45 protein-coding genes and 1 pseudogene (1 of these 46 only partly in view) are annotated in these 42,391 nt (G+C 73.4%); 20 read left to right on the top strand and 26 right to left on the bottom strand.

The window, feature by feature from the left end:
• Positions 1–573: maltotransferase domain-containing protein (locus tag ACFW47_RS22480; RefSeq protein ID WP_386288557.1), on the bottom strand; the 573-nt coding region annotated here is incomplete at its 3' end.
• Positions 574–625: 52 nt separating this feature from the next.
• Complete coding sequence (locus ACFW47_RS22475) at positions 626–898, bottom strand: DUF5133 domain-containing protein (RefSeq protein WP_386288559.1); 273 nt, start codon at positions 896–898, stop codon at positions 626–628.
• A 236-nt stretch (positions 899–1,134) separates the two neighbouring features.
• Here ACFW47_RS22475 and ACFW47_RS22470 point away from each other — a divergent pair, with 236 nt between their 5' ends.
• Positions 1,135–1,650: a pep a2 gene (locus ACFW47_RS22470; RefSeq protein ID WP_073730295.1), complete on the top strand. Its 516-nt coding sequence runs from the start codon at positions 1,135–1,137 to the stop codon at positions 1,648–1,650.
• A complete protein-coding gene (gene glgX, locus ACFW47_RS22465) occupies positions 1,647–3,794 on the top strand; it encodes a glycogen debranching protein GlgX (RefSeq protein ID WP_386288561.1) in 2,148 nt (715 codons plus the stop codon). The genes ACFW47_RS22470 and glgX overlap by 4 nt, the downstream gene beginning before the upstream one ends.
• A gap of 16 nt (positions 3,795–3,810) precedes the next feature.
• On the opposite strand, the gene ACFW47_RS22460 is transcribed toward glgX, so the two are convergent.
• Complete coding sequence (locus ACFW47_RS22460) at positions 3,811–4,614, bottom strand: VOC family protein (RefSeq protein ID WP_386288563.1); 804 nt, start codon at positions 4,612–4,614, stop codon at positions 3,811–3,813.
• Between the two features lie 227 nt (positions 4,615–4,841).
• On the opposite strand from ACFW47_RS22460, the gene ACFW47_RS22455 reads away from it, so the two are divergent.
• Positions 4,842–5,165, top strand: coding sequence for an ANTAR domain-containing protein (locus ACFW47_RS22455; RefSeq protein ID WP_386288565.1), 324 nt, complete (start codon positions 4,842–4,844; stop codon positions 5,163–5,165).
• A gap of 3 nt (positions 5,166–5,168) precedes the next feature.
• Here the strand turns inward: ACFW47_RS22455 and ACFW47_RS22450 are convergent, their stop codons facing one another.
• Positions 5,169–5,960 (bottom strand): SigB/SigF/SigG family RNA polymerase sigma factor, encoded by a 792-nt coding sequence (locus tag ACFW47_RS22450; protein ID WP_386288639.1) that lies wholly within the window; start codon positions 5,958–5,960, stop codon positions 5,169–5,171.
• Between the two features lie 301 nt (positions 5,961–6,261).
• Between ACFW47_RS22450 and ACFW47_RS22445 the strand changes: the two genes are divergently transcribed.
• On the top strand, positions 6,262–6,786 hold the full coding sequence (locus ACFW47_RS22445; RefSeq protein ID WP_386288567.1) for a hypothetical protein: 525 nt from the start codon (positions 6,262–6,264) through the stop codon (positions 6,784–6,786).
• 32 nt (positions 6,787–6,818) lie between these two features.
• Here ACFW47_RS22445 and hemC read toward each other — a convergent pair whose 3' ends face one another.
• From hemC to ACFW47_RS22425, 4 genes are all read right to left on the bottom strand, one after another.
• The gene (hemC, locus tag ACFW47_RS22440) at positions 6,819–7,754 is read right to left on the bottom strand and encodes a hydroxymethylbilane synthase (protein WP_386306803.1); all 936 of its coding nucleotides are present in this window, start codon (positions 7,752–7,754) and stop codon (positions 6,819–6,821) included.
• A 74-nt stretch (positions 7,755–7,828) separates the two neighbouring features.
• A complete protein-coding gene (locus tag ACFW47_RS22435; protein WP_386306802.1) occupies positions 7,829–8,608 on the bottom strand; it encodes an NPP1 family protein in 780 nt (259 codons plus the stop codon).
• Positions 8,609–8,744: 136 nt separating this feature from the next.
• Positions 8,745–9,725, bottom strand: a complete 981-nt coding sequence (gene ligD / locus ACFW47_RS22430; RefSeq protein WP_386306801.1) for a non-homologous end-joining DNA ligase — start codon at positions 9,723–9,725, stop codon at positions 8,745–8,747.
• A 98-nt stretch (positions 9,726–9,823) separates the two neighbouring features.
• A complete protein-coding gene (locus tag ACFW47_RS22425; RefSeq protein ID WP_386306800.1) occupies positions 9,824–11,281 on the bottom strand; it encodes an MFS transporter in 1,458 nt (485 codons plus the stop codon).
• Positions 11,282–11,519: 238 nt separating this feature from the next.
• Here ACFW47_RS22425 and ACFW47_RS22420 point away from each other — a divergent pair, with 238 nt between their 5' ends.
• The 4 genes from ACFW47_RS22420 to ACFW47_RS22405 all read left to right on the top strand — a co-directional run bounded on the left by ACFW47_RS22420 (position 11,520) and on the right by ACFW47_RS22405 (position 15,560).
• Positions 11,520–12,176 carry a TetR/AcrR family transcriptional regulator gene (locus ACFW47_RS22420; protein WP_386306820.1) on the top strand — a complete coding sequence of 219 codons (657 nt, stop codon included), beginning with the start codon at positions 11,520–11,522 and terminating at the stop codon, positions 12,174–12,176.
• Between the two features lie 141 nt (positions 12,177–12,317).
• Positions 12,318–12,698: a DoxX family protein gene (locus ACFW47_RS22415; protein WP_386306799.1), complete on the top strand. Its 381-nt coding sequence runs from the start codon at positions 12,318–12,320 to the stop codon at positions 12,696–12,698.
• Positions 12,695–13,162 (top strand): peroxiredoxin, encoded by a 468-nt coding sequence (locus ACFW47_RS22410; RefSeq protein WP_386288578.1) that lies wholly within the window; start codon positions 12,695–12,697, stop codon positions 13,160–13,162. The genes ACFW47_RS22415 and ACFW47_RS22410 overlap by 4 nt, the downstream gene beginning before the upstream one ends.
• A gap of 55 nt (positions 13,163–13,217) precedes the next feature.
• Positions 13,218–15,560, top strand: a complete 2,343-nt coding sequence (locus ACFW47_RS22405) for a SpoIIE family protein phosphatase (protein WP_386306798.1) — start codon at positions 13,218–13,220, stop codon at positions 15,558–15,560.
• Between the two features lie 48 nt (positions 15,561–15,608).
• Here ACFW47_RS22405 and ACFW47_RS22400 read toward each other — a convergent pair whose 3' ends face one another.
• Entirely contained in the window at positions 15,609–16,232 is a 624-nt protein-coding gene (locus ACFW47_RS22400) for a DNA polymerase ligase N-terminal domain-containing protein (RefSeq protein WP_386288582.1), read from the bottom strand.
• 50 nt (positions 16,233–16,282) lie between these two features.
• On the bottom strand, positions 16,283–17,113 hold the full coding sequence (locus ACFW47_RS22395) for an aldo/keto reductase (protein ID WP_386306796.1): 831 nt from the start codon (positions 17,111–17,113) through the stop codon (positions 16,283–16,285).
• A 163-nt stretch (positions 17,114–17,276) separates the two neighbouring features.
• On the opposite strand from ACFW47_RS22395, the gene ACFW47_RS22390 reads away from it, so the two are divergent.
• Complete coding sequence (locus tag ACFW47_RS22390) at positions 17,277–18,254, top strand: TauD/TfdA dioxygenase family protein (protein ID WP_386288586.1); 978 nt, start codon at positions 17,277–17,279, stop codon at positions 18,252–18,254.
• A 42-nt stretch (positions 18,255–18,296) separates the two neighbouring features.
• Here the strand turns inward: ACFW47_RS22390 and ACFW47_RS22385 are convergent.
• Positions 18,297–18,880, bottom strand: a pseudogene (locus ACFW47_RS22385) (dienelactone hydrolase family protein).
• A 52-nt stretch (positions 18,881–18,932) separates the two neighbouring features.
• On the bottom strand, positions 18,933–19,553 hold the full coding sequence (locus ACFW47_RS22380) for an L-threonylcarbamoyladenylate synthase (protein WP_386288588.1): 621 nt from the start codon (positions 19,551–19,553) through the stop codon (positions 18,933–18,935).
• A 165-nt stretch (positions 19,554–19,718) separates the two neighbouring features.
• Here ACFW47_RS22380 and ACFW47_RS22375 point away from each other — a divergent pair, with 165 nt between their 5' ends.
• The gene (locus ACFW47_RS22375) at positions 19,719–21,251 is read left to right on the top strand and encodes a helix-turn-helix domain-containing protein (protein WP_386306795.1); all 1,533 of its coding nucleotides are present in this window, start codon (positions 19,719–19,721) and stop codon (positions 21,249–21,251) included.
• Positions 21,252–21,390: 139 nt separating this feature from the next.
• Here ACFW47_RS22375 and ACFW47_RS22370 read toward each other — a convergent pair whose 3' ends face one another.
• The 3 genes from ACFW47_RS22370 to ACFW47_RS22360 are packed head-to-tail and all read right to left on the bottom strand — an operon-like array spanning position 21,391 to position 23,945.
• On the bottom strand, positions 21,391–22,431 hold the full coding sequence (locus tag ACFW47_RS22370; protein WP_386288591.1) for an NAD(P)-dependent alcohol dehydrogenase: 1,041 nt from the start codon (positions 22,429–22,431) through the stop codon (positions 21,391–21,393).
• A 43-nt stretch (positions 22,432–22,474) separates the two neighbouring features.
• Complete coding sequence (locus ACFW47_RS22365; RefSeq protein WP_386306793.1) at positions 22,475–23,269, bottom strand: SDR family NAD(P)-dependent oxidoreductase; 795 nt, start codon at positions 23,267–23,269, stop codon at positions 22,475–22,477.
• 10 nt (positions 23,270–23,279) lie between these two features.
• Positions 23,280–23,945 carry a TetR family transcriptional regulator gene (locus tag ACFW47_RS22360; protein WP_386306792.1) on the bottom strand — a complete coding sequence of 222 codons (666 nt, stop codon included), beginning with the start codon at positions 23,943–23,945 and terminating at the stop codon, positions 23,280–23,282.
• Positions 23,946–24,102: 157 nt separating this feature from the next.
• On the opposite strand from ACFW47_RS22360, the gene ACFW47_RS22355 reads away from it, so the two are divergent.
• Both ACFW47_RS22355 and ACFW47_RS22350 read left to right on the top strand, forming a co-directional pair.
• A complete protein-coding gene (locus tag ACFW47_RS22355; RefSeq protein WP_073730273.1) occupies positions 24,103–24,339 on the top strand; it encodes a hypothetical protein in 237 nt (78 codons plus the stop codon).
• A 208-nt stretch (positions 24,340–24,547) separates the two neighbouring features.
• Positions 24,548–26,206: a catalase gene (locus tag ACFW47_RS22350; RefSeq protein WP_386288596.1), complete on the top strand. Its 1,659-nt coding sequence runs from the start codon at positions 24,548–24,550 to the stop codon at positions 26,204–26,206.
• Between the two features lie 3 nt (positions 26,207–26,209).
• On the opposite strand, the gene ACFW47_RS22345 is transcribed toward ACFW47_RS22350, so the two are convergent.
• Complete coding sequence (locus ACFW47_RS22345; protein ID WP_386306791.1) at positions 26,210–27,079, bottom strand: fructosamine kinase family protein; 870 nt, start codon at positions 27,077–27,079, stop codon at positions 26,210–26,212.
• Positions 27,080–27,171: 92 nt separating this feature from the next.
• Between ACFW47_RS22345 and ACFW47_RS22340 the strand changes: the two genes are divergently transcribed.
• The 3 genes from ACFW47_RS22340 to ACFW47_RS22330 all read left to right on the top strand — a co-directional run bounded on the left by ACFW47_RS22340 (position 27,172) and on the right by ACFW47_RS22330 (position 29,039).
• Positions 27,172–27,495 carry a hypothetical protein gene (locus ACFW47_RS22340; protein WP_386288599.1) on the top strand — a complete coding sequence of 108 codons (324 nt, stop codon included), beginning with the start codon at positions 27,172–27,174 and terminating at the stop codon, positions 27,493–27,495.
• A 106-nt stretch (positions 27,496–27,601) separates the two neighbouring features.
• Positions 27,602–28,375 carry a maleylpyruvate isomerase family mycothiol-dependent enzyme gene (locus ACFW47_RS22335; RefSeq protein WP_386288600.1) on the top strand — a complete coding sequence of 258 codons (774 nt, stop codon included), beginning with the start codon at positions 27,602–27,604 and terminating at the stop codon, positions 28,373–28,375.
• 148 nt (positions 28,376–28,523) lie between these two features.
• The gene (locus ACFW47_RS22330) at positions 28,524–29,039 is read left to right on the top strand and encodes a hypothetical protein (protein WP_386288602.1); all 516 of its coding nucleotides are present in this window, start codon (positions 28,524–28,526) and stop codon (positions 29,037–29,039) included.
• Between the two features lie 313 nt (positions 29,040–29,352).
• Here ACFW47_RS22330 and ACFW47_RS22325 read toward each other — a convergent pair whose 3' ends face one another.
• Positions 29,353–30,585, bottom strand: a complete 1,233-nt coding sequence (locus tag ACFW47_RS22325) for an MFS transporter (protein WP_386288603.1) — start codon at positions 30,583–30,585, stop codon at positions 29,353–29,355.
• Between the two features lie 454 nt (positions 30,586–31,039).
• Here ACFW47_RS22325 and ACFW47_RS22320 point away from each other — a divergent pair, with 454 nt between their 5' ends.
• Positions 31,040–32,041 carry an NAD-dependent epimerase/dehydratase family protein gene (locus tag ACFW47_RS22320; RefSeq protein WP_386306790.1) on the top strand — a complete coding sequence of 334 codons (1,002 nt, stop codon included), beginning with the start codon at positions 31,040–31,042 and terminating at the stop codon, positions 32,039–32,041.
• Positions 32,038–32,808 carry a glycosyltransferase family 9 protein gene (locus ACFW47_RS22315; protein WP_386306789.1) on the top strand — a complete coding sequence of 257 codons (771 nt, stop codon included), beginning with the start codon at positions 32,038–32,040 and terminating at the stop codon, positions 32,806–32,808. Before ACFW47_RS22320 ends, ACFW47_RS22315 begins: the two co-directional genes overlap by 4 nt.
• Positions 32,809–32,869: 61 nt before the next feature.
• On the opposite strand, the gene ACFW47_RS22310 is transcribed toward ACFW47_RS22315, so the two are convergent.
• The 4 genes from ACFW47_RS22310 to ACFW47_RS22295 form a co-directional block, all read right to left on the bottom strand.
• Entirely contained in the window at positions 32,870–33,433 is a 564-nt protein-coding gene (locus ACFW47_RS22310; protein ID WP_386288607.1) for a hemerythrin domain-containing protein, read from the bottom strand.
• Between the two features lie 75 nt (positions 33,434–33,508).
• Entirely contained in the window at positions 33,509–34,054 is a 546-nt protein-coding gene (locus tag ACFW47_RS22305) for a DoxX family protein (RefSeq protein WP_386288609.1), read from the bottom strand.
• Between the two features lie 154 nt (positions 34,055–34,208).
• A complete protein-coding gene (locus ACFW47_RS22300; protein WP_386306787.1) occupies positions 34,209–34,700 on the bottom strand; it encodes a hypothetical protein in 492 nt (163 codons plus the stop codon).
• Complete coding sequence (locus ACFW47_RS22295; RefSeq protein WP_386306786.1) at positions 34,697–37,186, bottom strand: molybdopterin oxidoreductase family protein; 2,490 nt, start codon at positions 37,184–37,186, stop codon at positions 34,697–34,699. The genes ACFW47_RS22300 and ACFW47_RS22295 overlap by 4 nt, the downstream gene beginning before the upstream one ends.
• A 109-nt stretch (positions 37,187–37,295) precedes the next feature.
• Here ACFW47_RS22295 and ACFW47_RS22290 point away from each other — a divergent pair, with 109 nt between their 5' ends.
• Positions 37,296–37,934, top strand: a complete 639-nt coding sequence (locus ACFW47_RS22290) for a GNAT family N-acetyltransferase (protein WP_386306819.1) — start codon at positions 37,296–37,298, stop codon at positions 37,932–37,934.
• A 34-nt stretch (positions 37,935–37,968) separates the two neighbouring features.
• Here the strand turns inward: ACFW47_RS22290 and ACFW47_RS22285 are convergent, their stop codons facing one another.
• Genes ACFW47_RS22285 through ACFW47_RS22275 form a run of 3 tightly spaced genes read right to left on the bottom strand, consistent with a single transcriptional unit; the run spans position 37,969 to position 39,736 of the window.
• Positions 37,969–38,694, bottom strand: coding sequence for a metallophosphoesterase (locus ACFW47_RS22285; RefSeq protein ID WP_386288615.1), 726 nt, complete (start codon positions 38,692–38,694; stop codon positions 37,969–37,971).
• Positions 38,694–39,017 carry a BON domain-containing protein gene (locus tag ACFW47_RS22280; RefSeq protein WP_386288617.1) on the bottom strand — a complete coding sequence of 108 codons (324 nt, stop codon included), beginning with the start codon at positions 39,015–39,017 and terminating at the stop codon, positions 38,694–38,696. The genes ACFW47_RS22285 and ACFW47_RS22280 overlap by 1 nt, the downstream gene beginning before the upstream one ends.
• A complete protein-coding gene (locus ACFW47_RS22275; protein ID WP_386288619.1) occupies positions 39,014–39,736 on the bottom strand; it encodes a nucleotidyltransferase family protein in 723 nt (240 codons plus the stop codon). The genes ACFW47_RS22280 and ACFW47_RS22275 overlap by 4 nt, the downstream gene beginning before the upstream one ends.
• A gap of 136 nt (positions 39,737–39,872) precedes the next feature.
• Here ACFW47_RS22275 and ACFW47_RS22270 point away from each other — a divergent pair, with 136 nt between their 5' ends.
• Entirely contained in the window at positions 39,873–40,184 is a 312-nt protein-coding gene (locus tag ACFW47_RS22270; RefSeq protein ID WP_386288620.1) for a hypothetical protein, read from the top strand.
• Between the two features lie 26 nt (positions 40,185–40,210).
• Here the strand turns inward: ACFW47_RS22270 and ACFW47_RS22265 are convergent, their stop codons facing one another.
• Complete coding sequence (locus ACFW47_RS22265) at positions 40,211–41,395, bottom strand: PP2C family protein-serine/threonine phosphatase (protein ID WP_386288622.1); 1,185 nt, start codon at positions 41,393–41,395, stop codon at positions 40,211–40,213.
• A 168-nt stretch (positions 41,396–41,563) separates the two neighbouring features.
• Here ACFW47_RS22265 and ACFW47_RS22260 point away from each other — a divergent pair, with 168 nt between their 5' ends.
• The gene (locus ACFW47_RS22260; RefSeq protein WP_386288624.1) at positions 41,564–41,977 is read left to right on the top strand and encodes an SRPBCC family protein; all 414 of its coding nucleotides are present in this window, start codon (positions 41,564–41,566) and stop codon (positions 41,975–41,977) included.
• A gap of 281 nt (positions 41,978–42,258) precedes the next feature.
• On the opposite strand, the gene ACFW47_RS22255 is transcribed toward ACFW47_RS22260, so the two are convergent.
• Positions 42,259–42,391 carry the 3' end of an MBL fold metallo-hydrolase gene (locus tag ACFW47_RS22255; RefSeq protein WP_386306785.1) on the bottom strand. 734 nt of this gene lie beyond the right edge of the window, so the window shows 133 of its 867 coding nt (coding positions 735–867); the start codon falls outside the window, past its right edge; the stop codon is at positions 42,259–42,261.

Genomic DNA, 42,391 nt, shown 5'->3' with positions numbered 1-42,391 from the left:
CAGGGGCAGCGGGTCGGAGGTGGTGACCAGTTCCCGCAGCGGGTGCCGGGCCAGCACCGCGTCCACCTCCGGCGTCAACGCCGCCGCCAGCCGGGTGGCCACCGGGAGGGTGTCGTCGAGCAGTGCCTCGGCCGCCGCCTGCACCACGGCACGCCCCGCGTCCTTGGGCACTCCGGCGGCGGCCCGCCGGTACAACTCGGCGCCCTCCTCCAGGACCAGGCCGGTGTCGATGCCCGCCGGCACCTTGATCCGGGCGTGTCGCCGCCAGGTGGAGACGGGGTCGCTCCAGGCCTCCACCCGGTAGGTCCAGTTGCCCGGGGTGCCAGGGGTGACCTCGGCGCCCCAGCGGTCGGTGCCCGGGGCCACCTCGCGCATCGGGGTCCACGGACCCGGCCGGCCCTCCGGGTCCTTCAGAACGACGTTGGCGGCCACCGCGTCGTGCCCCTCACGGAACACGGACGCGGTGACCTCGAACGTCTCTCCTGCCACCGCCTTCGCCGGGCGCCTGCCGTGATCCACCACCGGGTGGACGTCCCGTACCGGGATACGCCCGATCTCCACGGTCGTGCTCATCCGTTCTCACCTCCGCCGTGCTCGGGGCCGGGCGCCGGCCCGGCCGATTGGGTCAAGCCGCGCCGGAGGGGGTCTTCCGCCCCGACGGGGAGAGCAGGTCCGGCTGCTCCTGCGCACCGGTGACCAGGTTCGTCCGCAGGTAACGCTCGGCCGCCTCCGCGGCCTCGCGGGCGCACCGTTTTCCCATCAGCACGCACAGGGTGTAGCCGGAGTCCTCGAAGGTCGCCCGGACCGCGACGTCCGAGGGGGACGCCAGCATCGAACGTTCCCAGGCGCGGTAGAGCCGCAGCTGCCGGGCGACCTCTGACTTGGCAGGGAGCAGCATGGCCGGTCACCTTCCGGACGGTCCGGTACGGACGAGCGAGTTCTTCACACATGGTGCACGCACGGTGACTCGCCGTCTTGTTGGATCTTCAACTGATTTCTCGTGTTGCACGAATGGGCTACGGATCCCACTCTGGAGTGACTCAGAAGCGATCAGCGCTCACGCTTCGTGTTCGGGGAGCCCGTCCCCCAAGGGACGAGGAGAAGCGGGAGCCTTCGCGGTGAGGAGCCACGACGATGAAGACCGCAGTGCCCTGCTACTACCACCTCGACGTGGAAGTGAGCCCGGAACGGGTCGGACAGGTCAGGCGCATCCTGGCCGCCCACCTCCGGTTCTGGGACCTGGAGAACCTCGTCGAACCCGTCTGTACCGGAGCCGAGATGCTGCTCCGGGCGATCGACGAGCACGCGAGCGACAAGAACACGTCGATCGAGATGTGGTGGAACCGCCAGCACCTCATCACGGCCGTGGGGGGCAACGACCACGCGCTCCGTCCCGACCAGGACCTGCGCACCTGCCTGCAGCACCTCGCCGCGACCAGCGACGGCTGGGGCTGCTGCGCGGCCGACACGGGGGCCAAGGTCATCTGGTTCTCGCAGCGGGCCCGGGCCGGCGAGCGCGTGCCGCTGGTCGCGACGGCGCCGGAACCGATCACCCAGGAGGGGCTCGAAGTGCCGCGAGAGATCATGCCGATGGCCCGGCTGGGCCGTCCCGCCGACATCGTGAACGGCGTTCTGGAGGAGGCCCGGTGACCCGCTCCCGGCCGAACTGGAAGGGGGCGCCCGTGTGGAGCGGGCTCCCCTACCCCCTGGGGGCCGTGTACGACGGGCAGGGCACCAACTTCGCCCTGTTCAGCGAGGTCGCCGAACGCGTCGATCTCGTCCTCGTCGACGACGACGGCACCCACAGCACGATCCCGCTGCCCGACGTCGACGGCTTCGTCTGGCACTGCTACCTGCCCGGCGTCGGCCCGGGGCAGCGCTACGGCTACCGGGTCCACGGTCCGTGGGCCCCTGCCGTGGGCCACCGGTGCAATCCGAGGAAGCTGCTCCTCGACCCGTACACCCGCGCGGTGGACGGGATGGTGGACAACGACGCCTCCCTCTTCGAGCGGGCCAGGGGCAAGGCCGACCCGGGCGACAGCGCCGGGCACACGATGCTCGGCGTGGTCACCGACCCCTTCTTCGACTGGGGCGACGACCGCCCGCCCCGGCGCCCGTACTCCGAGACCGTGATCTACGAGGCCCACGTGCGCGGCCTCAGCCGTACCCACCCCGACGTTCCCGAGGAACTGCGCGGCACCTACGCCGGGCTGGCGCACCCCGCGATCGTGGACCACCTCACGTCCCTCGGCGTGACCGCCGTGGAGCTGATGCCGGTGCACCAGTTCGTGCACGACGGCCACCTCCAGGACCGGGGCCTGTCCAATTACTGGGGCTACAACACCATCGGCTTCTTCGCGCCCCACAACGGCTACGCGGCCCTCGGCACCCGCGGCCAGCAGGTCACCGAGTTCAAGTCCATGGTGAAGACCCTGCACGAGGCCGGCCTCGAAGTGATCCTCGACGTGGTCTACAACCACACCGCCGAGGGCAACGAGAAGGGCCCCACCCTCTCCTTCCGGGGCATCGACAACGCCTCCTACTACCGCCTGGTGGACGGCGACTGGCAGCACTACTACGACACCACCGGCACCGGCAACAGCCTGCTGATGCGCCACCCCTACGTCCTCCAGCTCATCATGGACTCGCTGCGCTACTGGGTCACCGAGATGCACGTCGACGGCTTCCGCTTCGACCTCGCGGCCACACTCGCCCGGCAGTTCCACGAGGTGGACCGGCTCTCCGCGTTCTTCGACCTCATCCAGCAGGACCCGGTCATCAGCCGCGTCAAGCTGATCGCGGAGCCCTGGGACGTCGGCGAGGGCGGCTACCAGGTCGGCAACTTCCCGCAGCTGTGGTCGGAGTGGAACGGCATGTACCGGGACGCGGTGCGGGACTTCTGGCGAGGCGAGGACCACACCCTCGGCGAGTTCGCCTCCCGGCTGACCGGCTCCTCCGACCTCTACCAGCACAGCCGGCGCCGCCCGCGCGCCAGCGTCAACTTCGTCACCGCGCACGACGGGTTCACCCTGCGCGACCTCGTCTCGTACAACGACAAGCACAACGAGGCCAACGGCGAGGGCAACCGGGACGGCGAGAGCCACAACCGCTCCTGGAACTGCGGCGCGGAGGGCGAGACGAAGAATCCGGCCGTCCGGGAACTGCGCGGCCGCCAGCAGCGCAACTTCCTCGCCACCCTGCTGCTCTCGCAGGGCATCCCGATGCTCTGCCACGGCGACGAACTCGGCCGTACCCAGCGCGGCAACAACAACGCCTACTGCCAGGACAACGAGATCTCCTGGATCGACTGGCGGCTGGACGACGAACAGCGCGCGCTGCTGGACTTCGTCCGGCGCCTCATCGCGCTGCGCGCCGAACACCCCGTGCTGCGCCGCCGCCGCTACTTCCGCGGCGAGACCGTCACCCACGCGGACCAGCCGCTGCCCGACCTCGTGTGGCTGCGGCCGGACGCGCGCGAGATGACCGACGACGACTGGCGGCGCGGCGACGCGCACACCGTCGGCGTCTTCCTCAACGGCGACGCCATCGCCGAACCGGACGCCCGCGGCCGGCCCGTGACCGACGACTCCTTCATCCTGCTGCTCAACAGCCACTGGGAGCCCGGCGGCTTCCGGCTGCCCGACGCCGCCTACGGCGAGCGCTGGACGACCCTGATCGACACCGCGGACCCGGAGGGCGTCCCCGACGAGGCGGAACACAAGGCGGGCACCCTGGTCCACGTCGAACAGCGCAGCCTGGTGCTGCTCTCCCGGCCGTCCCGCGGCGGCCGGTGAGCAGCCCGTGAGGAGGTCAGCCGCCGAAGCGGCGCGCGGTCACCGTGAACTGCGCGCCGTCGGTGTCCCGCAACACGGCCTCGTCGTCGCCCAGCGACAGTACGCTGCCGCCGTGCCGCTCCGCGGCGCGGGCGCAGGCCGCGACGTCCTCGACCGCGAAGTGCACCTGCCAGTGCGGCCGGATGGCCGGATCGGGCGCCGCTTCCAGGGCGCCCGACTCGATGCGCGCCACCACGTCCCCCTGGTTGCGCAGGACCACCTCGTCGCCCTCGTACTCGACTTCGCAGCAGCCGCCGGGCTCCGCCCAGTCGAAGATCTGGCCGTAGAACATGGCGGCGTCGAAGGCGTCGCGGGTGTGCAGCCGGATGAATGCGGGGCGCGAGGCGCGCCAGGTCTCCCAGTCGCTGAACAGCTCGCCCTCCCAGATGCCGAAGGTCGCGCCGTCCCGGTCGGCCAGCAGGGCCGCCCGCCCGGGCGGCAGGGAGATCGGCCCGACCGCGGCCGTGCCGCCGCGCTCGGCCGCCCGCGACACCGCCTCGTCCGCGCTGCGCACGGCGAAGTACGGCGTCCACGCCACCGCCATCTGCCACATTCCGGCGACCGCGGCGATCCCGGCCACGGGCACCCCGTCGGCCAGCGCGATGCGGAACGGTTCGCCCAGCTTGGCGGGCCGCCACTGCCAGCCCAGCACGGCGGAGTAGAACTCCTCGGTGACCTTCAGATCACGGCTGGTCAGGCTCACCCAGCAGGGAGCCCCGTACACGGAGTGCGTGGACAGGAGGCTCTCCCCGCCGGCGGGGAAGGGCATGTCGTGTTTCATGGCAGTCGCGTCCTGGTCTCGTCCACCGGCAGCCACCGGCTCCACACCAGTGTCCGGCCGGGAGTGCGGCGGGCGCCTGTCGAGTACCCCGGGCGCGGCGCCGAAACGGCGGTGGAGCGGCCCCGGACGGCCCAGTGGCGCGGGTCGGCACATGTGGCGACGATGAATGCGTCGGAGCCGTACCGCTCGGCACAGGCGGCGGTGACCCGCCGGACCCGGAGGTGACCATGCCCGCGGACCTTGGCTCGGACCAGATCTTCGAGCTGCAGGAACAGGTCAGGCAGCTGAAGGAGGCGGTCGTCTCGCACGCCGTCGTCGACCAGGCGATCGGAATGGTCGTGGTCCTCGGCCGCGTCACCCCGGACCAGGGGTGGATCGTACTGAAGGAAGTTTCCCAGCATACGAACATCAAACTGCGCAATGTGGCAGAAATGATACTCATCTGGGGGCGCGCCGGAGTGATGCCGCCGGAAATCCGGGCCGCTCTCGAAGAAGCCCTGGACCGGCACGCCCCGGCCCAGATCCCCGGCTCCCCGCCGCAGACCGGCTGACGGTCAGCGGGCCTCCGCGAGGATCTCCTCCCGGATCCGGTCGAAGCAGCCGCTGAGCAGCCGCGAGACGTGCATCTGGGAGATGCCGAGCTGCTGCGCGATGCGGCTCTGCGTCATCCCGCCGAAGAACCGCAGGTAGAGAATGGTGCGCTCGCGCTCGGGCAGCGCCTCCAGGCACGGCCGGACCGCCACCCGGTCCACCACCGCGTCGAAGGCCGGGTCCGGGCCGCCGAGCGCGTCCCCGAGGGCGTACCCGTCGGTGCCGGGCATCTCCGCCTCCAGGGAGAGCGCCGAGAAGCACTCCAGCGCCTCCATGCCGGTACGCACCTCCACCGTGGTCAGCTGCGCGTGGTCGGCGATCTCCTCGACCGTGGGGGCGCGTCCCGGCGTGGTCTGCGCCAGCTCCTTCGCCGATCTGCGGACCCGGTTGCGCAGGTCCTGGATGCGGCGCGGCACGTGCAGGGTCCACATGTGGTCGCGGAAGTGCCGCTTGATCTCGCCGGTCACGGTCGGCACGGCGTACGCCTCGAAGGCGTGGCCGCGTGCCGGATCGTAGTGGTCGACGGCCTTGACCAGGCCCAGGGCCGCCACCTGGTAGAGGTCCTCCAGGTTCTCGCCGCGGCCCCGGAAGCGGACCGCGATCCGCTCCGACATGGGCAGCCAGACCCGGATCAGTTCGTCCCGCAGTGCCTGTCGCTCGGGGCCCTCGGGGAGCCCGGCGAGCCGGTCGAACGCCGCCGCCGTGTCGGGGGCGTCGTCGTGGGGGTGGGGCTTGGTTCTGCCGGCGCTGTGCATCAGGCGCACCTCCCTCAGCAGGGGTGCTGGCAAGTCCTCATATATATGGATACTGAGCGCGAAAGTCCCGGGCTGCCACCCGAACGGCTGCGGACCGGTGACCGGGACCCCGGCGCCGCCGGACGTGATGTGCGGCACGCCGCGGGTGACCGCCCCGCACCGGCGTCGGCGGATCGTTGCTGGGCAGCGCTTGATCATCGATCAAAAGGGGCGAATCCCCTGGCCACAGTGCATTCCGCTCATTTGACAGTGCACTGAGCGCACAGATAGGAAGCAGCGTCGAGAGGTCGAGAGGGGCACCGTGTACGAGCCGAACGTGGTCGGGGACTGGCAGGAGTACGACGGGCACGCCGGGCTGCGGGTCCGCGTCCACCGTCTCGAGCCGGCCGAGCCGCCGCGCGGACGCGACGACGCCGCCGAGGGGCTGACGTACTTCTGCGTCCGGGTGACCGTGGAGAACCGGGGTGGCCGGCAGGTCGGCATCCACCTGGAGGACGGTCAGGTCGACGTGCGGATCGGCCCCGACGGGGAGAGCGCCTTCCTCGACTGGCGCAACTCGCAGTTCATCGAGGGCTTCGACGTCTACCCCCTGCGCCGGGCCACCGCCGTGCTGTACGCGGCCGGGCCCGAGGCGAGCCTCGGCCAGATCGACGTCCAGGTTCAGTTGCGGGTGGACGAGGAGTGGGCCGACCGCCGGCTGTGGACCGGCGGACTGGGGCTGCCGGACGGGGAGTGCGGAGCGCTCCCCGGTGCGGTGCGCGAGGACGGGCTGGCGCACCAGGTGAGCGCCTTCCTGCGCGGCCAGGCGGACGAGGGCACTGCCTGAACCCCGCCGTCTGATCCCCGGGCGCGCGGCGCTCAGTGCGCGATGCCGTCGATGATCTCGCGGGCGCCCTGCCGCAGCAGCGCCACGGCCACCGAGGTGCCCAGTGTCGCCGGATCGAGCCGGCCGGCCCACTCGTGGGCGTTCAGCCGGGTCTTGCCGTCGGGGGTGAACACGCAGGCCCGCAGGGAGAGTTCCCCGCCGCGGTCCACCCGGGCGAACCCGGCGATCGGGCTGTTGCAGTGCCCCTGGAGGACGTGGAGGAACATGCGCTCCGCCGTCGCCTCCCGATGCGTGTCCGGATGGCCGAGGCCGCTCACCGCGTCGATCAGTTCGCCGTCGCCCTCCCGGCACTGGAGGGCGAGGACGCCCGCGCCGATCGGCGGCATCATCGTCTCGGGGGAGAGGACCTCGCTGATCACGTCCCGGCGGCCGATGCGCTCCAGGCCGGAGACCGCGAGCAGCAGAGCGTCCGCCTCACCGGCCGCGAGCTTGGCCAGTCGCCGGTTGGCGTTGCCCCGGAACGGCACGCACCGCAGGTGCGGGTGGGTGGCGGCCAGCTGGGCGACGCGGCGCACGGAGGAGGTGCCGACGCGGGTGCCGGCCGGCAGCTCGTCCAGGGTGAGCCCGCCCGGGTGGATCAGGGCGTCCCGGATGTCGTCCCGCTCCAGGAACGCGGCGAACACCGTGCCCGCCGGCAGCGGCCGGTCGGCGGGCACGTCCTTCACGCAGTGCACCGCGAGGTCCGCCTCGCCCGACAGCAGCGCGGCGTCGACCTCCTTGGTGAACGCGCCCTTGCCCTCCACCTGCGACAGGTCGCCGAGCCACTTGTCGCCGGTGGTCCTCACCGGTACGACCTCGGTGCGCACACCGGGGTGCAGGGCCGCCAACCCGGCCCGGACGCGCTCGACCTGAGCCAGTGCCATGGGGGAGTCGCGGGAGACGATGCGGATCAGTTCGGGGACTGCCATGCGGACACGATAGTGCGCGCGGGGGCGGCCCGGGGCCGCGGTTCGCCCGACCGGCCCTGTCCTTCGCGGCCGCCTCAGGCGTTCGCGTCGAAGGAGATGCCGGGGGGCTCGGCGGCCGCGAGGTGGGAGGCGAAGCTGCCGTCCTTCAGGCCGAAGTTGGCGCTGCCGAAGTCGTATGAGGCGAGTTTCTCGCGCACTCCGGCGGGATAGCCGTTCCAGCCGACCAGGGTCGGGTACCGCCACGTGCCCGCGTGGTTCTCCGGCGGCTCGTCGCCGGAGGCCGCCAGGCGGAAGCAGTGGGTGCTGATGCCGTCCTTGTGGTAGACGATCTTCGGGTGGGTGCCGTCGAAGCGGACCGCCGACCGCGCGTGGACGCTGAACGAGCCGTGGTTGGAGGTGGAGACGTACTCGACGACACCGCCGCGCACCCACACCACGACGTGCTCCCAGTCGTGCCGGTGACCGCCCAGGCCGGTGCCGGGCAGTGCCTGGTCCTTCTCGAAGTAGAGGCCGTACATGTAGGCGCACCACTCGCCGTCGCACTTGGCGCGCGAGTATCCGTTGGTGTTGTCCAGGTCCGCGGCGTCCCGGCAGTTCCCGTTGAGGGCGCCGGTCGGCTTGAGCCCGCCGTTGACCGTCCCGTCCGGGCCGATGGCCGGTGTGGGGTAGCAGCCGTCGGTGTCGTAGTCGTAGGCGGGCTGGTACGCCTGTTCCAGGCTGTCGGCGTTGCCGGGCAGTCCCGGGGGCGGGGCGGCGAAGGCGGTGGCGGGGAAGGCCACGACGAGGGCGAGGGCACCGAGCGGGGCGGTGAGCCATCTCCTGCGGCGGGCGGGTGCGGTGGCACGCGAGGGCATCGCGTTCTCCTCTGGGTCCGGGTGCAGCCCAACGGCTGTGGGGGGAAGGGGAGTTCAGGGTCCCGCCGTTCCGCTTCCGTGCCAAGGGCGCACGGGCGTCCCCGTGGTGAAGCCCAGCCCAATACTTGATCGCGCGTCACACCATGTCGTCGGGAAGATCGGCGGCCGACTCCTCGGGGGCCAGGTCCGGGCGGAGCCTGAGCCAGGAGGGCTGGCGGAGCATGCCCTCGCGGGTTCGGGTGCTGTAGCGGACCTCGCCGACCAGCCGGGGCACTGCCCAGTTGGCCCCGGGTACCGGCGGCACGGGATCGAAGGGGCACACGTCCGTCGCGGCTGCCCGCAGCAGCGCCGCCAGTTCGGCGCGCTCGGCCGAGCTCCAGCCGGTGCCGACCCCGCCGACGTAACGCAGGCGGCCCTCGGAGCGCTGGCCGACCAGGACGGCGCCCGGGAGCCCGGCGAGTCGGCCCTTGCCCGGCAGCCAGCCGCCGACCACGACGTCCTCGCTGCGCATGTTGCGGATCTTGATCCAGGCACGGGAGCGGACCCCCGGCTCGTACACCGAGTCCAGCCGCTTGCACACCAGGCCCTCCAGACCGTGCTCCCGGGTGGCCCGCAGGGCCTGCTCGCCGTGGCCGACGAGTGCGGCCGGGGTCGACCAGGACGGGCCGCCGAGGCCGAGGTCCGTGAGCCGTTCGCGGCGGCGGGCGTAGGGCAGGCGGAGCAGGGACTCTCCCGCCAGGTGCAGGACGTCGAAGAGCACCAGGTGGACGGGGGCCTGCGCCGCCCGGTGCGCGGCCCGGCCGGGGGCGTGTGCCAGGCCCATGCGGGACTGCAGCAACTGGAAGTCGGCGCGGCCCTGTTCGTCCAGGGCCAGTACTTCCCCGTCCAGTACGGCGGGGGTGGCGCCGAGCGCGGTGGCCAGCGGCGCCAGTTCCGGGTAGGCGGCCGTGATGTCCTGGCCGGAGCGGGCCCGCAGCAGCACGCTGCCGTCGCCGGGCAGGTAGACGACCACCCGCTGGCCGTCCTGCTTGGTCTCGTAGGCCCAGCGGGCGTCCTGCGCGGCGGGCGGGAGGGCGCCGGAGGTGGCGAGCATCGGAGGGATCAGCGGCAGCTCCACGGGTCAGTTCTCGACGCGTCCGGGTGCCGTCACGCGCGTTGCCCGCCAGGTTCGCCTGAACGGCGCCGGTCCCGCCGCAGGGACCGGCGCCGTCGCCGTCAGTGGACGGGGGCGGCCTTCGCGCCGGTCCCGGCGGCCGGCGCGGGACGGGCGGTGCCCCCGGCGCCGGGCCGGTGCCGGGGGATGAAGGACGCGAGCAGGAGGGCGAGCAGCGCCGCGCCGGCCCCGATGCCCATGACCACCTTGAAGGCGTTCTCGGACGGCAGGGCGAAGCCGCCGAGGCTGATGGTCATCTGGGCCAGGACCACGCCCGCGAGCGCGCTGGCGAGGGACGTGCCGATGGAGCGCATGAGCGTGTTGAGGCTGTTCGCGGCAGCCGTCTCGCTCGCCGGCACCGCCCCCATGATCAGGGCCGGCATCGCGCCGTAGGTGAAGCCGATGCCCGCGCTGATGACACAGGAGGCCAGCACCAGCTGCCAGACCTCGGCCGTCAGCACGATGTTCAGTCCGTAGCCCGCCGCGACGATCACGGCGCCGGTCATCAGGGTCACCTTCGGGCCCTTGGCCTTCGAGACCTTGGCGGAGACCGGGGCGAAGGCCATCATCACCAGACCGGACGGCGCCATGACCAGGCCCGCGGTCAGCAGGGAGCGGCCGAGGCCGTAACCGGTGGCCTCGGGCAACTGAAGGAGCTGCGGAAGGACGAGGGACATCGCGAACATCGAGAAGCCGATGGCTATGGACGCCAGGTTGGTGAACAGCACCTGGCGGCGGGCGGTGGTGCGCAGGTCCACCAGCGGCTGCGGGGAGCGCAGCTCCCACCAGCCCCACACCAGCAGGATCACCACGGCCGCCGCGAACAGGCCGAGGGTGGTGCCGCCGGTCCAGCCCCAGTCGGCGCCCTTGGAGATCGCCAGCAGCAGACACACCAGGCCGGCCGCCATGCCGATGCCGCCGGGCACGTCGAAGCGGCCGCCGGTGCGCACCGCCGACTCGGGCACCAGTGCCAGGACCAGGACCAGGGCCACGGCGCCGAGGGCGCCGGAGAGCCAGAAGAGCATGTGCCAGTCGAGGTTGTCCGCGATCAGCGCGGCGGCGGGCAGGCCGAGCGCGCCGCCGACGCCGAGCGAGGCGCTCATCAGGGCGGTGGCGCCGGCCAGCCGCTCGGCGGGCAGCTCGTCGCGCATGATGCTGATGCCGAGCGGGATCACCGCGGCGGACAGGCCCTGCAGGGCACGGCCGACGACCATCGGGACCAGGGTGTCGCTCAGGCCGCACACCGCCGAGCCGGTGATCAGCAGCGCCAGGCTGAGCAGCAGCATCCGTCGCTTGCCGACCATGTCGCCGAGCCTGCCGACGACGGGGGTGGCCACCGCCGCGGCGAGCAGCGTGGCGGTCACCGCCCAGGCCGCGTCCGAGGCCGGCGCGTCCAGGAGCTGCGGCAGCTCCGGCACGATCGGGATGACGAGGGTCTGCATCAGGGAGACGACGATCCCGGCCAGAGCCAGTACCGCCACCACGGCGTTGGGCCGCGGGGCGGTGGGGGAAGCGGGCATGGAGCAGCCTTTCGAGGAGAGCTTCGGAAGCTACGGAACCGAGGAGCGAGACTTTAAGTCAGTCGCTTGAAGTATCTTACGGAGTGAGGAGCGGAGACGTTCGCCGGGGCCTGTGCGGCGGTACCGGGCCGGCGTTGCGTAAGCTCCCGTGAGAACGCGCCGCGCGGCGGCGGACCTGCGACGACTCGAGGGACCGGCCGTCGCGGGCGGTGAGGAGAGTCCCGGCGCGGTGGTGGTCATGGCGGGCAGGACGGTGCGGACGGAGCAGGCCGACGCGACCCGGCAGCTGATCCTGGCCACCGCCGAACGGCTGTTCGCCGAGCACGGCGTCTACGCGGTCTCCAACCGCCAGGTCAGCGAGGCCGCGGGACAGGGCAACAACGCCGCGGTCGGCTACCACTTCGGCACGAAGGCCGACCTCGTACGGGCCATCGCCCAACGGCACTCGAAGCGGGTGGAGGAGCTGCGCGCCCGGCAGCTCGCCGCCCTCGGCGACTCGTCGGACCTGCGCGACTGGGTGGACTGCCTGGTGCGGCCGCAGTTCGACCACCTGGCCGCGCTGGGCAGCCCCACCTGGTACGCGAGGTTCTGCGCCCAGGTGATGACCGACCCGGCGCTGCGGCAGATCATGGTCGACGAGTCCCGCGCCTCCGCGTCGCTGCGCGAGATCGTCGCGGGACGCGACCGGTGCATGCCCGCGCTCCCCGACGAGGTCCGCGCCGAGCGGGGCGACATGGCCCGCCATCTCATCGTGCACACGGCGGCCGAGCGGGAGCGCGCCCTCGCCGAGGGGCGTCCCACTCCGCGCGCCGGCTGGCAGGAGGCGGCGGACGGGCTCGTCGACGCGATCGTGGGCATGTGGCTGGCGCCCGTCACTCCCCGGGGCAGGGGGTGACGGGCGCGCGGTGAGCGCGGACGGCTACGGCTGCCGCTGCCGCGGAGGAGTGGCGGGTTTTCGCGCGGGAGCCCCGGAGCCGGGCGCGACCCGGTACCTACCGTCGAGTAATATCGCGCGCCTGCCCCTTGAGGAGGAACCGTGCCCCGTTTCCGCCGCTCGCCTCTGCTGCTGGCCGGCCTGCTGGCCACCGCCGGCGTCGCGCACTTCGCCCGCCCCCGCCCCTTCGACGCGATCGTGCCGCGCGGCCTGCCCGGCACGCCCCGCTCCTGGACGTACGCCAGTGGCGTCGCCGAACTGGCGCTGGCCGCGGGCGTCGCCCTGCCCCGCACCCGCAAGGCCGCCGCGCTGACCACGGCGGCCTTCTTCGTCGGGGTGTTCCCCGCCAACGTCAAGATGGCCTTGGACTGGCGGCACCGCCCCACCCCGCAGAAGGCCGCCGCCTACGGCCGGCTGCCCGTGCAGCTGCCGCTCGTCCTGTGGGCACGCAGCGTCGCCAAGGGCAGCGAGGGCCGGTCGTGAGCCGGGCGCCGGGCGTCGGCGACACGGTCGCCGACTTCACGCTGCCGGACGAGACCGGGACCCCGCGCCGCCTGTCCGAGCTGCTCGCCGACGGGCCGGTCGTGCTGTTCTTCTACCCCGCCGCCCTGACCTCCGGCTGCACCGCGGAGGCCTGTCACTTCCGCGACCTCGCCGCCGAGTTCGCCGCGGCCGGCGCCCGCCCTGTCGGCGTCAGCGGCGACTCCGTCGAACGGCAGCAGGAGTTCGCCGGACGCCACTCCCTCGGCATGCCGCTGCTGTCCGACACCGACGGCGAGGTCCGTGAGCTGTTCGGAGTCAAACGGGGCTTCAGCCTGGCCCCCACCAAGCGCGTCACCTTCGTCGTCGGCCAGGACCGCACCGTGCTCGAGGTCGTCCGCAGTGAGCTGCGGATGAACGCGCACGCCGACCGCGCCCTCGCGGCACTGCGCGAGCACCGAGCGTAGGCACCCGTGCCCGTTGCGGTTGAAACCCCGCCGCAACGGGTCAATCCTGGACACCATGGAGCATGCCTCCGCCGTGGCGACCCTGGACACCCGCGGCACGGTGACGGGCTGGAGCGAGGGCGCCAGACGGCTGACCGGCCGCTCGGCCGACGAGGTGGTGGGACGGGACGCGCGGGAGCTGCTCGCCCGGGAGGTGCCGCCCGAGGCGCTGTCCGACCTGTCCGCCACCGTCCTGCTCCGGCACCGCGACGGCTCGGCCGTGTCCGCGCACGTGCGCGCCTCGCCGCTGCTCGGGACGGCCGGCACACCGCGGGGGTACGCGCTGACCGCGGGCCCGTCCGAGCGCCCGACGCTCCGGCTGACCGGGGAGACCTTCCGGCAGGCGTCCCTGTCGATGTCCGTGCACGACGTCCAGCAGCGCTACCTCCAGGTCAACGACACGGCGCGCCGCATGCTCGGCCTGCGGTCCGAGGAGCTGATCGGACGGCCGATCTCGGACGTCATGGAGGAGATCGACGCCGACGGCGCCGCGCTCCTGCGCCATCTGAGTCTGGTCGCCGAGAACGGCCGGCCCGTACGCTACGAGACCTTCACCCCGGCCTCCTCCCGGCTCGGCGAGCACGCCTGGACCATCGAGATGTGGCCGGTCCGCGACGCGTCCGGCGAGGTGGCCGCCGTGGCCGTGGCGGGCTTCGAGAGCACCCTCCAGCACCGGGCGCGTCAGCGGCTGGCCCTGCTGAACGAGGCCGCCGCCGGCATCGGCACCACCCTGGACGTCGTACGCACCGCCGAGGAGCTCATCGGCTTCCTCGTCCCCCGCTTCGCCGACTTCGCGAGCGTCGACCTGCTCGACTGGGTCCTCGGCACGGAGGAACCCCTCACGCCGGCCCCCGAGGGCGTCACCCTGCGCCGCGTCGCGCACAGCGCCACCACCGAGGGGGTCCCCCGGCCGTCCGTGCACCTGGGCGAGACCGACGTCTACCCGCCGTACTCGGCACCCGGCCGCGCGCTGGCCCTGGGGCGGGTGGTGCTGTCGGAGCCGGGTGACCCGGACTTCGACCGGTGGATGCGGGTCCGCAACGAGCAGGCCCCGCACAACCGCGCCTACCGGGAACGCGTCCGCTCCACCCTGGCCGTGCCGCTGCTGGCCCGCGGCACCACCCTCGGGGTCGCGGTGGCCGTCCGCGTCGCGCCCCAGGAGCCGTACGTCGACGACGACGTCGTCCTCGCCGAGGAACTCGCCAGCCGGGCGGCGGTCTGCGTCGACAACGCCCGCCGATTCGCCCGCGAACGCGCCACCGCACTGGCCCTCCAGCACAGCCTGCTGCCCAGAGGCCTGCCCGGACCGGCGGCGGTCGAGGTGGCCCACCGCTATCTTCCCTCCGCCTCCGCGGCCGGCATCGGGGGCGACTGGTTCGACGTGATCCCCCTGTCCGGCAGCCGCGTCGCCCTCGTCGTCGGCGACGTCGTCGGCCACGGCATCCCCTCCACGGCGACCATGGGCCGCCTCTGCACGGCCGTCCGTACCCTGGCCGACGTCGACCTGCCACCCGACGAACTCCTCACCCACCTCGACGACCTCGTCACCCACCTCGTGGCCGGCGACACCGGCAACGAGGTCGCCGAACTGGGCGCCACCTGCCTGTACGCCGTCTACGACCCGGTCTCCCGCCGCCTCACCGCGGCCGCCGCAGGCCACCCCGCACCGGCCGTCGTCCTGCCCGACGGCACCACCCGGCTCCTGGCCATGACCGCGGGACCGCCGCTCGGCGTGGGCGGGCTCCCGTTCGAGGCGGTCGACGTGGAACTCCCCGAGGGCACCGTCGTCGCCCTCTACACCGACGGCCTGGTCGAGGACCGCGACCGCGACGTCGACCACGCCACCGCGGAACTGCGCCGCGCGCTGACCGCGCCCGCCGCCTCGCTCGACGCCCTGTGCGACACGGTGCTCAAGGCCGTGCTGCCCGAGGAGCCGAGCGACGACGTGGCGCTGCTGCTGGCCCGCACCCGGGCACTGGGAGCCGACCAGATCCGCACCTGGGACATCAGTCCGGACCCCGCGCACGTCGCCGCCGTCCGGCGGTCCGCCACCGAACAGCTGTCGGCGTGGGGACTGGACGAGACGGCGTTCGTCATGGAACTGGTCGTCAGCGAACTCGTCACCAACGCCATCCGGTACGGCGAGCCGCCCATCCAGCTCCGCCTCATCCGCGACGGCGTCCTGATCTGCGAGGTCTCCGACGGCAGCTCCACCTCACCCCACCTGCGCCGGGCCCACGCCTACGACGAGGGCGGCCGGGGCCTGCTCCTGGTCGCCCAGCTCACCGAGCGCTGGGGCAGCCGGCAGACCACCACCGGCAAGACGATCTGGGCCGAACAGGCGCTGCCCGCCGAGTGAAACCACGGGTGAACCACCGTCCAGGGACGGCCACGACGGCACCATCCGTCACCCCTCGCCGTCCTCCGCGGCGACCCGGGCGAGCGTCCGGCCGGTCCGGGCCGAGCGCGCCCGCCGGGGGGCCGGGGCGCCCCGCCCGCGCGACGCCCCGCCGGTGGCCGTCCGCACGAGCAGCCACGCTTCCTTCTCGTCGTCGCCGTCCCGCCCGCCGCGGAAGCGGGTCAGCGCGTACTCGCCGCGCAGCTTCGCGCCGTGCAGCCGGAACCTGGCGTGGCCGTGCGCCAGCGACTCGCCGAAGTCGACCGGCCGCCCCCGGCGGTCGTGGCTCAGCGGCTCGTAGGTGCCGTGGTCCCAGACGATGACCGTGCCGCCCCCGTACTCGCCCTCGGGGATCACCCCCTCGAACTCCTCGTACTCCAGCGGATGGTCCTCCGTGGGCACGGCCAGCCGCTTGTCGCCCGGGTCCGCCGACGGGCCCTTCGGTACGGACCAGGACCTGAGCACGTCCGCGACCTGGAGCCGGAAGTCGAAGTGCAGGGTGCTCGCGTCGTGGATCTGCACCACGAACCGGGGCTCGCCGCTCAGCGCGGACGCCCCGCGCCCCGCCGGTTCGCCGGTCCGGCCGAAGTCACGCCTGCCGCGGTAGTCCCGCAGCCCGTCGCCCTCACCCACCTGCGGCTCCTTCCCGGAAGACGTACGCCGACCGCCGCCGGGTACCCCGGTCAGAACTCCTCGTGCACCTCCGGGTCGCCGCCGATCCGGCGGTGCGCCCGGTCCGAGACCGTGCGCATCTGCGCGTCGTCCAGGGCGAAACCGAAGACGTCCAGGTTCGCCCGCTGCCGGGCGGGGTCGGCGGACTTGGGGATGGGGACCGCGCCGAGCTGCGTGTGCCAGCGCAGGACCGCCTGGGCGGGCGTCACGCCGTGCGCGCCGGCGACCGCGGCGACGGCCGGATCGTCCAGCAGGTCGCTGCCGCGGCCCAGCGGGCTCCAGCTCTCGGTGCGGATGCCCTTGCGCTCGTGGAAGGCGCGCAGCTCCTCCTGCGGGAAGAGCGGGTGCAGCTCGACCTGGTTGACGGAAGGCAGCACACCGGTCTCCTTCTCCAGCCGCTCGATGTGCCCGGCGGTGAAGTTGGAGACGCCGATCGAGCGCACCAGGCCGTCGTCGCGCAGCTTGACCATGGCCTTCCAGGAGTCGGCGTACTTGTCGACCCGGGGCAGTGGCCAGTGGATCAGGTACAGGTCGACGTAGTCCAGGCCGAGCCGGGCGCGGGACTCCTCGAAGGACGCGAGTGTCTCCTCGTAGCCGTGGTGGCGGCCGGGCAGCTTGGTCGTCACCACGATCTCCTCGCGCGGGACGCCGCTGTCCGCCACACCGCGGCCGACGCCCGTCTCGTTGCGGTAGTTGGTCGCCGTGTCGATCAGGCGGTAGCCCGTCTCCAGGGCCTCGCGGACCGCCCGCCGGGCCTCGTCGTCCGTCATCGGCCAGGTGCCGAGCCCCAGCGCCGGGAGCGCGGTGCCGTCGTTGAGCGTGTGCGTCGGGATGCTGATCACGGTGGGACCTTCCTCGAACGTGCGCGGCCGTGTGCTGCCCGCCCAGCCTCGCCCACCCGGTCGGCGGTCATCAACCGGGCGGGACGGGGCGGGCGCCGCCCACCCGTCTGCCACCATCTCCCCTGAGCCGGGACGGACGACCGGGACGACCACGGGAGTGCACATGACGACGGACAGGGCAACGGCGACACGTTCGGCGGCGGACGCGGCCGGGATCGAGGTGTCACCGGCCGCCGGACACATCGGCGCCGAGATCGACGGCGTCGACCTGGCGGACGGCCTCGACGCGGCGCAGGTCGCGGCGGTGCGGGCGGCGGTGCTGCGCTGGAAGGTGGTGTTCTTCCGCGGCCAGCGCCTCGACCATGCCGGACACGTCGCGTTCGCACGGCTCTTCGGCGAGCCGGTGCTGCTGCCGCGGCGCGGCAAGGCGTCACCGGCCGGTCACCCGGAGATCGAGACGACCGCCGACCGGCTGGAGCTGGGCGGGCGCTTCGGGATGGAGCACGACGAGTGGCTGCGGCGCCGGCGCCACACCCTGCTGCGCGGCTGGCACTGCGACCACGGAGCCCGCGTCGACCCGCCGGCCTTCACGATCCTGCGTGCCGAGACGGTCCCGCCCTACGGCGGCGACACCACCTGGTCGAATCTCGCCGCCGCCTACGCCGGGCTCTCCGCGCCGATGCGAGCCTTCGCCGACGGGCTGCGCGCCGAACACCGGCTCGGCGTCGGCTACCAGCCCAGGCCGGGCGACGACGCCTACGTCCGGCACCTGATCGACCACCAGACGGCGACCCTGCACCCACTGGTCCGCGTCCACCCGGAGACGGGCGAGCGGGTGCTCTTCGTCAACGGCTACTACGTCGAGCAGATCGCCGGCCTCTCCCGCCCCGAGAGCGCGGCGGTCCTGGAACTGCTGCTGGAGCAGGCCACCCGGCCCGAGTACACCGTCCGCTTCCGCTGGCAGCCGGGCAGCGTCGCCTTCTGGGACAACCGGGCCACCATCCACCTCGCCCCGAGCGACAACGTCCACCTCCACCACCCGAGGATCATGCACCGCGTGATGCTCGCCGGGGAAGTACCGGCCGGGGTCGACGGCTCCCGCTCCGAGGCCCTCGTCGGCAGCGAGCCCGGCCGCTGGTGACCACGCGGGCGAGCGGGAGGGGCGCACCGGCGGGCGCCCGGATCAGAACGTGCGCTTCAGCGGGTCGAGCAGCGCCGCCCAGTGCCGCTCGGTCGCCTCCGGATCGTACGCCGCGGTGTCTGCCCGCGTGTAGCAGTGGGGGGACCCTCGTACACCTCGCAGCGGTGCCTGACGCCGGCCACCAGGTGCGGGCTGTCCGGTGCCTCGGTGGCCAGGTCGGCGCCGTGGAAACCGGCCGCCGGGGCGGCCCGGTCCGGACAGGCGCCGGCCGTGCGCGGTGCGAGCCCGGCGCCCATGCAGTAGCCGGTCAGCGCGACCGGGCCGTCCGCCGCCGGGCATCCCCCCCCCAGCCACCGCAGGCAGGCGCCGGCGTCCCGCATCGCCCGCTCGGGCGTGAGCGCCTCGAAGGCCGGTCCGAGGAGCCGGAACAGATCCGGCCGCGCCGCCGGGTCGATGAACTCCGGCAGCTCCACGATCGGGGCTCGCCCGTCGCGGTGGAAGACGTTCGGCCCCAGGACGGTGTACCCGGCGCCGGCCAGCCGGTCGGCCGTCTCCCGCAGCCGCGGGCGCAGCCCGGACGCGTCCATGCAGAGCAGGACGGCGGGGCGCGGCCGGATCATGGTCATCCTGGCACGCGGGCCGCCGGGACAGCGCCGCCCCCTGGGCCGGAACGGCCCGCTACTCGAACCGGGTGGTGTCGCCCGCGCCCCGCCGCACGATCTCCGCCTCACCGCCGGAGAAGTCGACGACCGTGGTCGGCTCCGTGCCGCAGTCGCCCGAGTCGATCACCGCGTCCAGGACGTGGTCGAGCCGGTCCTTGATCTCCCAGCCCTGCGTCATCGGCTCGTCCTCGCCGGGCAGCAGCAGGGTGCTGGACAGCAGTGGCTCGCCGAGCTCGGCGAGCAGGGACTGGGTGACGACGTGGTCGGGGATGCGCACGCCCACGGTCTTCTTCTTGGGGTGCTGGAGCATGCGCGGCACCTCCCGCGTCGCGGGCAGGATGAAGGTGTAGCTGCCGGGGGTGGACGCCTTGATCGCCCGGAAAACGTCGTTGTCGATCTGCACGAACTGGCCGAGCTGCGCGAAGTCCTGGCAGACCAGCGTGAAGTGGTGCCTGTTGTCCAGTTGCCGGATCGACCGGATGCGGTCGGTGCCGTCACGGCTGCCCAGCCGGCAGCCGAGCGCGTAGCAGGAGTCGGTGGGATACGCGATCAGCGCGCCGGAGCGGACGCTGTCGGCGACCTGGGCGATGCTGCGCGGCTGGGGGTTGTCGGGGTGCACGTCGAAGTACTTCGCCATTCACCGAGCTTATGCCCGCCGACACGTACGGACCGTCAGGGCCGACGGTACGGAGGCCGCCCGCGCCGCCCGGCCGGCACCTCTGCGCGGCCGACCCTGCCCGGGGCCGTGCGGTACCGTCCGCATTCAGGCCGGGGTCGAGGCGACGAAGAGGAGAAGGCCGACGTGGCGGGCCGAGAGGAAGGAACGCGGAAGCGGGGAGCGGGAGCCGGGGCACACGCCGACTGGGCGGAGGAGCTGCTCGACCACCTGCGGCCCGCCGGACGCGACGTGCACAAGGTGGTGACCTGGCTCGCCTCGGCCGCGCACGCGGCCGTGTCGCTGCAGGACGGCACCGGCCGCCTGCTGGCCGGCACCCGCACCGCACCGGACGAGTCGCTGGTGGCCGACATCACCTCGGGCCGATTCGCCACCGCCGCCCTGGAGGACCGCGGCCGCCATCTGCGGCTCGTCCGCGTGGAACGGGTCCACCCGGCGCCGGCCGCCGTCCTCGCCGTGACCCGCGAGACCCCCTTCGACCGCCGTGCCGCCGACATCGTCACGCACACCGCCCAGGTTCTGGAATTGCTCCTGGCCGGACACGAGTCGACCGCCGCCGGACACCGGCTGCGCCGCGCCACCTCCGACCTGCGCCTGGCCATCCTGCAACTGCTGATGGTGGAGGACACCGTCTCCGCCCGCCGCGTGGCCGCCGGCCTCTGGCCGGGACTCCTCGACACCGACACGGCGTGCGTGTACGTCGTGGAGTGCGGGGCGGGGGAGCGCGACCGTCTCGCCGAGGAGTGCCTGTCGGCGACCGGGGACCGGGCGCTGGTCGTGCGGTGCCCGGCGATGGACGGCCACGTGATCGTCCTGGCGCCCCGCGACGCGGCCGGACAGGAGCTGCGCTCCCTCGTCGGCCGCCTCCCCGGCGTCTTCCTCGGCGGCAGCGCACGGCAGAGCCTCGCCCGCACCGCCACGGCGTACGGGCAGGCCGTCAGCGCCCTGGCCGTCGCCCGCTACCGGCCGCAGCAGGCGGCCGTGTTCGCCGAGCGCACCCGCCCGGAACGCCTCATGGACCCGGCGGCCCTGTACGGCTGGACGGCCCACCTGCTGCGCCCCCTCGACGCCCTCCCGCACCACACCCGCGCCGAACTGCTCGCCACCACCCGGCTCGGCCTGGAGTTCACCGCCGTCAGCACCGCGAAGATCCTCGGCGTCAGCCGCAACACGGTCCGCGCGCGGATGGACCGGGTCGAAGGGCTGCTGCGCACGGACTTCGCCGACCTGGCGGTCCGCGCGACCGTCCACCTCGCCGTCAACGCACAGACCGGCCTGGACCAGTACGCCGCCGACGGCGGCGCGGGACGGCCCGGCCCCGCCCGTCTCACCGACCTGCTGACCGGACCCGCGCTGCGCGCCTGGGCCGGGGACCTGCTGGGCCGCCTGGAGTCGGACGCGCGGGACCTGCGGCGGACGCTGCGCACCTGGATCGCCGCCGGCGGCAACGCCGAGCGGGCCGCCCAGGCGCTCGGTGTGCACGCGCAGACGGTGCGCGAGCACGTCCGCAGCGCCGAGCCCGTCCTGGAACGCCAGCTGCTCGCCGCCGGCAGCGACCTGTACGAGGTCGTGCTCGCCCACCTGGCGGCCGGGGACCTCGACGAGCCCGTACTGCGCGGGACGAAAACGGAACATCCGGACTCATCTGTGCACAGGTGAGTCCGGATGGTCCGGCAGCGGGCATCGGCACGATTCACATCGACCGAGCCGTCCACGTAGGTTCGAGGGGCCGCGGGGGTCCGACCGGAACGGGGGACCGGTCGCGTCCCCGCGGCTCCCGGCCCCGCCGTGCGGGGGGTCAGCCGTGGGGCAGGATCACCGCGCGGCCGTTGACCTTGCCCTCGTGGAGCCGCTCGTACGCGAGCGGCGCGTCGTCCAGGGAGTACGTCTCGGTGTGCACCGAAACGGCTCCGGAGCGGGCCAGGTCCAGCACCTCGATCAGCTCGCTGCGGCTGCCCCAGTAGGGGGCGTTGACCGACACCTCGAAGGGCAGCAGGCCGAAACCGACGGGGATCGACCCGCCGCCGATGCCGACCAGGGTGACGTCGCCCTCGACGGCCGCGACGGCACCCGCCGTCTTCACCGTCGGCGCCACCCCGACGAAGTCGAACACGGCCTCGGCGCCGAGGCCGCCGGTCAGCTCCCGCACCGCGTCCGCCGCCTTCGCGTCCGACAGCACCGTCTCGTGGGCGCCCACCTCACGGGCCAGGCGCAGCTTGTCCTCGCTGACGTCGAGGGCGACGACCCGGGCGGAGGTCAGCGCGCGCAGCAGCTGGACGGCGACGTGACCGAGACCGCCGGCCCCGATGACCACCGCGGTCGACCCGGGGACCAGCTTGGGCAGCGAGCGCTTGACGGCGTGGTACGGCGTGAGCCCGGCGTCCGTCAGCGGCACCGCCGCGACCGGGTCCAGCCCGTCCAGCGGGACCAGGTGCCGGGGGTCGTCGACGAGCAGGTACTCGGCCATCGACCCCGGGCGCCCGAGCCCCGGCGGGTGGATGCCCAGCTCGCCGGCGCGCAGGCAGTAGTTCTCCTTGCCCTCGGCGCACTTGGCGCAGGTGCCGCAGCCCCAGGGGCCGTAGACGGCGACCGCGTCGCCCTCCTCCAGCCCGCTCACTCCGGCGCCGAGCGCGGCCACCGTGCCGACGCCCTCGTGGCCGAGGGTCAGCGGCAGCTTGTAAGGGAAGCCCTCCGCGGGCCAGCCCATCACCGCGATGTCGGAGTGGCACACGCCGGCGGCGGTGACCTTGAGCAGCACCTGGCCGGGGCCGGGCTCCGGGTCGGGGACCGTCACCACCTCGGGCGGCGCCCCGATGGTGCGGTACTGCAGTGCCTTCATGGTCGAACTCCTTCGTTCATCCCCCCGGTGGGTGTGCCGGGTCTCAGACGGCCGTGTAGGCGCCGTCGACCAGGTGGTAGCTGCCGGCCACGAAGGACGCCCGGTCCGACAGCAGGAAGGCGATCAGCTCGGCGACCTCCTCGGAGCGCCCGAGCCGGCCGGCCGGGTGCAGGGCGACCAGGCCGTTGTAGGCGGCCTCGTCCATGGTCTTCAGCAGCGGGGTGTCGATGAAGCCCGGGCCGACCGCGTTCACCCGGATGCCCTTGGCGGCGTACTCGGCCGCGGCGGCCTTGGTCAGCCCGACCACGCCGTGCTTGGCGGCGACGTAGGCGGGGGAGCCGGCGAAGCCGACCGAGCCGAGGATGGAGGCGACGTTGACGATGGCGCCGCCCTTGCCGGCCATGGCGGGCAGTTCGTAGCGCATCGAGTAGAAGACGCCGTCGAGGTTGGTGCGTACCACGCGCTGGTACGCGTCCACGTCGTACTCGCCGGTCGGGGCGCTGGGGCCGCCGATCCCGGCGTTGTTCACGGCGAGGTCCAGGGTGCCGAAGGTGTCGACGGTGAACTTCACGGCGGCCTCGACGGACTTCGGACGGGTCACGTCCAGCTCGACGGCGGCGGCCTCGACGCCCTCGGCCCGCAGGTCGGCGGCGGCCTTCTCGGCGCCCTCCGTGTTGTGGTCGGCGACGACGACCTTCGCCCCTGCGGAGCCGAGGCGGCGGGCGGTGGCCAGGCCGATGCCGGAGGCGGCGCCGGTGACCAGGGCGGTCCGCCCGGTGAACTCCGCGGGCTGGACGGTGGTGGGGGTGGTGGCGGGGGTGGCGCCGGTGGTGCTCATGGTGCGTGTCTCATTCTTCCGGGGTGCTGTCGGGGGTCGCGGCCGCGGCCTCCGAGGTCAGGGCGTCGTAGGCCCGCTCCACGAGGGCGGCGAGGGCTGCGGCTCCCGAATCCCGTCCGTCGCCGCGCGCCCACAGGCGCATGGCGGCGATCAGGACTCCGGCGGCGGCGTCGACGACGGCTGCCGGGCGCACGTCCCGGGCGTCGTCGGTGCCGAGCCGGTCGGCGACGATCCGGATCGACTCCTCCTGGGCGTCGACCCGGATGCGCTGGTAGGCGGCGAACAGGCCGGGCTCGCTGTCGGTCAGGGCCAGCAGCCGGCGCATCCGGGGACGCACGTGCCAGGCCGGGTCGTCCCGGTCGGTCAGCCAGTCGCGCACGGCCCTGCGGTAGGCGAGCAGGGGCGGCTCCCCGGCGGGGCGGGACCGCAGCAACGCGTTGATGCGGTCGCCGTCCCGCCGGACGAAGTCGAGGGCGGCCTCCTCCTTGCCGGCGAAGTACCGGCTGAACGTGCGGCGCGTGACGTCCGCGCGTTCGGCGATGGCCTCGACCGTGGTGGCCGCCGGCCCGCGCTCCAGGATCAGGTCGCAGGCGGCGGTGGCCAGCGCGTCGCGGGTCCGCAGCGCCTTGCGCTGCCGCCGGTCGCCGGAGGCGGGGGAGGGCTTCGTTGCCGTCATGCCTCCGAGCGTACACCCGTAAATGTCCCAGTGGGACATGTGACCCAGTGGGACATTGCCCGGTCGGCGCCCGGCGGTGTCCGAGGAGCCGTGTGCCCTGCGGCGCCACGGGTACCCGGGCCGCGCTTCGATCGACAACCTCGAGGAGGAGGGCCGCATGACCAGCGGTACGGAGACCGGCGGCGTGACCGGCACGCAGGACAAGGACTACAACCTGATCTGGTACGTCGAGTCGTGCCTCAACAACGCGCTGCGCCTGGAGACGTACATCCAGGACGCCGAGCGCAACAAGGACACCGAAGTCGCGGAGCTGTTCCGCAAGGCGCAGGCGGACAGCCGCAAGGGCGCCGAACTGGGCAAGGGGCTGCTGCGCGCCCGTCTGAACGGCGGCTGACGCGTCACGCCCGTCCCGCGGGGACCCGGACGCACCCGTGAGCCGGGTGGCCGGGTCCTTGGTGTGAGACGCGGCAAATGTGTGCACATCGGTATGTGACGGGCGCCTCACCGTGGGGTACCCGCACCACCCATGTGCGCGGCCGACGGCCGCCTCGCAGCTCAGGGCCGCGTCCGACGACGGCCACGAGTCGAAGGAGCCCACGAACATGACGGACGTATCGAGCCAGGGGCCCGCCCCCGGCGACGACCGCAAGGTGCTCACCAACCGCCAGGGGCACCCCGTCTACGACAACCAGAACCAGCGCACGGTCGGCGCCCGCGGCCCCGCCACGCTGGAGAACTACCAGTTCCTGGAGAAGATCAGCCACTTCGACCGCGAGCGCATCCCCGAGCGCGTCGTGCACGCCCGCGGGGTGACCGCGTACGGCTACTTCGAGGCGTACGGGACCTGGGGCGACGAGCCCATCGACCGCTACACCCGGGCCAAGCTGTTCCAGGAGCGGGGCAAGCGCACCGACCTCGCCGTCCGGTTCTCGACCGTCATCGGCGGACGCGACTCGGCCGAGACCGCCCGCGACCCCCGGGGCTTCGCGGTGAAGTTCTACACCGAGGACGGCAACTGGGACCTCGTCGGCAACAACCTCGCCGTCTTCTTCATCCGCGACGCGATCAAGTTCCCGGACGTCATCCACGCCCTCAAGCCGGACCCGGTCACCTTCCAGCAGCAGCCCCGGCGCATCTTCGACTTCATGTCGCAGACGCCCGAGTGCATGCACATGCTGGTCAACCTGTTCAGCCCGCGCGGCATCCCGGCCGACTACCGCCACCAGCAGGGCTTCGGCGTCAACACCTACAAGTGGGTCAACGCCGCCGGTGAGACCAAGCTCGTCAAGTACCACTGGATGCCCAAGCAGGGCGTCCGCAGCATGACCGAGGAGGACGCCGCCAACGTCCAGGCCCGCGACCTCGGCCACGCCACCAAGGACCTCTACGACGCGGTCACCCGCGGCGACCACCCGGAGTGGGAGCTGCTCGTCCAGATGATGGACGACCACGACCATCCGGAGCTGGACTTCGACCCGCTCGACGACACCAAGACCTGGCCCGAGCAGGAGTTCCCGGCCAAGCCGGTCGGCCGGATGGTGCTCGACCGGATGCCGGACAACTACTTCGCCGAGAACGAGCAGATTTCCTTCGGCACCGGCGTCCTCGTCGACGGGCTGGACTTCTCCGACGACAAGATGCTGGTCGGCCGCACCTTCTCCTACAGCGACACCCAGCGCTACCGGGTCGGCCCGAACTACCTCCAGCTGCCCGTCAACCAGGCCAAGAACGCCGACGTGCGCACCAACCAGCGCGACGGACTGATGGCCTACCACCAGGACGGCGGCGGCGAGAACCCGATCGTCAACTACGAGCCGTCCATCACCGGAGGCCTGCGCGAGGCCGAGTACCCGACCCACGACGAGCAGGGCCCGGAGATCCAGGGGAGGCTCACCCGCAAGCGCATCCCGCGCACCAACGACTACATGCAGGCCGGGCAGCGCTACCTGCTGATGGAGGAGTGGGAGCGCGACGACCTGGTGGCAAACTTCGTCAACCTGCTCTCCCAGTGCGACCGGCCGGTGCAGGAGCGCATGGTGTGGCACTTCCTGCTGGTCGAGAACGACCTCGGGCTGCGGGTCGGCGAAGGCATCGGCATCAGCCCGCAGGACGTCAAGCACCTGGAGCCCCTGGCGAGCCAGGACCTCACCGACGAGGACCGCGAACGGCTGGCCAACCTCGGCAAGAACCCGCCGCGCGACGTCGAGGGCCTGACCATGACCCACTGCGTCCCGAACGAGCGGCACGTCGTCACGCGCTGACGCTCACCCGGCCGAGCGCAGCGCCGCCCGGGCCACCGTCAGGGCCTGCTCGGCGTAGCCCCGGCCGAACAGCACGGCGTGCACCAGCAGCGGGAAGAGCTGGTGCACGCCGACGCGGTCGGCCCAGCCGTCGGCGAGCGGCGCCGCCTCGTCGTAGGCGGCCAGGATCCGCTCCAGGTGCGGGCAGCCGAAGAGGCGCAGCATCGCCAGGTCGGTCTCCCGGTGGCCGCCGTGCGCCGCCGGGTCGATCAGGTGCACCTGCCCGTCGGCGCCCCACAGCACGTTCCCGCTCCACAGGTCGCCGTGCAGCCTGGCGGGCGGCTCCGGCGGCCCCGCCAGCCCGGGCAGCCGCTCGCAGACCCGCTCGATGTCGGCGGCCTCGGCCGCACCGAGGGTGCCGGCGTCGACCGCGGTACGCAGGTACGGCAGCACCCGGTGCTCGGCGTACCAGCGCGGCCAGTCGCTTTCCGTGGCGTTGCGCATGGGGGCGAGCCCGATATACGCGTCCTCGGGTCCGCCGGGCGGCGCGGCGCCGAACGCGGGCGCTCCGGCGGCGTGCAGGGCGGCCAGGTCCCGGCCGAACCGGTCCGCCGCCCCGGCGGTCTCCCGCCCCCGCGCCACGCGGTCCGTGACCAGCCACTGCCCGTCGTCGCCGTGCACCACCGGAACCCGCACCCTCCCGGCGGCCGCCAGCCAGCGCAGCCCCGCCGCCTCGGCCCGCGCCGCTCCCGTACCGTCGCCGCGCTTGACCATCACCGTGCGCCCGTCGTCGAGGGTGACCTCGGTGAGCGCACCGGACAACGGGCGTTCACCGGTCACCGGCCGGCCGGTGAACCGGGCGGCGGCGGCCGAGGGCGAGGTGACGGGGCGCACGGCCGACAGCCTAGGTGCCCCCTGCGGCCGACCCGGTGAAAAACGCCCGGTACGCCGATCGAACGCCCCGGGCGCGGGGGAGCAGTGGGATTATGACCAGTTCAGCGTTCCATCGCACCATCACCCTTCCCGCCCCGGTGTGCGAACAGGCCGCCCACCACCTCGAGCAGGCCGTCCACAAGGCCATCGACGGCGCCGCGACCCCCTGGCGCGCCTTCCGGGGGGCCGACGGTGACGACTTCGCCTTCTCGGTCCCCGTCGTCGAGCAGGCCGCGGGCTGTCTGCTGGTGCTGGCGGCCGAGAGCGCCCAGAGCCTGCGGCCCTCGGCCCTGCGCGCGCTGATCACCGTCGCACTGCACCTGCGGGACGCCGCCGAGGCGGTTCGCCGGCCCTCGATTCCCAGCGTGGCCTGGTGAGCGGGGGCTGGGGAGTCGGGAGGGGGGAGGGACGGGGAGGGACGGGGCGGAAAAGTCCGTGCCCCGGTTCTGAGCGTGTGCTTGGCTCTGCGGCATGTATCCCGGCATGGAGTTCACTCGCCTTCTCGACTGCCTCGCGGCCGACTACGACCGGCTGCGGGCGGTCGTGGAAACCGGCGCCGACGCACCGGTCCCCACCTGTCCCGGCTGGACCGTCGCCGACCTGACCCGCCACGTCGGCGAGGTCTACCTGCACAAGACCGTGGCCATGCGGGAGGGTGCCGAGCCCGAGCCGTGGCCCCCGAAGGAGTTCGCCGACGAGGAGCCGACGGTGCTGCTCGACCGGGGGTACACCGCGCTGCGCGCCGAGTTCGCCACCCGCGCTCCCGGGGACGCGGCCGCCGCCTGGTACGGGCCCGACCAGAGCGTCGGCTTCTGGATCCGGCGGATGGCCCAGGAGACCGTCATCCACCGCGTCGACGCCGAACTCGCCACCGGACAGCCCGTCGCACCCGTCCCTGCGGACCTCGCCGTGGACGGGATCGACGAACTGCTGAAGGTCTTCACCGCGTACGCCGTCGCCGAGTGGGGCGAGTACTTCACCGACATCCTCGCCGGTTCGCCAGGGCACACGGTCCTGGTGCGCGCCGGTGACGCGGCGTGGCGGGTGCGGACCGGCCCGGGGGAGTTCACCGTGACGGACGGTGCCGGGGGCGGCGAGACCGACCTGACGCTGAGCGGTCCGCCGGAGGCCGTGCTGCGGCGGCTGTGGAACCGGGAAGGGGACGGGAACGGGAGCCGGGACGGCGCAGTGGTCGTCGAGGGCTCCGGCGAGGCGGTCGAGGAGCTGCGGCGCTGCGTCGTCATGGCGACCCAGTGAGCGGCCACTGGCCTCCGGGGCCGGGATCGGGTGTGGCCGAGGCCACGCGGTCGACGAGAGCCGGGCCATGTCCCGTGCGGCGGACCGCGGGCTACGGTTTTCGCGGATCCCCCGTTTTTCCTCGACGAGCAGTTCGGACGGCCCGGCAGTGCACGCAGACCTCTCTCCCGTCATCGCGGCGACCGCCCAGTGGCTCACCCACGCCTACCCGGCGACGGGTGGGGCGCTGGCCTGCGCCCTGTCCGAGGTGCAGGCACGGCAGGCGGTGACGGTGGCCGCCCGACTGCGCTACCCGACGCCGATGGACGTCGGGCTGATGGGCGTGTCGGGTCCGGGAGGTTCCGCCCGCCTCGACTGGATCACCGGCGCGGACGGCGCGGGGGGTGCGGACGCGGAGGAGGAGGCCTGGCGGACCTGGGTGGACGAGGTCGTCGTGAGCTGGGCGGCCTGTCTGCTCACCGACCCCGGGCTCGCCGCCCGCGCGGTGGCCGCGCTGACCGAGGCCGGTACGCCGGTCGAGTTCCGCCGCCTGCTGGCCCCCGACGACCGCGACCGGCGGGCGGCGGCGTTGCTGCGCCACCCCGACCTCGTCGCGCCCGTGGCCGAACTGCACCGCGCCGAACTCGACGTACGGCTGGGTCCGGGGCAGGCACTGGTTGCGTGACCGGTGGTGGTGTGGGTGCCTGCGGCGCCTGTGCGGGATCGGCGGGGTGCGGGTAGCGCGGGGCGTGGTGCGTGGTGACGCGCCAACCGCTGTGGGCGGACACCCCCCGACACGTCCCCTTACCGCCGTACGCGGCCTTCCCGCCGTGCGGGGTGCGCAACCGGGCGGTGCCGCGCCATAGCGCGCGGCTGCGGGCGTTGGGGCCTCCCCCAGTGCCTAACGGCCTGGGAGGTGCCCCCAGGGTGATGGGGGCCCGCGCGAGCGAAACCGAGCGTGAGGGAGAAGCCGGGAGTGGGGGAGGCACCCCGCAGGGTCACGCCGCCGTCCCCAGCGCCGCCCGCGCCGGCGCCTCGGTGTCGCCGCCCCGCAAGGGCACCGCCCCCGCGGGCCTGCGGGCGTGCAGCACATGCCCCGCTCCGATCGTGCCCGCGATGATGAGGCCGCCCGCGATGAGGGCCCCGCGCGCGCCGGCCACTTCCATCAGCAGGCCCAGCGCCGGCGGGCCGCCGAGGCTCCACACCGTGCCGACGCTGCCCCACACCCCGAGCACCCGGCCCCGCATGTGCGCGGGCGGATCGGTCTGGAGGACCGCCGTGCCGGCGGTGTCGGAGACGGACTCCACGACGGCCATGGGCAGCACCATCACCAGGAGGACGGCCAGCGACGGCGACAGACCCGCCACCACCTGCAGCAGCCCGCCCGCCGCGGCCAGCGCGCCCACGACCCGCACGGAGGGCCGCCGCAGCCGGGCGCCCAGGACCGCGCCGACGATGCCGCCGGCCGCCAGCACCGTGGAGACCGTGCCGAACGATCCCGCGCCGCCCGCCAGGGGCCCGGTGACGAGCACCGCCAGCGTCAGCTGGTAGTTGCGCCCGAAGACCGCGCTGACCCCCGTGACCCCGGCCAGCGCCAGCAGCCGGGGACGACGGGCGAAGAAGGACAGTCCCTCGCGCACGCTCATGGTGTCGCGGCGAGCGGTCGCCACGTGCTTGACCGCGCCCCGGGCCGGTCGCAGGAAGGGTATGACCGAGGCGACGAACAGGAACGACAGGCCGTTGGCGGCGTAGGCGGCGGCCGTGCCCAGGAAACCGACGGTCACGCCGGCGAGCGCGGCGCCGGTGAGGCGGCCCGCCTGGTGGACCAGCGCGCCCACGCCGATCGCGGAGGGCACGTCCTCCGCCGGGACCAGGTCGTTGCCCAGCAGCGAGCACGCCGGACCGTCGACGGTGGCGATGACACCGGTGACGGCGGCCAGCACCATCAGGGTGGTCACGTCCAGCCGGTCGAGCGCCACCAGGAGCGCCGTCACGAACGCGATGGCGCCGAGCAGCGCCTGGCTGACCGCGGCGGTCAGCTTCCGCGGCCAGCGGTCGACGGCAGCGCCGCCGAACACGCTGATCAGCAGCGCCGGCGCCGCCTGGACGGACATGGACAGACCCGTCGCGGCCGCCGACCCGGTGATCTGCAGGACCAGCAGGTTCTGCACCGTGAGCTGCATCCACGTACCGGCGTTCGAGACGAAGTTCGCCACCGACCACCAGCGCATGCTGCGGTATCTCAGGGACCGCCACGGCGAACGGGACGGGGCGGGGGCGGGGGCAGGGGAAGAAGACACAGTGCGCCACTCGAAGACGGCCGGGGGGCCCGGAAGGGGTACGGGAGGGGAGTGAGAAGCCCGGCTGCGCTGCGCGGCCACTCCACTGAGCCGGATACGGCGCCGACCATCGTGGCAGAAGGGACCGGACAGTCCTCGCCGGCGCGCCCTCCGCGGCCGGGTGGCGCGGAACGAAGTCCGGTGGCCCGGACAGTACTTGGTGAGTCGAGTGGGCTTGATCACAGCGGCGTCGCCTGCCGGCCGGGTGGTCGGTGCGGCGTGGCGGGGACCACAGGGTCCGGACCGTACGGGAGGGGCCGCGGCAGGCGTCAGAGCATGAAAGCTACTCGGTGGGGCACCCGGGGCGCGCTCGTCAGCGCTTCGCGGAGGAAGGAAGGTCGTCCTCATGATGCCGACGGCGGCATTCAGCCCGTGGGAGGAGGCCCGGCCGCCCTGGCACCGGGCCCTGGTCACCGGCGGTGCGGGGTTCCTCGGGTCCCATCTGTGCACCCGCCTGCTCGATTCGGGGGTCGAAGTCGACTGTCTCGACAACCTCTCCACCGGGCGGGCCGAGAAGGTGGCCCACCTCGCGGGCCGTCCCGGCTTCCGCTTTCTGGAGCGTGACGTCTCGGGGGACGGGTGCGCCGAGCTGCTCACCGGCCCCTACGACCTTGTTCTGCACCTGGCGGGACCGGGGGTTTCCCCGGCGTCCTGGTCCGAGCGGTCCGTGGAGATCCTCGACACCGGCAGCCTCGGGACCCGGGCCGCGCTGGCCGTCGCGGAGCGGGACGGCGCCCGGTTCCTGCTGGCCTCCTCGCCCCCGCTGTCCGCCGGTGACGGTGCCGACCCGGTCGGTCCGCACACCGCCCGTGCCGAGGCCGTCCGGTTCTCCGAGGCACTGGTCGCCGCGCACGCGGCCGCCCACGGCTCGAACGCCGGGATCGTCCGGCTCTTCACCGGCTACGGTCCCGGCATGCGGACGGACGAACGGGACACGCCCGGCGCCTTCATCGAGCAGGCCCTGGCCGGCCGGCCCGTCACCGTCACCGGGGACGGCAACCGGACCCGTCCGCTGTGCTACGTCGACGACATGGTCGACGGTGTGCTGCTGGTCGCGGCCGGGCGGTCGGTACGGCCCGTGGACATCGGTGGCGACGAGGAGCCCACGGTGGTGGAGATCGCCCGCCGGGTGATCGAACTGACCGGATCCGGCTCGCCGCTGGTGTTCGTCGAGGGAACGGTGCCGGACGAGGCCCGGCCGGTCACCGGTTTCGCCCGCGAGATCTTCGGCTGGCTGCCGAGCGTGACCTGGCGCGAGGGCCTGGAACGCACCGTCGCCTCCTTCGCGGAGCGGACCGATCCGGTCCCGGCGGCGCCGGCCGAGCGCGCGGGGGAGTGGTGGGCGTGAAGGCGCTCGTCGCCCGCCCCGGCGGACTCGGTGATGTCCTCCTGGCCGGCCCGGCGGTCCGCGCGGTGGCCACCCGGGCCACCCGCGTGACCATGCTGTGCGGGGCCCGTGGAGCGCCCGCCGCCCGGCTGCTGCCGCACGTCGACGACGTCGTGGTGTGGGGGCGGCCGGGCGGCGACGGCACCGACGGCCTGGTGAGCCGGCTGCGCGCGGAGTCGTACGACGTCGCGCTCGTCCTCGCTCCCGGATCGCCGGAGCTCTCCCCTGCGGAGGGGCTGCTGCGCTCGGCGCGCGTCCGGCGGATCGGCGCCGTCGCGGGACCGAGCGGTCTGCCCGAGGAAGAGGCGGCGCTCGACGCGGCCGCGGCGATGGGGTTCGGGCTGCGCCGCGGCGACGACGGCGGGCTCCGCGTGCGGCCGGCGCCGGACACCGCCGGTCTCACCGGGAACGGCCCCTACGTCGTCGTCCACCCGGGGGCGGGGGACCCCGGCCGTGCCTGGGAGGCCGGACGCGGTGCGGCGGCGGTCGCCCGGCTCGCCGACGCCGGGCACCGCGTCGTCGTGACCGGCGGGCCGGAGGAGGCCGCACTGACCCGCCGGGCCGCCGGTGAGACGGGCGTCGACCTGGGCGGACGTACCGACCCGCGGACGTTCGCGGGTGTGCTGCGTGCCGCCGACGCTCTCGTCACCGGGTCGGGGGGACCTGCTCGGCTGGCCGCGGCAGTCGGTACCCCCGTCGTCTCCGTGCGGGCGCTGCTGGGTCACTGACCCGCGCGCACGAGGGGCCCGTCGCCACGGCGACGGGCCCCTCGTGGGTGGTGGTGACGGTTCAGCCGCGCTTGCCCCGGCCCGACATGGCGTCACGCACCCGGTCGACCATTCCCGCGCCGGGCGCCAGCAGCTTGTTCATCGGCGGCTTGTCCGGGGCGGACGGGTGCGGCCGGGTCGGCGCCGTCTTCTTGGCCTGCCGGACCTTGTCGCCCAGCTCGTTCAGGGCGTCCGCAGGGCACGCCTCGCGGAGCCGGGGGAAGAGGTTGCCCTCCTCGTCGGCGACGTGCTCGCGGATCTCACTCATCAGCATGCCGATCAACCGGTCGAACTCCGCGTCGTCCGCCGCGCAGCCCTCCAGGTCCTTCATGATCTGCTCGGCGCCCGCGTGGTCCTCGAGTTCCTTGTCCGCGAGGGCGTTCCCGTTCGCCACGTGCTCGCGGACGGCGGGGTAGAGATAGGCCTCCTCTGCCACCGAATGCCGGATCAGCTCGATCGTCGCCTGATCCGCGTACAGCTTGCGGTCCTTGTGACCGGACGGCAGCGCTTCGATCTTGCCGAAGAGCTCCTCGACCTCACGGTGATCGGTCGTCAATTCGTCGATGACGTTTCCACCGTGTCCCATGCTTCACCTCCAGCCGGCTCGTGGCGTGCCGGGTCCGACCCGCCACGGGCGTCGAGTCCCCCCTCGTTCGGTGGGCTAACGCCCGGTTCGGACGCCCAGCTTCGCCCTGAGGCCACCCGCCGTCGCCGCCGGGCGCGCCGCGGCACGGACCGAACGCCGTACCAGGTGGGCGTCGTGGCGCAGATCCTGGGCGGCGTGCCGGCCGCGCCACAGCAGCGAGGGCGCGCTGCCCGTGTCGTCGGCCGCGATCAGCAGCCCGCCCATCATGGACAGGTTCTTCAGGAAGTGGATGCGCTGCTGGGTGCGGTCGGACGGGTCGTCCGCGTCCCAGTAGCGGTGTGCCGCCAGGGTGGTGGGGACCAGCGTCGCCGCCAGGGCCAGTGCGGCCAGGCGCGGACAGCGGCCGAGCCCGAGCATGACCCCGCCCACGACGTGGACGGCGCCGTTGAGCCGTACGAGTTGTTCGGTGCGGTCCGGCAGCACCGACACGCGGTCGGTCAGCGGCCGCACGATCGGCTCGGCGGCCGGTGCCACGTCCTCGGGCCGGCGCAGGGACTGCAGACCGCCCGCGACGAACATCGAGGCGAGCATCGGGCGGCCGGCGATACGCAGAAGACTCATGACGCTCTCTCGCTCTCTCCAAGAGGGTTACCTGAGCAGTGACAGAGGGGTGACGACTACTGGGATCATCGAATGACGGGACCGGTGGGCGCCATTCGGCGGGCGGTGCGGGACGGACGCTCGCCGGTGGCGTGCAACCTGGTGTCCGTGCAGGTCACAGGCTGTTCAGGAGCTGCGGCGACAGGTTCTTGATCATGGTGTTGGTCCAGCGCATCTGGCGGAGTGTCTGCGGGTGGCAGGCGGAGGCGAGCCCCAGCAGTTCGCTGTTCCGGGAAGCCTGCGCCGCCTGCGCGAGCATCTCCCAGTGCAGCGAGTTCTCCGCGGCGGCCACGTGCAGCTCGCGCAGGTCGCGCAGGAGCAGCAGGCCGGGCTCGGACCGGTGCACCACCGCCTCCGACGCCTTCTTGCGCAGCGTCGCGAACAGGCCGTCCGGGGAGGTGTCCGGAGGGTCGCCGAGCTTCACGTCGCGGTGCGCGGCCACCTCCGCCAGGCGCCGGACGTGCTCGCGGGACCAGCCGGCGAGGTCGGTGGCGACGTGGTGGACCTCGTGCTCGGTGCGGTGCCGCTCGGCCACCGTCACCAGGTCGTGCGCCAGGTGCCGCTCGCCGCGGTGCAGCGTGCGCAGGGTCAGGGTGATGCCGTTCACTGGGCCCCCTCCTCACGGCCGTGCGGGAACCGGGTCGGCTCCTGTGTCGTGTGCGCGGCCTCGCCGCCCTCGGTGGGGCGGGCGGCGCCGGCGGTGGCGGGTGCCGACGCGGTGGTGGTCGGCGCCGGGGAGGGGCTGCCGTCGCCGCGTTCGACGAGGGTGAGCGACGCCGTGGACGTCTTGAACAGGGGCTGCTTGGAGGCCGGGTCCCAGTCGGTGACCGTCGTCTCGTTCGCCGCCCGTCCGGGGGTGTCGGGGCCCGGCCCCGAGCCGCTCTCGGTGTCCCAGTAGCCGTAGTGGAACGGCACGAACAGCAGCCCCCGCCGGATGCCGGTCACCCGCAGCCGGCCGCGCAGCGCGCCCCGCCTGCTCGCGACCTCGACCAGATCGCCCTCGGCGAGGCCGAGCCGGTCGGCGTCCTCGGTGGAGATCTCCACCCACACGTCCGGGGCGGCGTCGCGGAGCTGGGGCGCGCGTCCGGTCTTCGTGCGGGTGTGGAAGTGGTAGACGGTACGGCCCGTGGTGAGCTGGAACGGGTACTCCTCGTCCGGCTCCTCGTGCGGCGGCAGATAGGCGGCGGCCTTCAGCACCGCCTTGCCGTCCGGGTTGAGGGAGCGGTACTCGACGACCTCCTGCGACGCCCCGGTCTCCAGGTCCTTGCCGTAGCTCTCGCACAGGTCCGGGTGCGCCCAGCTGATGCCGTCGGTGTAGAGCCGGGCGGTGCCCTCGGGCGCGTCCTCGTCGCAGGGCCACTGGATGCCGCTGGTGTCGCGGAGCCTGTCGTAGGTGAGGCCGGTGTAGTCGCAGGGGCGGCCCGCGCTGCACCGCTTCCACGCCTCGAACGCCGACTCGGGGTCGTCCCAGGTGATCAGCGGACCGCCGTCCTTGTCCCGGAAGTCCATGCGCCGGGCGTAGTCCAGGAAGATGTCGAGGTCCGGTCTGGCCTCACCGGGGGGTTCGACGGCCTTCTCGGACAGGTGCACCGTGCGGTCGGCGTTGGTCAGGGCGCCGGTCTTCTCGCCCCAGGTGGCGGCGGGCAGCACCACGTCGGCCAGCTGCGCCGTCTCCGTCAGGAACAGGTCCTGCACGACCGTGAACAGGCGTTTCTGCGTCAGGATCGAGCGGATGCGGGAGAGTTCGGGCAGGGACACCGCGGGGTTGGTGCCGCTGATCCACAGCATCCGGATCGAGCCCTGCTCGGCGTACCGGTACATCTGCATCGCGTGCGTGGGCGGTGCGTAGTGCGGGATCGTCTCCGGCTCGACGTTCCACACCTTCGCGAGGTCGGCGACGTGGGAGTCGTTCTGCCAGTTGCGGAAGCCCGGCAGGTCGCCGTTGGCGCCGCACTCGCGGGTGTTCTGGGCGGTGGGCTGGCCGTTCATCTGCAGCAGGCCGGCACCCCGCCGGCCCAGCATGCCGCGGATCAGGTGCAGGTTGTTGATCTGGACCGCCGCCGCGGTGGCCTGGTGGGACTGGTAGACGCCCTGGAGGACGGTGGAGACCAACGCGTCGGTGGTGCCGACGAGTTCGGCCGCCTCCTCGATCCGGGCGGCCGGCACGTCGCAGATCTCCGCCGCCCACTCGGGTGTGCAGTCGGCGACCCGCTCGGCCAGCTCCTCGAAGCCGACGGTGTGCGCGGCGATGAAGTCCCGGTCGACGCGGTCGTGCCGGATCGTCTCGTGCAGCAGGGCGTTGAGCAGTGCGACGTTGGTGCCGCCCCGGGGCGCGAGGTGCACGGTGGCGTGCCGGGCGACCTTCGTGGGCCGGGGGTCGACGCACAGCAGGCGCGGCGGGTCGGCCCCCTCCAGCCGGTCCAGCAGCCGCATCCACTGCACGGGCTGGGTCTCGGCGATGTTGTGGCCGTACAGCGCGATCACGTCGGCGTGGTCGAAGTCGTCGTAGCTGCCGGGCTGTCCGTCGCAGCCGAAGGTCTCCTTCAGCGCCTCCGCCGCCGTCGACGTGCACAGGCGGGTGTTGCCGTCCAGGTGGTTGGTGCCGATGCCGGCCCGGGCCAGGACCGTGAGGGTGTAGTACTCCTCCAGGAACAGCTGGCCCGAGGTGTAGAAGCCGATCGACCCCGGGCCACGCTCGTCGAGCAGCTCCCGGGAGCGGGCGGCCACCAGGTCCATCGCGGTGTCCCAGTCCGTCTCCACCAGCCGTCCGTCGCGCCGTACCAGTGGCCGGGTCAGCCGGTCCTTCGAGGCGTTCGCCTGCCACCCGAACAGGTCCTTCGGGCCGAGGCGCCCCCGGTTGACCCGGTCCACGTCGCGGCCCCGCACGCCCACCATCCGGCCGTCGGCGACCGCGATGTCCATGGCGTCGCCGTCGGAGTGGAGGATCGACGCCGACTGCACCCACCGCTGCACCGCCGAGGGTTCCACCCCCTCGGCGAGGAACGTGTCCACCCGGGACGGCCAGGTCTGGTGCCGCCCGTAGGGCGTCCTGCCGCCCCACGGCCGCGCGATCCGGTCCGTCGCATCCTCCATCGCCGGCCTCCCGCCAACGTCGGCCACATTGCCGGCCGCCGGGTACCCGGGCCTCCGCGATCGAAGCGAACCACTTGTGGGAGCGCTCCCAGGAGGGGAGGATGCCGTGGTGACCCCGACTGCCGCCGTACGCCCGTACCGTCCCGCCGACGCCCCGGCCCTCGACGACATCTGCATCCGCACCGCGCACAACGGCCGGGACAGCCGGCCCGTGTACGCCGACCCCGCCGTCCTGCCCGCGATCTTCGCCGCTCCCTACGTCCACCTGGACCCGGACCTGGCCTTCGTGCTGGACGACGGGAACGGCCGTGCGGTCGGCTACATCCTCGGCACGGCGGACACCCCGCGCTTCGCCGAGGAGTTCCGCGCCAAGTGGCTGCCGCGCGTCGCGGACCGCTACCCGGCGCCCGCGGGCGCGCCCGGCACACCGGACGAGGTGATGGCCGGGCTGCTGCACGACCCGGAGCGGATGATCGTCCCCGAACTCGCCGCCTACCCGGCCCACCTGCACATCGACCTGCTGCCCGAGTGGCAGGGCCGCGGCCACGGCCGGGCGCTGATGCGGACGTTCTGGCGGGCGCTGCGCGAGCGCGGCGTCCCGGCCGTCCACTTGGTCATGGCCACCGCCAACACACCCGCCAGGGCCTTCTACGACCGTCTGGGCTTCCACGTGATCGAGGCGGCCGGCCTGGACCCCGCCGACGTCACCTGTCTCGGACGTACGACGCAGGACCCGGAACAGCCCTGACGAGGGACGGCGGCGACGGGGCCGGGGCACGTCGTCAGGCCGAGCCCAGCCGGTAGACGTTGAAGGCCCGGCGGATGACCGGCTGGGCCACGTTGCGCACCCGTACGCCGCCCGCCGTCATCCCGTGCTCGGTGCCCAGGTGGGCGTGGCCGTGGACGGCCAGGTCGGCGCCGGCCGTGTCGATCGCCTCGGCGAGCAGGTAGCTGCCGAGGAAGGGATGGATCTCCAGCGGCTCCCCGGCGAGCGTGTCGGCGACGGGGGAGAAGTGGGTCAGCGCCACCCGGGCCGCACAGCCCTCGTCGTCCAGTTCCTTCAGCGCGGCGTGCAGACTGTCCGCCGAGCGGCGGGTGGTGCGCACGAACTCCTTCATCACCGGCTCCCCGAACTCGCCGGCGCTGCGCCCGACGAACCCGCCGCCGAACCCCTTGGTCCCGGCGATCCCCACCCGGCCCCCGGCGCACTCCACGACGGTCCCCTCGCCCTCCAGGACGGTCACTTCGGCGTCCCGGAGGATGTCGGTGACCTTCTCGGGCTGTTCGTCGTGGTGGTCGTGGTTGCCGAGGACGGCCACCACCGGCACCGGCAGCCCACGCACCTCCCGCGCCACCACCCGGGCCTCCTCGGGGGTGCCGTGCCGGGTGAGGTCCCCGGCGAGCAGCAGCAGGTCGGCACAGTCGGGCAGGGTCTCGAAGGCGGGCCGCAGCAGCCCCTCGCTGTCGGGTCCCATGTGAATGTCCCCGACGGCGGCGACGCGGATCATCACAGCTCCTCCGCGTGGTCGGGACGGGTGGTCTCCGCCACCACGATGTCGGTGTGCACGGTGAGTCCGGCCAGCTCCTCGCGGGCGATCCGCAGCACGCTCTCGCGGCACCGCGCCGAGGGCACCGTGCCGGTGAGCGCGATCGCCCCCGCCCGGATCTCGGCCCGTACGCCGAGTTCACCGAGTTCCTCGGCGGCGAGCCGGTCGTGCAGGTGGGCCACGCGGTACTCGACGTTCTCGGTGCTCCCCGCGTTTCCGGCGCTTCTGCCCCCGGAGGCGGGGCCGCTCGCCGCGGGGCCCTGGTGTCCGACGGGGTCGCTCATCGCTGTTCCTCCTTCGGGGCGTTGGCCGCGGGGGCGGCCGGGGAACCGGCCGGGGAGATGATCTCCAGCCGTTCGAGGATGAAGAAGAACGCGGCAGGCATCGGGGCGTCGCCGCAGTCGCGGCGCAACTCGTCCCAGTCGATCTTCTCCCGCAGGGTGCGGGCGATCGGCAGCACCGCACCGAAGTCGCAGTGGTGCTCGGAGAAGGCCGCCAGCAGACCGCGCAGCAGGTCGGTCGGTGCCAGCACCGGCATGAGCACCGAGTCGACCGACAGGTCTTCGGCCCGGGACAGCAGCTCCGTCGTCACGGGCTCGTGGGCCAGCTCGAAGATGAGGTCGACCTGCTGGCCCAGGCACTCCGCCTTCAGCAGCCAGTCCTCGGGCGGCGTGTACACCGTCAGACCGGCCTCCCGCAGGGTCTCGGCCACGGCCGTCGCGTCGTCGGGACGGATGCAGAAGTCGACGTCGTGCTGGAGGTTCTGGGTACCGCCGTGCGCGTAGACGGCGACGCTGCCGGCCAGCGCGAACGGGTGCTCGTTGCGCTTCAGGAGAGCGCCCACCTGCTTGGCCGCCTGGAGGATCGCCTGATTGCGGTCGAGCGGAAGGTCTTCGCGGCGAACCTCGTGCGGGGGGACGGGCCCGGGGTCCCCCACCGTCGGACGGAGCTCGGAAACGCCGGCGCGCTGGTCGAGAGCGTGATCGTCGGCGGGCTGCGTCATCGCTGTCCCCTCTCCGGGCTGCTGCCTGTCGCGGACCGGTCGTCCTCTGGCTGGGCGGGTACCCTGCGCGCCACCGCCGACACGACGGCCGTCCCCGGAGCTGTGGCGGCGGGGCGATCGGGGGCACCCGGGCGGCATGAACGACGATCAGACGCAGCGGCGGACCGCATCCGACGACCGGCGGACCGTGGAACGGCTGGTGGCGGCGTGGCTCGAGGAGACCGAACGCCACGACCGCGCCGCGGCCCGTGAGGCCCGCGCGGGCTGGGAACGGGGCGCGCTGTCCGAGCGGGCCGCCCAGGACCTGGCCACATGGGTCACGGCGAGGATCACGGACACCGGGTTCACGCAGGACGAGGGCCCCTACGTCGAAGGTCCCGTCCGGATCACCCCGGCCGACAAGGACACCGTGCACGACTGGCTGCGGGCGCGGGGGCACCGGCTCTGACGCCCCGGCCGACGCCCCGAATCACGTCAGCGGGCCGGCGGCCGCCATTCGAACATCAGGATCGTCGCGTCGTCCCGCAGCTGCCCGCCGGACTGCGAGTCCAGAATCGAGTGGATCAGCCGCCGCAGCGTCTCCGGGGCCAGCTCGCCGCCGGCCGTGGCCCGGATGACGTAGTCCGCGAACCGCTCGAGCCCGAACAGCTTCTCCTCCCGGGTGCGCGCCTCGGTGATCCCGTCGGTGTACAGCAGGACCCGGTCACCGGGCTCCAGCCGCACCTCGTGCGTCCGGCGCGGCTCGGTGGACAACTGGGCCGGCGCGCCCATCGGCGGGTCGGCCTCCCGCTCCAGGGCGTCGACGATCAGCTGGTCGCCGCGGATGAGCAGCGGCGCGGGGTGACCGCAGTTGCTCCACCGCAGCAGTCCGGTCTCGTACTCCAGCTGGGCGAGGACCGCGGTGCAGTACTGCTCCGGCAGCCACCCGGCCAGCGCCTCGTCGACGCAGCGCACGAGGGTGGGCAGATCGGCCCCGTTGCGCCGGGCGTTGCGGCAGGCGGCCAGTGCCACCGCGCTGGTCAGTCCGGAGGCGAGGTCGTGTCCCATGGCGTCGATGACCGACACGTGCAGCTTCGTCTGGGTGAGCGAGTGGTCGAAGGCGTCGCCCCCGAGTTCGTACGCGGGTTCCAGCACCGCCGTCGACACCACGTGCGAGTTGCCGATGGTGCGGGGCGGCAGGAAGGCACGGAGCAGCTCGGAGGTGAGGTGCATCCGCTCGGTACGGGTGTGCCGGACGAACGAGTCCTCGAAGGCCCTCTTCGACGTGATCATCATGGCCAGCAGCGAGGCCAGCGCCCGGCTCCGGACCAGCGTGGCGGTGGTGAGCGCCGGTGTGTGCACCCCCAGGACGCCGAGCCGTTCGGCACCGTCGAGCAGGGGCAGCCACGCCGTGACGCCGCCGGTCTCGGACTCCTCGACGCGCAGCGCCTGCGTCCGGTAGGCCCAGCCGGCCAGCGAGCCGTCGACGGGGAGGACGGGTGCCACGTCGGTCTGCGGCACGAGGTGCCGCTGCTGCAGGTCGACGAGGTAGACCACTGCGTGCTGGAGGTCCAGGGCCTCGGTGCAACGGCTCACGGCGGTGGCCAGGTCCAGTGTCAGATGGGCCGGATCGGCGAGGAACTCCTGCAGGAGTTCCTCGCTCGCCTCTGACGTCGACACCTCGTCTCCCCTCGTCGACAGACCCGCCGGGACGGGGCACATTGCCAGCAGTCTGGCACCGCGCGCCCCGCCCCGCCCGCCGGGCCGGTCACCCGCGGAGCGCTTCGGCCGGGGCAGAGGGGGCACGCGTCTCCTCGTAGGCCCCCGAGAGCCGAGGAGTGGTGCCACATGACCGAGTACGAGCGTTCCCGCACCATGCCGGCCCAGCCGGAACAGGTCTTCGACCAGGCCGCGAACGTCGGACAGCTCGACACGTGGCTGCCCCGGGACCTGCACGTGGAGCCGGAGGAACCGCCCGCCGTCACCGTGCACGAGGACCGCACCGATCAGGACACCTCCGCGCTGCTGAGCGCCCGGCCCGAGCAGATGCGGCTCGAGTGGGGCACCCGCGACCAGGGCAGCTACGCCGGCTGGCTGCAGGTCGCCGGACTGGACAGCGGGGCCAGCGAGGTGACGGTGCACCTGTCGTTCTTCGACGAGACCCATGACCCGGGGCAGCCCGCGGTGGCCGAGGCCCTGGACGGCAGCCTGCGGCGCCTGGAGGAGCAGGTACGGATGCGGGCCGACAACGCGGCCGGCTGACGAGGTCGCCCCGTGGCGGTCGCGCCGGGTGGTACCCCCTCGCCGTGACCGCGGTCCCGGCGACCCGCCGCGACACCGCTCTCCGGCGGGCGAGTCGGTCACCGCCGGGCAGCCCGACTCGCTGCCGATGCGCGTCGGCGGACTCCGCCGCTCACCGTTTCCACCGCGGACACTGGACCGAGTACTGCACCGGTGCCCTTCGGCCGACGGTCGCGGAGCGCGGCACACGGCGGGCCGAGGGGTTCGCCGCCCTGCTCCGCGCGGTCACGCCGGTGCGCCCGTCACATCACGACGGGCGGACCGCCGTCCGGGCGCAGGACGGCCCGCTGACCGCGCCGGCAGTGCACGAGCCGGTCGGCGAGTCCCTTCCGGTCGGCCTCGGCGAGGAAGGCGTCGAGCGGAGAGCGGAAGACG

The sequence above is a fragment of the Streptomyces sp. NPDC058796 genome, assembly GCF_042745235.1.
Lineage (GTDB): Bacteria > Actinomycetota > Actinomycetes > Streptomycetales > Streptomycetaceae > Streptomyces.
The sequence above is the reverse complement of the archived record's forward strand: the minus strand, read 5'-3'. Positions and strand labels throughout refer to the sequence as shown.

Bases quoted from the DNA above. Each gene is read 5' to 3' on its own strand.
- ACFW47_RS22320 (WP_386306790.1), top strand. From the start codon at position 31,040: ATGATGCCGACGGCGGCATTCAGCCCGTGGGAGGAGGCCCGGCCGCCC.
- ACFW47_RS22455 (WP_386288565.1), top strand. From the start codon at position 4,842: ATGCCCGCGGACCTTGGCTCGGACCAGATCTTCGAGCTGCAGGAACAG.
- ACFW47_RS22355 (WP_073730273.1), top strand. From the start codon at position 24,103: ATGACCAGCGGTACGGAGACCGGCGGCGTGACCGGCACGCAGGACAAG.
- ACFW47_RS22435 (WP_386306802.1), bottom strand. From the start codon at position 8,608: ATGCCCTCGCGTGCCACCGCACCCGCCCGCCGCAGGAGATGGCTCACC.
- ACFW47_RS22475 (WP_386288559.1), bottom strand. From the start codon at position 898: ATGCTGCTCCCTGCCAAGTCAGAGGTCGCCCGGCAGCTGCGGCTCTAC.
- ACFW47_RS22280 (WP_386288617.1), bottom strand. From the start codon at position 39,017: ATGAGCGACCCCGTCGGACACCAGGGCCCCGCGGCGAGCGGCCCCGCC.
- hemC (WP_386306803.1), bottom strand. From the start codon at position 7,754: ATGGCAGTCCCCGAACTGATCCGCATCGTCTCCCGCGACTCCCCCATG.
- ACFW47_RS22295 (WP_386306786.1), bottom strand. From the start codon at position 37,186: ATGGAGGATGCGACGGACCGGATCGCGCGGCCGTGGGGCGGCAGGACG.
- ACFW47_RS22260 (WP_386288624.1), top strand. From the start codon at position 41,564: ATGACCGAGTACGAGCGTTCCCGCACCATGCCGGCCCAGCCGGAACAG.
- ACFW47_RS22305 (WP_386288609.1), bottom strand. From the start codon at position 34,054: ATGAGTCTTCTGCGTATCGCCGGCCGCCCGATGCTCGCCTCGATGTTC.
- ACFW47_RS22335 (WP_386288600.1), top strand. From the start codon at position 27,602: ATGGAGTTCACTCGCCTTCTCGACTGCCTCGCGGCCGACTACGACCGG.
- ACFW47_RS22470 (WP_073730295.1), top strand. From the start codon at position 1,135: ATGAAGACCGCAGTGCCCTGCTACTACCACCTCGACGTGGAAGTGAGC.
- ACFW47_RS22350 (WP_386288596.1), top strand. From the start codon at position 24,548: ATGACGGACGTATCGAGCCAGGGGCCCGCCCCCGGCGACGACCGCAAG.
- ACFW47_RS22405 (WP_386306798.1), top strand. From the start codon at position 13,218: ATGGAGCATGCCTCCGCCGTGGCGACCCTGGACACCCGCGGCACGGTG.
- ACFW47_RS22365 (WP_386306793.1), bottom strand. From the start codon at position 23,269: ATGAGCACCACCGGCGCCACCCCCGCCACCACCCCCACCACCGTCCAG.
- ACFW47_RS22425 (WP_386306800.1), bottom strand. From the start codon at position 11,281: ATGCCCGCTTCCCCCACCGCCCCGCGGCCCAACGCCGTGGTGGCGGTA.
- ACFW47_RS22420 (WP_386306820.1), top strand. From the start codon at position 11,520: ATGGCGGGCAGGACGGTGCGGACGGAGCAGGCCGACGCGACCCGGCAG.
- ACFW47_RS22380 (WP_386288588.1), bottom strand. From the start codon at position 19,553: ATGGCGAAGTACTTCGACGTGCACCCCGACAACCCCCAGCCGCGCAGC.
- ACFW47_RS22285 (WP_386288615.1), bottom strand. From the start codon at position 38,694: ATGATCCGCGTCGCCGCCGTCGGGGACATTCACATGGGACCCGACAGC.
- ACFW47_RS22325 (WP_386288603.1), bottom strand. From the start codon at position 30,585: ATGCGCTGGTGGTCGGTGGCGAACTTCGTCTCGAACGCCGGTACGTGG.
- ACFW47_RS22390 (WP_386288586.1), top strand. From the start codon at position 17,277: ATGACGACGGACAGGGCAACGGCGACACGTTCGGCGGCGGACGCGGCC.
- ACFW47_RS22360 (WP_386306792.1), bottom strand. From the start codon at position 23,945: ATGACGGCAACGAAGCCCTCCCCCGCCTCCGGCGACCGGCGGCAGCGC.
- ACFW47_RS22370 (WP_386288591.1), bottom strand. From the start codon at position 22,431: ATGAAGGCACTGCAGTACCGCACCATCGGGGCGCCGCCCGAGGTGGTG.
- ACFW47_RS22340 (WP_386288599.1), top strand. From the start codon at position 27,172: ATGACCAGTTCAGCGTTCCATCGCACCATCACCCTTCCCGCCCCGGTG.
- ACFW47_RS22275 (WP_386288619.1), bottom strand. From the start codon at position 39,736: ATGACGCAGCCCGCCGACGATCACGCTCTCGACCAGCGCGCCGGCGTT.
- ACFW47_RS22450 (WP_386288639.1), bottom strand. From the start codon at position 5,960: ATGCACAGCGCCGGCAGAACCAAGCCCCACCCCCACGACGACGCCCCC.
- ACFW47_RS22310 (WP_386288607.1), bottom strand. From the start codon at position 33,433: ATGGGACACGGTGGAAACGTCATCGACGAATTGACGACCGATCACCGT.
- ACFW47_RS22270 (WP_386288620.1), top strand. From the start codon at position 39,873: ATGAACGACGATCAGACGCAGCGGCGGACCGCATCCGACGACCGGCGG.
- ACFW47_RS22460 (WP_386288563.1), bottom strand. From the start codon at position 4,614: ATGAAACACGACATGCCCTTCCCCGCCGGCGGGGAGAGCCTCCTGTCC.